Below are 47,801 nucleotides of genomic sequence, written 5' to 3'. Positions count from 1 at the left end.
ACTGCCGGCTGACTTCGCGCCGGCCACGGTGATCGTCCAGCACGTGGATCAGGCGTTTGCGCTCGGCATGGCCGACTGGCTCAACGAACAGTCGGCGCTGCCGGTGCGCGTGGCTCGCGAGGGCGACCGGCCAGAACCTGGCTGCGTGCTGCTCGCCGCGACCAACGATCACCTGCATTTCTCCGGCGGCGGCAATCGGCTCGCCTACACGAAAGAGCCGCTGGCGACACCATACCGGCCGTCCATCGACGTATTTTTCCAGAGCGTGGTCGCGCGCTGGAGCGGTAATGCCGTCGGCGTGCTGCTGACCGGCATGGGCCGCGACGGCGCAGCCGGCCTCGCCGCCATGCGCGCCAAGGGGTATTACACGATCGCGCAGGACGAAGCGACATGCGCCGTTTATGGCATGCCGAAAGCGGCCGCCGCGCTGAATGCGGCGGTGGCTATCCTGCCGCTCCCGAACATCGCGAATGCCTTGCAGAAGGTATTTGCATCGTCGCGCAAATGAGGCGCTCGAACTCGACACAGAACAGGATTCAGTCATGGAACATCGAAATGCAGATCCGCTGGCCGAGCGCGCACGGCGCGCTCAGGCCAATCCGGAAAGCCCGGCCGATCCTCTCGATACTGCCGCCGAGGAGCGTTCGGCCGCCGACCTGCTTGCCGATGCGCTGAACGCGCCCAGTGCAGCCGAGAGCCCAGTCATGGTGCTGCTCGTCGACGATCAGACGATCGTGGCTGAAGCGGTGCGCCGCGCGCTGGTGGATCAGCCGCGGCTGGATTTCCACTACTGTGCGAATCCCGAGGACGCATTGCGGGTTGCCCAGACCACGCGGCCGACCGTGATCCTGCAGGATCTGGTCATGCCCGGTGTGGACGGGCTGACGCTGGTGCGCCAATACCGTGAGCACGAGTCGACGCGGGATATTCCGATCATCGTGTTGTCGACGAAGGAAGAGCCGCGCATCAAGAGCGCAGCGTTTGCCGCGGGCGCTAACGACTATCTGGTGAAGTTACCGGACAGCATCGAATTGATCGCGCGGATTCGCTATCACTCGCGCTCGTATCTGAACTTGCTGCAGCGTGACGAGGCGTACCGCGCATTGCGGCAGTCGCAGCAGAAACTGCTCGAAACCAATCTGGAGCTGCAGCGCCTGACGAATTCGGACGGGTTGACGGGTTTATCGAACCGTCGCTGCCTCGACGACTACATGAACGCCGAGTGGAAACGCGCTGCACGAGAGCAGTCGCCGCTCGGCTTCCTGATGATCGATGTGGACAACTTCAAGTCGTACAACGACACCTACGGCCACGTCGCCGGCGACGACGTGCTGAAGCTCGTCGCGCGCGCGATTGAATCGAGCCTGAACCGTCCCGCCGATCTCGCCGCGCGTTTCGGCGGCGAGGAGTTCGCAGTGGTGCTGCCGTCCACGTCGGCGGGCGGCTTGCGTCTGCTCGGCGAAAAGATCCGCATGGCGGTCGAGGCACTTGCGGTGCCACACACGGGTTCAGCCAGCGAACGGGTGACGATCAGCGTAGGCGGCGTCATGCAGGTGCCACAACCAAGCGAAGAGGTTAAACAGTTGATCGAAGCCGCCGATCTCGCTTTGTATCGGGCGAAGCGTGACGGACGCAATCGGGTAGAAGTCGCCAACTGAACTGGCTGGCCGATTAAAACCGGACGGTTGCGCCCAGGCTTGGGCCGCTCATGCGAACGGTCTGCATGAGTTGATCGTTGGACCCGTGGAACGCCAGGTAGCGATACGCGAGACTGACATCTGCCAATTTCATGGCATAACCTACGCCCGTCATGGCTTGCCACGTCACCTTCGACGAACCCATGTGTCCGAAAGGCAACGGCGCAGCATGAATGTCGGCCATCGCAGTCATCGAGATGGTCAAAATCAACAATGGAGGTCGTCCCGTGGCCGCTCAGGAACGGACGGCTGTGAATCTTCTTCCTGCGACTGAATCTGGCCGGCGATTACCTGTCGGCAGCACGCGACCAATGCTTCCTGTCGCAAGATTGTTCACTCGATGACCGGTAAACTGATCGGACCCGCCACCCAATGTCGAACCGTCCGTTCGGTACGGTAGTTGTGTGACTAAAAGCTCGCATCGCGACTGGATCACGTCACGGATCGGCGCGCTTCGAACGAAATTCTGCAATCGCCGCGGCCAGCATCCTGATTCCTTTCTGAATCTCATCGACCGTCAGACTGGCGTAGCCGAGGATCAACCCCGCGGCTCGACTCTGAGCGGAAGGCCGCGTCTCGGCAAACAGCGGCGACACGGGGTAGACGCCCACGCCACGGTCATTAGCGGCGGCCACCAGCGCGCGCTCGTCCTCCCAGCGCAGGAACGGCAACCACAACAACACATGCAGTCCGGCTGCGGTGCCGGTGACCTGAGCCCCGGCAGGCAAGTGATGTGCGATGGCATCGAGCAGCGAGGCACGACGGCGCTCGTACTCGCGCCGTACTCGTCTCACATGGCGCTCATAAGCGCCGCTGTCGATTAGGGAGGCCAGCACACGCTGTTCGAGTACCGGCGCGTGACGATCGCTCAGGCGCTTGGCCTGCCGGAAGACCGGCACCAGTTCGACGGGCAAGATCAGATAGCCAAGTCGAAGGTGCGGCGACAGCGCTTTGGAAAACGTACCGACGTAAATCACGCGGCCATTGGAATCGATCGACTGCAGTGCGTCGATCGGCCGCTGGCCGTAGCGAAACTCTCCGTCGTAGTCGTCCTCGATTACCCAGGCGCCGTGACGTTGCGCCCACTGAAGCAGTTCGAGGCGTCGCCCGATGGGTAATACGCCGCCCAGCGGAAACTGATGCGAAGGCGTCACGTACACGAGACGCGCGCGACTATTGCGCGGCAAGCGCCGCGTGTCCAGACCGTGCTCATCGACTGCGGCGGGCAAGAGCCGGACTCCGGCGGCCTCGAAGCAATCGCGCGCGATGAGATACCCCGGGTCCTCGAAAAGAGCGGCATCGCCGGGATCGAGCAGCAGGCGTGCGCACAGGTCGATGGCCTGCTGCGTGCCGCTCACGACGAGAATCTGTTCGGCATCGCAAACGAGCCCGCGGGCGCGTCGCACATAGCTTTGAAGTGCGCGCCGCAATGACGCGTCACCTTCGGGCGCGACGTAGTAGAGGCTATCCTTTTGGCGCAGCAGTTCGGCCTGGTACGCACGCCGCCAGAGCAATACGGGAAAGTCGCGAGCCGCCAGTGCTCCATACAGAAAGTCGATGCGGCCCATTCCCGCGAGAGGCAGTATCGGCGTCGCAATCGCCGACACGCGTCGACCATATGCGGAAAGGGAAGGCGCGGACCCGTTAGACCGAGGCGGACTCGAAACCGCGAGCGCAATCGGCGGACTGGCGACGCGCGCCGCTCGCCCCGCGGCGGTGACAATGAAACCTTCGGCCGCGAGCTGTTCATAAGCCGACGTGACGGTGGTACGCGATACACCCAGATCGGCCGCGAGCGCCCGTGTGGAGGGCACCCGTGCGCCCGCCTGAAGCGTTCCGTCGGCCATCTGTGCGCGCAAGAGCTCGTAAATGCGGCGCCCCGTTCCAGAGGCATCCCGGTCTGGCGACATGAGAAACTGGTCCACATAGATCGACGAAAACTGGATCTTCTCATTGTGCCTGTTTCGAGCGACAGTTGTGACTTTTACATCACATCGAATCAGGCAAGCACGATGTATATCCCACCGCACTTCGCCGAAACCCGCGCCGAGGAATTGCAACGCATCATCCGGGCGCATCCGCTCGGCACGCTCGTCACGCATACACGCTCGGGGCTGGACGCCAATCACATTCCGTTCGAATTCGATCCGGCTCAAGGGGAGCACGGTCTGCTGACGGCCCATGTTGCCCGTGCAAACGACGTCTGGCAGCGGTGTGCGACGGGTACGCCAGTCATGGTGATCTTTCGTGGGGCGGATGCCTATATCTCGCCGAACTGGTATCCGAGCAAGCATGAGGCGCATCGGCAGGTTCCGACGTGGAACTATGAGGTGGTGCATGCCTACGGCAATCTCACCGTGCGCGACGATGATCGTTTCGTACGCGGCATGGTCGCGCGTCTAACGCGCCGACATGAGGCCAATGAACCCAGGCCATGGAAAATGGGAGATTCTTCGCCCGAGTTCATCGATAGCTTGCTGCGCAATATCGTGGGTATCGAGATTGCCGTGACGTCGATGGTGGGCAAGTCGAAGCTCAGTCAGAACAAGGACGCGCGTGATCGGCACACTGCCGCCGATACGCTCGACGCGCGCGGCCAGAACGAAATGGCGCGTTCGATGCACAACGCAGGGTAAGGCACGAGCGAGCATGTCAACCGCACACGCAACCATCTACACAGCCACCTTCATTTTCGCAGCAGGCGCGCTCGACGAAACGTTTCATGCGCTGGACCGAGAGATCGCACTTATCGTCAAATCGATTCCCGGATACCTCGGCGAAGAGACGTGGGAAAACGCATCGACCGGGCTTGTCTCGACCGTGTACTACTGGGAAACCTTCGATGCGCTCAAGACGCTGATGAATCACCCGAAGCACCTCGCGGCGAAGGAACAGCAAGCGCGCTGGCTCAAGGGCTATCAGGTCGTCATCGCAAAGGTGATCGGCTGCTATGGCGATGGCGGCATCGCGCATCCGCTGGGGCCCTGGCACTCATCTGCACATACCGAGTAGCGCGCTCATTCGAGCGTTCAAATCTACACTCTCGCCATCGCATCAATACAACCATAACCCGCACATCATGTCTCTAATTCCATTCCTGATCGCTGCCACTGTGCTTGCCATCACGCCCGGCCCGGGGATTGCCTATGTCGTCGCTCGTACCGTCGCCGGCGGTCGCACGGAGGGCCTGGCCTCGTGCTTCGGCACGGCGATGGGCGGTCTGCTTCATGTACTCGCGGCTTCGTTCGGGCTGTCCTTGCTGATCGCCCGGTCTGCAATGCTCTTCAGTCTGGTGAAGTACATCGGTGCGGCTTATCTGGTTTATCTCGGCATCCGCATGCTGTTGCGCAAGGATCAGCCGCTCACGGTGGAACGCGTTGCGTCACAAGGCGCGCGCCGGGCGCTCTGCGAGGGAATCCTGGTCGAGGCCCTGAATGTGAAGACGGCGCTTTTCTTTTTGGCTTTCCTGCCGCAGTTCGCTGCACCCGGCCAGCCACTGATTGCGCAGCTGGTGATGCTTGGGAGTATCTGCGTCGTATTAAATACGCTCGTCGATGTCATCGCCGTGTTCGCTGCTGCCCGATTGCTCAAATCGAGCACCGCGCGTGCGGCTCGTGCTCGTTTGCTTACGCGCACATCGGGTATCGTCATGTTGAGCTTGGGCGCTTATCTGGCGCTGGCGGGCCGCGCGCCCTCCGTCTGAAACGACTCTCGCAGTCAGGTAACAGCGTTATCTGAACAGCTGTTCGCAAGATTTTGAGCGGGTTTTGGGGCGAACCGAATGCGCTGACTATCTGGCTGCTATGAAATTGAAGCTGCAGTTCGGACGGCGCATTCTTCGGTCCTTGAAAAGGCAGCTTATGGCCCAGATGTCAAAACCCACGCCACTTCGGCTTAGCGCAATATGTGGCTTGTCAGAATACTCTGCCAAGTTATCGCGGAGATGCGCAAAAGGCTACCAGGACCGAGCGCGGACAGCTTCAGTCAATCGACGAACGGTTATCCGCACGCGAATACTGGTGGCGTATCGCGCCCTTCTTTCTTACGGTCCTGACGCTAGGTCCGGTAGCTGCTGGGGTTGCCGTAGCGATACACAACACATGGTTGGAAACTGAGCGCCATTGTTGGTGCGACATTTCGCTATACGTGTCTGTAAGTAGCTTAACGAGTTTGAGAGGGCGGCTCGCGAACGTCCGCTTCGTATAAAGGCGACCGTCGCTTCAGGGTCGCGAAGCGACAATCAGAGCCACTCGACACAAGCCGTTCGCATGCCACAAGCCTGCGGTATCCTGTTCTCAACTTTATTGTCTCAGGCAAGCAGATGGAGCAGATTGAACCCACGCCGTTCGCAACTTTAAAGCAAGATGCTGCGATAGTTAGATCGACGCGAGCCTTCCGCCACAAGGGCGGCAGTTCTCAGCTTTATTGTCACGAACTACCGGTTGTCCTCACAAAACAGAAGGCCGTTCCAACTTGCGTTAGAACGGCCTTTTTGCTTGCAACGATTGCTTCAAATTTTTGCGTTTGAGGTGAGGGGACGCGTGGCGGTTATTTCGCCGTCGCAGCCGTTTTCTCTGCCGCGGCGACATTCGCGGTACCGCCGTTCGGCGAACCCATCGCCTGGAACAGCGACGCAGTATCGCTCAGGCGCGCGCTTTCGTAGCGGATCGCGCTCAGCCGCGCATTGCGGTATTGACGCTCGCTCGCACGTGCCGCCGAGGGCGGAATCGCCCCGAGCCGCGCACGCGCCGCCGAATCCGTGAATGCGCTCATTGAAGTGCGGCTGGCGGTATCGGCGAAGTTGAGCGCCTGGTTATCCTGCTCGAGCGCCGCGAGCGAATCCGCCACGTTGCGGAACGCGGCCAGCACCGTCAGCTTGTATTGCGCGACGGCCGCTTCGTAGCTTGCCTGCGCCGCGCGCTTTTGCGCGAGCAGCGCACCGCCATGAAACAGCGGCTGCGACAGCGACGCGCCGATACCCCAGATCGCGCCCGCACCGGACAAAGCGGTCGGCCAGCTAAACCCCGCTTGCCCCATCGACGCCGACAGCGTCAGGCTCGGGAACATCTGTGCCGTCGCGACGCCGACCTGCGCGGCGGCGGCTTTGAGCAAGGAATCGGCGGCTTGAATGTCCGGGCGGCTCGCAAGCAATTCCGACGGCACGACAACCGGCACGTTCGCCGGCAGGGTGAGCGACGCAAGATCGAGATCCGGCGGCGCCTGATCGGGCGTACGGCCGAGCATGACGGCAAGCGCATGACGCGTTGCAAGCCACTGAGCCCGCAAGCCCGGCAACGACGCGGCAAGCGCCGCGGCGCTCGACTGCGCGTTGAGCGCATCCGAACGTGACGCCGAGCCGAGTTCGTAGCGGCACTGCGTTTCGCGTGCGTCTTCGTCGGCGAGGACGATCAGCCGTTCGGTCGTATCGATTTGCGCGCCCAACGAGGCGGCACCGATCGCGCCCGTGACAATGTTCGCGGCGAGCGCGCGGCGGGCCGCATCGAATTGCCAGGACTGGCTGTCCACTTGCGCGGCCAGCGCCCGGTCCGCGAGCCGCGATGCGCCGAACAGATCGAACGTGTATTGCGCTCGGATCTGGCCGACGAAGAGGTTGTAGAGCACCGTCGGCGGACCGAGGTTCGGCACGCCGATCGCGCGCTCACGATCCGCTTGGCCGCCGAGGTCGACGCTGGGCAGCATCGACGAACCGACTTGCGCTCGTAATTGTTCGCGTGCGGCGGCGAGGGTTTTATCGGTGGCGGCGAGACTCGGGCTGTTGCGCAAGCCTTCGTCGACCAGCGCGTTCAGCGGCTCCGAACGATACAGCTTCCACCACTCGGGCACGGGTTTCGCGCCGGCATCGAAACTTTGCGATACCCCTTCGGCCGTCACGGTGCGCGCGGGTTGCGCGTTGGCGCCGTAGTGAGGCACCGAGGGCAGCATGGGCGGTTTTCCATCCGGGCCGAACGAGCAGGCGGAAAGGGCGGAAAGGGTGGCTGCGAAGCCAAGAGCAGTCAGGGAAAAGCGTTTCATGACTGACCTCCATTGCGGGCATCGGGCGTATTTTGCTCTTCAAACCCCGCGCGCTCGTGGCGTTTTACCTTGAACGAAACCGCGTACAGCGCCGGCAAGTAGAACAGCGTGAGCACGGTCGCACTCGTGATCCCGCCCATGAGTGCGGTTGCCATCGGTCCGAAGAAGTTGCTGCGCAACAGCGGAATCAGCGCGAGCACGGCAGCGGCGGCGGTCAGCGTGATTGGCCGGAAACGTCGCACAGTCGCGCCGACGATGGCATCGAAGCGAGGATGTCCCGCTGCAATGTCCTGCTCGATCTGGTCGACGAGAATTACCGAGTTTCGCATGATGATCCCGAACATGGCGATCACGCCGAGCATGGCGACAAAACCGAACGGCTTGTTGAACAGCAACAGCGCCAGTACCACGCCGATCATCCCGAGCGGCGCGGTCAGCACCACCATCATCACGCGCGCAAAGCTTTGCAACTGGATCATCAGGAGCGTCAGCACGACGATCGCCATGATCGGCATCTGCGCGTTGATGGACGACTGGCCTTTCGCGCTTTCCTCAACCGGGCCGCCCACTTCGATCCGATACCCCACCGGCAAGCCCGCGCGCAACGTGGCGAGTTTCTTCTCGATCGCGTGCGTCACGTCGATGCCTTGCGCGCCGGCCTTCACGTCCGACTGCACGGTGATGGTCGGCTGACGGTCGCGTTCCCAGACCACGCCATATTCCAGATCGTTCACCACATGCCCGATCGTACCGAGCGGCACGGGTCCGTTCGGCGTCGGCATGGCAAGCGTGGCGAGCTTCGCCGGATCGACGCGTTCGCGTTTCGGCGCGCGCAAGTCGACACTGATCAGCTTGTCGTGTTCACGATACTGCGTGACGGTATAACCGGTCAGTTGCATCGCGAGGAAATCCGATACGTCCTGCGAACTGATACCGAGTTCACGCGCCTTCTTCTGGTCGATCTCGAAGCGCACCGAACGCTCCGACGGTTCGTCCCAGTCGTATTGGACATTGGTCGTGCCACTGTCGGCGCGCATTTCCGCGAAGACTTTTTCGGCGATACCGCGCACCGTCGGCAGGTCGTCGCCACTCACGCGAAACTGCACGGGATAGCCGACCGGCGGACCATTTTCGAGCCGCGATAAACGCGTGCGGATCGACGAAAATTTCTCGCGCAGGACGGGTTCGAGCCAGCGCGCGAGCTTCTCGCGATCTTCGACGGACTTCGCCGTAATCACGAATTGCGCGAAGTTCGGCACCTGCAACTGCTGGTCGAGCGGCAGATAGAATCGTGGCGCACCCGAGCCGACGAAGTTCACCACGTGGTCGATCTCAGGGCGTCCTTCCAGCACTTTCTCCAGGCGCTTGGTCTCGCGCAGCGTAGCTTCGAATGAGGCGCCTTCTTGCAAGCGGACATCGACGAGCAGTTCCGGGCGGTCCGAACTTGGGAAGAATTGTTGCGGCACGAGCGTGAAGCCCGCCAACGCGATGACGAACAACACCAGCGTGATGCCGAGCACGACAAAACGCCGTTCAATGCACCATGTCAGCCAGCCGCGCAGACGCGTGTAGAACTTCGTGTCGTAGATATCGTGTTCGTGATCGGGCGCGTGATGCGCCTCGCGTTTGCGCTCGGGCAAGAGCTTGTAGCCGAGCAGCGGAATCAGCACGACCGCGGCGAACCACGACGCGATCAACGCAATCGCCGAGACCTCGAAGATCGAGCGCGTGTATTCGCCGGTGCTGGACTTGGCCAGCGCGATCGGCAGGAAACCGGCCACGGTCACCAGCGTGCCGGTGAGCATCGGGAACGCGGTGCTGGTGTAGGCGTAGGCTGCGGCGCGCGAGCGATTCCAGCCTTGCTCCAGCTTCACCGCCATCATCTCGACAGCGATGATGGCGTCGTCGACCAGCAAGCCCAGCGCGAGAATCAATGTTCCGAGCGAGACCTTGTGCAGGCCGATATCGAAGAGATACATGAAGAGGGCGGTGACGGCGAGCACGACCGGAATCGAGATCACGACCACCATGCCGGTACGCACGCCAAGCGACACCAGGCTCACTATCAGCACGATGAGGACTGCTTCCGCGACAGCTTCCAGGAAGTCGTCCACCGACTTCGATACCGCACGCGGCATGCTCGACACTTCGTTGAGCACAAGGCCAGCGGGGAGTTGCGAGCGCAACTGAGCCACCTGCGCATCGAGCGCCTTGCCGAGTTGCACCACGTCCTGACCCGGCTGCATCGTTATGTCAATACCCAATACCGGCTTCTCGGCCGAGCGCATCTGCGTGACTGCAGGATCGAGATAGCCGCGCTTGATCGTTGCTATATCCCCAAGACGAAACGACCTGCCGTTCACGCGGATCAGCGTGTTGGCGAGTGCGGCCATGTCAGTGATCTGGCCGGTTGGCCGCACGAACACGCGGTCATCGGGCGTAGTCAGCGTGCCCGAGGGCGCAACGGCATTCTGGCCATCGATAGCCTGAGCAATCTGCTGCGGCGAGATGCCGAGCCGCGTGAGCTGGGTGTTCGCGATCTCGATGTAGACGCGCTCGTCCTGATCGCCGAAATAATTGACCTTCGCCACACCCGGTACGCGCAACAAGACTGTGCGCAGCGAGTCGGCGTAATCGTGGAGTTGCACCGGCGAAAAGCCGTCGCCTTCCAGTGTGTAGATGTTCGTGAAGACGTCGCCGAACTCGTCGTTGAAGTACGGACCTTGCACGCCCTTGGGCAACGTGTAGGCAATATCGCCGACCTTCTTGCGGACCTGATACCACTCTTCGGGCACGTCCTTCGCGGGCGCGCCGTCCTTCATCGTGAAGAACAGCAGCGATTCGCCGGGGCGAGAATAGCTGCGCAGAAAGTCGGTAGCCGGTGTTTCCTGCAGTTTTTTCGCGATCTTGTCGGTGACCTGTTCCTGCACCTGTCGCGCGGTTGCGCCGGGCCAGAAGGTCTGGATGACCATCACGCGGAAGGTGAACGGCGGATCTTCCGATTGCGCGAGCCTTGTGTAGGCGAGGACGCCGAAAATGGTCGCCATCGCGATCAGGAAGACCACTAGCGCCTGATGGCGAAGCGCCCAGGCCGAGAGGTTAAAGCGGCCTTCCTCGTGACGATAGTCGCCCGAAGCAGCCGCCGCTGCCGCTGCCGATGAATCCCGTTCGTGATCGCTCATGACGCGAAATCTTCCGGATGCAGGGGCGCGACCACGCGAACTTTCTCGCCGGCGGAAACGGTATGCACGCCTTGCCATACCACGCGGTCGCCGGCTGTGATGCCTTGGGAAACCGTCACGGTCCGCTCGCCGTATCGAGACACTTCCACACGCCGCAATTCAAGCGACCCGTCCGCTTTCACGATCCACACGGCGGGCAGCTTGTCCGCGTGGAAAAGCGCGGTGGAGGGCAGCGTGAACGCTTGCGTGGATGCGCCGGATGGCGCCGATGCATTCGATGCCGATGCCTGCGCGAACGCCACGTCGGCGGTCATGCCGAGCCGGACCTCCGGCGTGGGCGCTTCGAGCGTCAGCCTTATGCGATACGTGCGGCTCTGGGCGTCGGCGGCGGGGGACACTTCGCGCACCCGTGCGGCGAACTGTTTGCCCCCTAGCGCAGCGATCGTCACGGTCGCTTTCTGGCCGACCGTGAGCGATCCGAGCGTGGTTTCCGGCACGTCCGACACCACGTCGATCTCGCCACTCCACGCGAGGTTATAGATTGCTTGTCCCGCCGATACGTTCTGCCCCGTGTCAGCCTGTTCCGCCGTGATGACACCGGCTTTATCGGCAACAAGCGTGGTGTATTTCAACTGATCGGCCGACAACGCGGCCTGTTCTTGTGCCTGATTGCGTTGGGCGAGCGCCGTTGCGTAAGCGTTCTCGGTTTGTTCGAGTTGCGCGCGTGCGATCAGGTTTTCCTGCGCCTGGGCGCGATCGCGAACGAGTTGCTGCTCGGCATAAGTGAGCTGATGTTGCGCGGCGGAGAGTTGCGCGGCCGCGCTCGCGGCGCTCTTGGCGTTGTCGGCGGGATCGAGTTTCGCCACGATCTCGCCGGCTTTCACGCTGTCGCCAAGACGCACGCGCCGCTCGATGATTTTCCCGCCTACGCGAAACGACAGCGGCGTCGAGTAGCGTGCTTCTATCGTTGCGGGCAGCGACGACTGCGCGGCTTTCCCATCGGCGCTGGCCGCCACGGCGACCACCGGACGCAGCGCGACGGGCGGCGCTTCCTTCTTGCTGCACGCGGTGAGCGCCACGATGGCAACGACACCGAGCGACCAGGCAAGGGCACGGCGAACCGAAGAGGAAGCGGGCGGCCTGGAAGCCCCGCCCAATGACATAAACGATACAAACGACTTTAAGCGCGATCGCAGCGACAGCGATGGCAACGTGCGGCGACAGAGTTGCAGATTCACGAGTGACCTCGACGCAAAAGCTTCCGTGCGTGCAATACGAATTTGCAGACACGGCCGGCGCGCAGCGTCGACACGGCGTGTCGCTGCGCGTTTTCAAGATATGGCGCGGTTCGGGGCGCGCAGTTCGAAAGCTTGGCCCGCCAAGGCCACCAAGCTTCCCGGTACGTCGCCGCCAAATACGCGATGAATTCTAATACAACTATGAATCTGGAATCAAAGCCGTATCATAATTCAATTTTGAGATGCTAAACTCGACCGATGAAACGAATTCGCCTCACGCGGGAGCAAAGCCGTGATCAAACGCGTCAGCGTTTGCTGGACGCTGCACAAGCTGTTTTCATGAAGAAGGGGTTTGTTGCCGCGAGTGTCGAGGACATTGCGGCGTCGGCGGGTTATACGCGCGGGGCGTTCTATTCGAACTTCGGCAGCAAGTCCGCGTTGTTTCTGGAACTGCTCAAGCGCGATCACGACGGGATCATGAACCGGCTGCATTCCATCTTCGATGGTGAGGCGAGCCGGGCCGACATGGAAAGCCGCCTGTTGCAGTATTACAGCGAGTGCTATCGCGACAACAAGTGTTTTTTGCTTTGGGTCGAAGCGAAATTGCAGTCGAGTCGCGATGCGAAATTTCGCGCGCAATTCAATGCATTCATCCGGGAATTGTTGCAGACGACGACGGCGTATATTGTCGCGTTTTCAGAGCGGGCGGGGACACCGTTGCCCATGCCCGCGGAGCAGCTTGCGCTTGGGCTAACGGCGTTGATCGATGGAATGCAGTTTTTTTATACGTCGGATCCGCAGGCTTGCGGCAACGAAATGTCCGAGGCCGTACTGGCAAAGTTTTTTAGCCGCGTGGTGTTCGGGGCTGATGTGGTTTGAGGGTTTCGGGCGAACAAAAAGAACGTACAACCTGGAACGTATTACGTTTCAGATTGCGATCCCCGATCCGCCGTTACTGCCGAGCAACTGCTCCACTGCATCCGCGCTCGCATAATCCTGCTCCGGCAAACCATCGAACACAGCGATCACGTCGTTGCTCACACCCGCAGCGCGCGCCGCATCGACAATGCCATCCTTATTGGCCGGATATTTCAGATCCCGCAAGACCTGCGCGATTTCATCGTCGATCGGTTCATCGTTCAAGCTGGCGTTTGCGTGCGTATCGGTCATGGGTGCCCTTGATCGTTTTAATGGATCCTGCTCACGTCTGAACTTGTATCACCTGGCTTGCCATCCCATGGCTGGGCGTCCGCGATTTCGGCAACGCCACGTGAAGCCAACGCGCGTGATCCAGGTCCTGCGCCCTTACTTCCGGCGCGGGCGGAGACACCGGCGCAGCATTGGCGCGCATGGCAAGCACCACGCGCATTGCTTCAGCCTGGCGGGCGTCGATTGCTGCATCGTCCGTATGGATCGGCGCTGCGTAACACGACACGGATACCAAAACCATCAATAAAGACGTTGAGGTTTTCATCGCTCAACCCTCCTGACACTGAGTCCACAAGCAGTACGCAAGCGGTCCAAAAGCAGCACGAATACGGGACAGTACAGAGAATAGTAGCGGGGAATCGAGCAAAGGCCATGCCAATCGATACCCGCAGTCTTTCCGCGGTTTACCTGATGAATGCGGCGTGTCCGTCGAGCTATGTCTCAAGCGGCGCCGGCGGCAGTTCTTCGAGTCAATTCTCGAATCGGGTTTTCAGCACGTGCTTCACGGGCGGGCAGGCACTGCCGCAATTTTGCACGCTCTGCGCAATTTCAGCGCGATGCCGGATTTAAACGGAAGTAGGCATCGAGAAGCGATGTTTTGTACACCACGCCGAGCAACACCGGCCGCGCTGCGCAATCGACGACCGGCAAACGCTCGCCCTGAAACGCCAGGAAATGCTGCAACGCTTCACCCAGCGACATGTCTGGTGTCAGCACATCGAAATGAGGTTGCAGATAATCCGCGGCGGATTTGATGTCGGTGTTGCCTTCATCGAGCAGATCGGACGTGATGTCCTTCAGTGCAACCACGCCGCGAAACTGGCCGTCTGCATCGACGACGTAGAGGTACTTCACCGGATACTCGAGGAACACGCGGGTCATCGTTTTCACGTCCGCATCGAGTGGCACGATCGTCTCGGCGGGTTTCACGAGTTCGCGCATCTGCGTGGCGGCGAGCCGCAAGCGCTCCTTTTCGTCGCGATTGCGCCGCAGCGTGACCTCGTACATCGAGGTCTGCGCCGACGCCCGCGCGATGAAAAACGCCACCACGCACGAGAGCATCAGCGGCAGCATGACCTGATAACTCAGCGTCATTTCGAAGATCATCAGAATCGCCATCAACGGCGCGTGCGTGGCGGCGGCGAGGAATGCGCCCATGCCGACCATCGCGTAGGCGAACGGCGCGGACGTGGAGTGCGGCCAGATCGCATGCGCCGCCAGCCCGAACAGGCAACCGACCACGGCGCCCACGAAGAGCGTCGGCGTGAAAATCCCGCCGACCGCACCCGAACCCGCGGTCGCCGCGGTCGCGACGATCTTGAATAGCAGCACCGCGGCCAGCGCTTCCCAGGTCCAGGGGTGATGCAGAATCGAGTTGACGACTTCATAACCGTTGCCCCAGACCTCGGGATACCAGATGGAAATCACGCCGACGATCAAGCCGCCGAGTCCGAGCCGCATTGGCAAGGGCAGGGGCAGCTTGGCGAAGCGTTGTTTCGATGCCGCCAGCAGGCGCAGGAAATACGGCGCAAGCACGCCGCAGATCAAGCCGAGCAGGACAAACAGCAGCACCTCGACGCCCGTGACGGTCGGAAACACCGGCATTTCGTAAGCCGGCCGGTAGCCGGCGAATTCGCGCATCGTGATGTTCGCGACCACTGAGGACACCACGATCGGCCCGAAGCTTTCCATCGCGATGGAGCCAAGCACGATTTCGGTGACGAAGAACGCGCCGGCGATCGGCGCGTTGTACGCCGAGGTGATCCCGGCGGCTGCGCCGCAAGCGACGAGCAGGCGCAGGCGTGGCGGATCGAAATGAACCCAGCGGCCGATCAGCGACGCGCTCAGCGCCGCGAGCTGCACCATCGAGCCTTCGCGCCCGATGGAACCGCCGCTCGCGATGGTGAACAGCGACGAGATGCTGCGCCACAGGCTTTGCGAGACCGGTACGACACCGTCGCCGATAGTCACGGCTTCCATGTAGTCGGCATGCGCCTGAGCGGTCGTTCGACGCCGGGCGATCAGCAGGCACACGCCCGCGATCAGGCCGCCCGCGGCCGGCAATGCGACCCGCACGGGCCATGGAAGGCGCGTCGCCATCTCGACGAAGTTACCGTTGGCACCGCCGAACAGCCGCTGCAATCCGTCGATACCATCGCGAAACAGCGCGGTTGCGAACGCGCCGGCCACGCCGACAATCACGGCCCACACGAGCATGGTGTGGGCTTCGGAGAAACGGAACCGGCGCTGTGCCCGGGTGCGCAGCTTGAGCAGGAATGAAAGCACGTGAGCTTGAATGTCGGAGCGGGTCGGGGCCAATGGTGCGGGGGAAGGATATCACCGGCGAGTGGCCACGGGGCCGTGCTCCGATGCACGCGTGGACGCGGGTTATCGTCGTAATAACCTGAGTCCGTTGGCGACTACAACCAAGCTTGCGCCCACGTCGGCGAGGACGGCCATCCACAGGGTTGCGGCACCCGTCAGCGCGAGCACGAAAAATACCGCCTTGATCCCCAGCGCCAGCACGATGTTCTGTATCAGCACCGTGTGAGTCGCCTTCGATAGCCGGATGAAGGCCGGGATCTTGCGCAAGTCGTCGTCCATCAGCGCGACATCCGCGGTTTCGATGGCGGTATCGGCGCCCATCGCACCCATGGCAAAACCGATGTCGGCGCGGGCGAGAGCGGGGGCGTCGTTGATGCCGTCGCCGACCATGCCGACCACGGCGCCATCTGCCGCGAGCGTTGCTACTGCGGTGAGCTTGTCGTCGGGCAATTGATCGCCACGGGCTTCATCGATACCCACGGCGGTCGCGATCGCCGCCGCCGTATGCGAATTGTCGCCGCTCAGCATGACGGTGCGAACGCCGAGGGCGTGCAGGTCGCCGATGGCCGCACGGCTGGTCTCCTTCACTGTGTCCGCGACGGCGAACAGTGCGAGCACGCCTTCTTCGCCGATGAGCAGCACGACGGTTTTTCCCTGGCGCTCCTGTGTGTCGAGCCGCGCTTCCAGGCTGGCGGAACAACGCCCGAGCTCTTCGACCAGGCGGTGATTGCCGAGCGCGTAAGGTTTGCCGTCGATTGTCCCCTGCACGCCGCGTCCCGGCAACGCTTCGAAGTCATCGACCGATAACCGCACGATGTGGTCGATATCAGCGGCGCGAGCGAGCGCTTGCGACACCGGATGATCCGAACGTCCGGCGAGACTGGCCGCAAGCTGGCGGCACCGGGCGGCGTTTGTATCGGCAAGGGCTTCGAAATAGGTCTGCGCCGGCGTTCCATGCGTGATCGTGCCGGTCTTGTCGAGGGCTAGCCAGGTCAGCTTGCGGCCCCTTTCAAGATACGAGCCGCCCTTGATCAGAATGCCCTTGCGGGCTGCGGCGGTGAGGCCACTGACGATCGTCACGGGCGTCGAGATCACAAGCGCACACGGGCAGGCAATCACCAGCAGCACCAGTGCTTTATAGACCCAGTCGTGCCAGACGCCGCTAGCCAAAAGCGGCGGCAAGACCGCGACGGCCACTGCGAGCGCAAATACGACCGGCGTATAGACACGCGCGAACTCATCGACGAAGTGTTGCGTCGGCGCCTTCGAACCTTGCGCTTCGGACACCGCGTGAATGATGCGGGCGAGGGCGGTATCGGCGGCGACCGCCGTCACGCGATACTCGATCGACCCGGACTCATTGATCGTGCCCGCGAACACGGCGTCACCCGGCGCTTTGTCGACGGGCAGGCTTTCACCCGTGATAGGTGCCTGATTGACCGCCGAGCGGCCGGTCATCACGACACCATCGAGTCCGATCCGTTCGCCGGGCTTGATCCGCACGACAGTGTTTATCGATACCGATTTTGCGTCCACGTCCACCCACGCCCCGTCAGGTTGTCGAACGGTAGCTCGCTCGGGTGCGAGTTGCATCAGCTTCTGGACGGCATTGCGCGCGCGGTCGAGCGACTTCGCTTCGATCAGTTCGGCAATGCTGAACAAGACCATGACCATTGCCGCTTCCGGCCACTGGCCAAGCACCAGCGCGCCCGTCACGGCGATGCTCATCAGCGCGTTGATGTTGAGATTGCCGTTGCGGATCGCGACCCAGCCCTTTTTGTACGTGCCAAGGCCACCGGCGACGACAGCCAGCACGGCAAGCGATGCCGCCATCCAGCCCGGAAACCCGGCGAAGCTGACAATTTCCGATGCGACCGCCGCCGCGCAAGCCAGTGCCAGCGGCCAGCCGGGGTTATTCTTCGCGACTACTGCAGCTTCACCTTCCTGCTTCGATTCCGGCAACTCAGCGGTGAAACCCAGCGAACGAATGGCTTGCGCAACCGCCTCGCGTTCCAGCGGCGAGTGGTCCACCGTCAACAAACGCTGCATCAGGTTGAATTGCACGCTGTGCACGGAAGGCATTGCGGAAAGCTTCTTGCGTATCAACGCTTCTTCCGTCGGACAATCCATCTGCGCGATAAGAAAAACCGTGCGTTCGCCGCGGCTCAGCGGGTTTTGGGGAGAGGCGGTTTTACTCTCACTGTGCGAATGCTTGTGCTGGGAAGAATGAGCGTGACCGTGGCAGCACGGCGACTGGACCGGGATTACATCGACCGTATTATCTGCATTGCTGCGTGGGGACATCGTGGCTTCCAGAAGGGATCTATGATGTAGTAGACGCCCTGAAGTCACTTCAAGGTCAAGCGTTGACCGGGAGCCCACGCAATGAGAATCGGTGAACTGGCGAAAATGGCGCAGTGCACGACTGAAACCATCCGCTTCTACGAGAAGGAAGGGTTGTTGCCGCAAGCCAGGCGGACAGACTCGAATTACCGGAACTACACGGAAGCGCATGCGGAACGCCTGCGGTTTATCCGCAATTGCCGAGCGCTCGATATGACGCACGACGAGATCCGCCATCTGCTTGGCGCAACCGATGCCCCCGGCGAACCGTGCGGCTCGATCAATTCGCTCGTCGATGAACACATTCTTCACGTCGACCGGCGGATCGAGGAATTGATGCAACTGAAGTCACAACTGGTCGTGCTGCGAGGGCAATGCACGACGGAGGAATCGGTGACGGACTGCGGAATAGTCCAGGCGCTTTCAACGAACGATGTCGCGCCCGCCCGCGAGAAGCGTACGCATTTGGGTTGAGTTCCGAATTGGGTTGAGTTCCGAAGCTTGCCCGGCATGTAGAAATCCGGCCTTGTTTCATGAGGCCGGATTTTTAACGTTAAAACGCCAACTCACCACTTCGGCGCAAACGGCGGCTTGGCGTTACGCCGTCCTTCGTCGAGCGCATCGATCTTTTTGATATCGTCGGCATCCAGCTTCACCTTTTGCGAATCCCAGTTCAGTTCCTGGTGTTCCGGATTCGTCGATGCCGACAGCACCACGATATCGCGCGACAGCAACCACGCAAACGTCACCTGAGCCGGTGTCACGCCATGTTTCTTCGCGATGGCAATCAGCGTCGGGTCTTTATGCGCGCGGCCTTCGCCGAGCGGCATATACGCGGTCACCTTCACACCGAGTTTTTGCGTTGCCTCGACCAGCTTGCGGTTCGCGAGGAACGGGCTGATTTCGAACTGATTCGTCACAATGCCCTTGCCGCCGGGCGCGTTCAACGCTTCTTCGAGCAACGGCGCGGTAAAGTTCGACACGCCGAAAAACCGGATCAACTGCTGCTTCTGCGCGTCCTGGAAGCCCGCGATAGATTCGGCGATCGGCACCACGCTATCCGGCGACGGCCAGTGAATCAGCGCAAGATCAATCGTGCCGATGTTCAGCTTCTTGTGACTGTCGACGAGACTTTTCACCACGTCATCACGACGCAACTGGTCGTGCCAGACCTTCGTGGTGATCCAGATATCTTCGCGCGGCACGACCGAATCGCGTATGCCTTTGCCGACGGCTTCTTCGTTGTTGTAGTACTTCGCGGTATCGATATGTCGATAGCCGAGTTGCAGCGCGCTCGTGACCGCCTTGGCGGTTTTTTCCGCATCTACGCGAAACGTACCGAGTCCGAAAGAGGGAATCGTTTCAACCATCTGATACTCCTTGCTTGATTGGTTATCCAAAATAAGCCGGCCGGTTCAGGCATCCTGATCCAGTTCGGGGTAATGGCGGAAGATGCCGGATTCGTTGAATGGAATCCGTCGTTCCGAGTCCACATAAGCCGCAATGTTTGGCCGTTCGAGCACGGCGTCATGCAGCGCGGCCACGCGCGGATAGGACATGCCGAATTTTTTCATCGCGTGGGGAAATGCGTAGTGCAGGCCGCCCACAAGTTGAAACATCGACAAATCCACGTAGGTGGTCGTGTCGCCGATCATCTGCGTATCGCCTTGCGGATTCTGTGCGAGAACACGTTCGAAATAACCCATGAATTTCGGAACCCGGTTCTCGATGAAATCCTTCGCGCGACGCTTCGCCGCGTCTTTCTGGTCTTCGTAATAGAGACCGCTCGCGAGCGGATGATGGGTGTCGTGTACTTCGGTCACCATGTCCGCGATGGTCAGTTGCAAGCCGTGCGCGACGTAACGAAGACCTTCGTCCTTCGGCGCGAGACCCAGCTTCGGTCCGAGATACAGCAGGATGTTCGCGACGTGCGGCACGATCAGCTCACCGTCTTTCAGGAACGGCGGTGCGAACGGAATGTGCGGCTCGATCTTGCTGTTGATGATCTTCATCATCGCGCCGGTGCCTTGTCCGTCCTTCTTCGCGCCGCGTGAAACATCGATGTATTCGGCGCCGGCGTCTTCCAGTGCAAGCCGGACAAATTCGCCTCGGCCTTGAATACCGTCCCAGTAATAAAGTTCGTAGGCCATCGGCAATATCCTCGCGATCTGACGGCTGGAAAATGCGGGAAACCAAAGACAGTAGGGTAGCAACACGCGTGCCGTTGCGCTCGTAAGGTCGCTTAAAAGCAAAAGCCCCGCACGCGGCGAGGCTTCCATGTTCCTGTAAGCGGCACCACGGGCCCACGTTACCCGAGCAGGCGCTCGACGCCAAAGGTAATCGCGAGTCCTCCCCCGATCAGCCAGGCATAAACGATGGCGCCGGTCATCAGCGCGCGCGGCCCGGCCTGACGAATTTGCGCGATCCGCGTTTCGATGCCCAAGGCGGTCATCGCCATGGTCAATGCGAAAGTGTCGAGTGTGTTCAGCGTGTGGGTGGCGGGGGCGGGCAGCACGTGCAGCGAATTCACGATCACGAGCGCGAGGAACCCGAGCGCGAACCAGGGAATCGCCAGCTTGCCTTTCGTGCCAGTGGTGCCGCTATCGTCAGTCAGACCGTTGTTGCGCGCGCGGTTCACCCACATGCCGATCACGAGCAGCACCGGCACGAGCAACATTACGCGCGTCATTTTGACGATGGTCGCAATATGCGTTGCTTCCGGGCTGACGTTGCTTGCCGCGCCCACCACCTGCGCCACTTCGTGGATCGTACCGCCGAAAAACAGGCCAACGCCCAATGTATCCAGATGCAGCCAGCCGAGGTGCACGACGAGCGGATAGAGGAACATGGAAAGCGTGCCGAACAGCACGACGCTGCCGACCGCCATCGCGCTTTTGTGCGGCTCGGATTGCAGCGTCGATTCGAACGCGAGCACGGCCGCGGCGCCGCAGATCGCGCTGCCGGCTGCGGTCAGCAACGCTGTATCGCGGTCGAGTTTCATCAGCTTCATGCCCGCCCACGTGCCGATGGCGAGCGTGCTCACCACCACGAGCACCGATACCGTCAGCCCCGGCAGCCCGACTTGCGCGATTTCCTGCAGGCTCACACGCAGCCCGAAAAATCCCACCGCAATACGCAGGAGTTTACGAGCGGAGAAATTGATGCCTGACGCCCAGCTTTCCGGCATGCCGTCACGCAGCGCATTGCCGTAGATTGCTCCGGCGACAATGCCGACGATCAGCGGACTCAGCCCCAGGTTCGCGATGAATGGCAGCGCGGACAGCTGTGTGACGGCGGCGGCGAACAGCGCGACGAACAGAATGCCGTTCAGTTGGCCGCGTGTTTGATTGGCTGGCGCGGAACCGGATGCGACGGGAGTGGCGAGGGAATTCATGGTTTTTCAACGCTGGTTTGAGCAGGCCAATCCTATTCTGGATATATCGATATGAAAAATCGTCATTTAGAATGTAAACTATCGGCCTAAACGATATTTGATACTCATGACCCCCGATCAGCTTATAACTTTCGCCACTGTTGCTGAGCACAGCAACATCAGCCGTGCGGCGGTCGCGTTGCATTTATCGCAGCCCGCGGTGTCGGGGCAATTGCGCCAGTTGCAGGACGAATTCGGCGAGCCTTTGTACCAGCGCGATGGCCGTGGCATCCGGCTGACGACTGCCGGTGAACAGCTCGCTGTTTATGCAGTGCGGATTCGCGAGACCTTCGGCCAGGCGTATGCGTACCGGGATGCGTTACGGGGGCTCGAGCGCGGCACGCTGCGAATTGGAGCGAGCACGACACCGGCCAGTTACTTGTTGCCTTATCTGATTGCGGAGTTTCATCGGCGGTATCCGGACGTGGCGATTCACACCATCGACGGCAATACGACTGAGATCGTTGCTGCGCTTGGTTCGCTGGATATTGCGATGATCGAGGGACCGGTGGGTGCTGATTTACCTCCGGGAACCGAAGCCACGCCGTGGCGCGAGGACGAAATCGTGGCAATTGCGCCAAGTGGTCATCCATTGGCGGCAACCTCGGGCGGGGTGACGCTGGAGGCGTTGTGCGCGAGTCCGCTGGTTTTGCGCGAGACCGGTTCGGGCGTGCGTCAGTTGGTTGAGCGCGCGTGCGCCCGGGCGGGCGTGCAGATGCGCGTGGCGCTGGAAATTGCGGGCGTGGAGGGCGTGAAAGAAGCGGTGCGGGCGGGGATGGGTATTGGTTTTGTCTCGGCAATGTCGATGCGTCACGAGGATGGCGCGTTACAGCGCATGCGGATCGCACCGGAGCCGCTGACGCGACGGTTTTCGATCCTGATGCCGCATGGGGCGGCGGCGTCGCGGGCGGCGGCGAGGTTTTACGCGCTGTGCGTGGAGGATGGGGTTGGAAAATGATGGCTACCGCTGATTAGGCTGTGACGTGCCGCCACGCACAGTGGCTAATAGTGATAAAGAGAACAGCCAGCATAGACCGGCCACGGACGCAGAAAGCAGCAACCCGGCATAGACCCAGCCCAACGGGCGCCAGCAGACCCCGTCCAACGCCGAGTGCGAACGAAAACCCTGTCCACCGGCGCGAGCAAAAATCCCTCCCCCTAGGGATTTCCAGAATAGCGCCCCCCAACCCTCCAGCGCATCATGCGCAAATCCCCCGACGCAGCACGCGTCTTTTTTGAAATTTGATCTTGGAACCGGTTCCATTGATCGATTAAGGGCAAATTTGATGGTGGAACAGGTTAATTTCGGTAATTTGATCAAAAATGCCCGGACTCGGGCGAAGGTCCCGGTGGTTATCGTGGCGAGTGCATTTGGCGCGGAATCGATCCGCCGCGACGGCCACGCGGCCTGGGTGGAGGTCGCAGCAAAAGCCGGTGCGGCGGGTTTCGAAGTGCGCCGCGAATTGTTCTCCAATAAGACTCAATCCCAACCCGCTTCGCTATACGAACTCGGTCAGAGAATCCGGGCGGGCGGCATGTGGCCCGTCTATTCGACGCCCGCGATGCTTTTCGACGATACCGGCGCCCTCGATGAGTGCGCGATGGAGCAAACCCTGGACGAAGCCGCTGCGCTCGGTGCGCGTATCGTCAAATTCCAGCTCGGTGGATCAGAAAGCACCGGCACGGCGACGGATTCCGTGACGCTCGATCGCCTGATCGCCGGTGTCCGAAATTCCAAAGCGCAGGTCGTCGTCGAGAACGGTCAACTGAAAGCGGGCGGCACAATCGATGCGTTCTCCGCTTTGTTCGAAGCGCTGGAAACCCGCGCGCACACGCTCGCCATGACCTTCGACACCGGCAACTGGCAATGGGCGCAGCAAGATCCGCTCGAAGCGGCGCGGCGCCTGGCCAAATATGTCGGTTACGTACATTGCAAAGCGGTGGAGGGCGAAGACGGGCGATGTTTCGCGACGGCGCCCGCGATTGATGACTCTTACTTCACCGCGTTATTAGCCTATTTGCCGGCCCACGTCCCGCGCGGCATCGAATTTCCGTTCGACCAAGCCAGTCTTGCCAGCGACGCCGCACGCTACGTAAAACAACTTGCCTCAGCCTGAAAGCAAAAGAACGCACCCGCACCGCATGCCCCTATCAATGAATGACGAAGGACCGCTTATGAAAACCACTCTCGATGTCGTGACCTACGGCGAAGCCATGACGCTGTTCGTCGCGGCCGAGACCGGCGATCTCGCGAAGATCGGCCAGTTCACGAAGCGCGTGGCCGGCGCGGACCTGAACGTCGCAATCGGCTTGTCGCGACTTGGTTTCCGGGTCGGCTGGATGAGCCGTGTGGGCCACGACTCGTTCGGCCGATACGTACTCGACGTGCTCGCGCAAGAAGGGATAGACGCGAGTTGCGTCACCATCGACGAGCGTTATCCGACCGGTTTCCAGCTGAAATCGAAGAATGACGACGGCAGCGATCCGGCGATCGAATATTTCCGCAAGGGCTCGGCGGCGAGCCATTTGTCGCTCGACGACTACGTGGCGGACTACGTGCTCGGCGCGCGCCATTTGCATCTGACGGGTGTCGCGCCTGCCATTTCGGCGACCTCGCGCGAGCTCGCCTTTCATATGGCGAAGGAAATGCGCAAGGCCGGCAAGACCATCTCCTTCGATCCGAACCTGCGGCCGACGCTTTGGCCGTCGCAAGAAGCGATGGTTGAGGCGCTGAACGCGCTGGCCGCGCACGCCGACTGGGTGATGCCGGGCGTGAGCGAAGGCAAGATCCTGACGGGATTCACGAAGCCCGAGGACATCGCGCGTTTTTATCTGGATCGGGGCGCCAAGGGCGTGGTGGTCAAGCTCGGCGCCCACGGCGCGTACTTTCGGACCGCGAGCAACGAAGAAGGCACGGTGCCGGCGATCACTGTGAAAAATGTCGTCGATACGGTCGGCGCCGGCGATGGTTTCGCGGTCGGCGTGGTGAGCGCGCTGCTGGAAGGCCGCGATGTGCGGCATGCGCTTACGCGGGGCAACCGCATCGGCGCGCTGGCGATCCAGGTGATCGGCGATAGCGAAGGTCTCCCGACCCGCGCGGAACTCGATGCGCTGGAACAACCGGGCGGCAACGGGACGCTGGCAACCGGCGCGGCGGCAATCAACGTCGCGCTGTAAAAACGCCTTTATAGCTACAGAGATAGCGACAGAGATAGCCGTGGGGCAAACGAGACAAGGACGGAGACAATCATGCAACAAGCCAATACGAATACACCCACGCTTGCAATGCGCCGTTGGTGGACGATCATGCCGATCGTGTTCATCACGTATAGCCTCGCGTATCTCGACCGTGCGAATTTCGGCTTCGCTTCGGCGGCCGGTATCAATCACGATCTCGGCATCAGCAAGGGGCTGGCATCGCTGATTGGCGCCTTGTTCTTTCTCGGCTATTTCTTCTTCCAGATTCCCGGCGCGATCTACGCCGAGCGTCGCAGCGTGAAGAAGCTCGTGTTCGTGAGCCTGATCCTGTGGGGCGGCTGCGCGGCGCTGACCGGCGTGGTCACCAACATTCCTTCGTTGATGGCGCTGCGTTTCGTGCTCGGTATTGTGGAAGCGGCCGTGATGCCCGCGATGTTGATCTTTATCTCCAACTGGTTCACGAAGTCGGAGCGATCGCGCGCCAACACTTTCCTGATCCTGGGCAATCCCGTGACGGTGCTGTGGATGTCGGTGGTCTCGGGTTACCTGATCAATTCGTTCGGCTGGCGCCACATGTTCGTGGTCGAGGGCGTGCCGGCTATCATCTGGGCGGTGATCTGGTGGTTTATCGTGCAGGACAAGCCAGAGCAGGTCAAATGGCTGTCCGAGCAGGAAAAACGCGATCTGGACAACACGCTGCGCGCGGAACAAGCAGCCATCAAACCGGTCAAGAACTATGGCGAGGCGTTCAAGTCGCCTGCGGTGATGAAACTCTCCGCGCAGTATTTCTGCTGGAGCATCGGCGTGTACGGCTTCGTGCTGTGGCTGCCGTCGATCCTCAAGAACGCCTCGACGTTCGGCATGGTCGCGACGGGCTGGCTGTCGGCCGTGCCGTATCTCGCGGCGACCATCGCGATGATCGCGGCGTCCTGGGCATCGGACAAACTCGAGCGACGCAAGCTGTTCGTATGGCCGTTCCTGCTGATCGGCGCATTCGCGTTCGCGGGATCGTATTTGCTCGGGTCGACGAGTTTCTGGGGCTCGTATGCGCTGCTCGTGATCGCGGGCGCCGCCATGTACGCGCCTTACGGCCCGTTCTTCGCGATCGTGCCAGAATTGCTGCCGAAGAACGTTGCAGGCGGAGCGATGGCGCTGATCAACAGCATGGGCGCGCTCGGCTCGTTCGTCGGTTCGTACGTGGTCGGATATTTGAACGGTGCGACGGGGTCGCCGGCGGCATCGTATGTGTTCATGAGCGCCGCGCTGGTGGCCGCCGTCATACTGACGCTGGTCGTGAAACCGCAACCGGTCGCATCTGTCGCCAAACTCGCTACACGCGCTTGAGGCACTCATTCCATTTGATCCACAGGATTCGTTTCGATGAAAAAGAAGATCGTCGCGTATAAGCCGTTGCCCGCGGACGTGCTCGCGTATCTGCAGGAACACGCGGACGTCACGACCGTCGACCCGAAGCGGCACGACGCCTTCGTGGCCGCGTTGAAAGATGCCGATGGCGCGATCGGCGCAAGCGTGCAAATCACGCCGGCCATGCTCGAGGGCGCGACGAAGCTGAAGGCGCTGGCGACGGTATCGGTGGGTTTCGATGCCTTCGATATCGCCGACCTGAACCGCCGCGGCATCCTGCTCACGAATACGCCGGACGTGCTGACGGAATCGACGGCCGATACGGTCTTCGCTTTGATTCTGGCCAGCGCACGCCGCGTGGTGGAACTCGCGGAGTGGGTGAAGGCGGGCAAGTGGACGAAGAGCATCGGTGAGGACTGTTTTGGTGTCGATGTCCAGGGCAAGACGCTGGGTATCATCGGGCTGGGGCGCATTGGCGGGGCAGTGGCGCGGCGCGCATCGCTCGGTTTCCGCATGAACGTGCTGTACACGAACCGCAGCGCGAACGCGCAGGCCGAACGCGATTACGGCGCGAAGAAAGTCGATCTCGAGGAACTGCTCGCGACCTCCGATTTCGTGCTGCTGCAAGTGCCGCTGACCGCCGAAACACGTAACCTGATCGGCGCACCGCAGCTCAAGGCGATGAAGCGCAGCGCAATCCTGATCAACGCGTCGCGTGGACCGACGGTAGATGAAGACGCGCTGATTGAAGCCTTGCAGAACGGTACGATCCTCGGCGCGGGCCTCGACGTGTTCGTGAAAGAACCGCTTTCTGCGGACTCGCCGTTGCTCAAGATGAAGAACGTGGTGGCGCTGCCGCATATTGGCTCGGCCACGCACGAAACCCGGCACGCGATGAACAAAAACGCCGCCGAGAACCTGATCGGTGCGCTGAATGGCACACTCACCAACAACATGGTGAATCCGGAAGCATTGAAGCGCTGAGCGGCTTGAGGCCAAGCTCGCTGCATCGTACAAAGCGCGCCTTGGCGCGCTTTGTTTTTATCGGGTGTCGAACGAGAACATGACAAGAGACAACTTTTCGAATGACCGGCGCGCGACCATCACCGACGTCGCCCGTGAAGCCGGCACTGGCAAGACCAGCATTTCGCGTTATCTGAACGGCGAGACGGGCGTGTTGTCGACCGAATTGCGCGAACGCATAGAAGAAGCGATCGCGAAGCTCGATTACCGGCCGAACCAGATGGCGCGCGGGTTGAAACGCGGCCGCAACCGGCTGGTCGGGATGCTGGTCGCGGACTTGACGAATCCGTATTCGGTCGAGGTGCTGCAGGGCGTGGAAGCCGCCTGTCACGCGTATGGTTATATGCCGCTGATCTGCCACGCGGCGAACGAGGTCGATCTGGAGCGGCGCTACCTGCAATTACTGACAACGTATCGCGTGGAAGGCGTGATCGTGAACGCGCTCGGCGTGAAGGAGGAGACCCTGGAAACGCTCGCTCGCGGCGGCGTTCCGGTGGTACTGGTGGACCGCGCGGTCGAGGGGCTCGTCGCCGATATGGTCGGGCTGGACAATCCCGAAGCAGTACGGATGGCGATCCGTCATCTCGTGAGCCAGGGTTTCGACGAGCTGCTGTTTGTCGTCCAGCCGTACGCGCAGGTCAGTTCGCGACGCGTGCGCGAGGCGGCGTTTCGTGACACTATCGGCGCGCTCGGCATTTCTGGCGTCACGATCGTGCTCGATCTGGATAATGACGAAAACCTCGCGGAAATCGATGCGCGTATCAGCGCGGCGCAGAGTCAGAACCGCCGCGTGGCGCTGTTCGCGGCGAACGCACCGGTAGCATTGCGGGTCGCGCTGCACATGAAGGATCGTCACGGCGTCGACTGGCAGCGGCGCGTGGCGCTGATGAGTATCGACGACTCCGAGTGGGCCGAGCTTGACGGCATGACGACGGTGCGCCAGCCGACCTATAACATAGGCGAGCGCGCCGTCGAGTTCCTGCACGAGCGCATAGAAGGCGCGGGCGTGGCGGCGCGAGAATGCCTGCTGCCGGGCGAACTCATCGTGCGGGCATCGACGTCGGCGTCGACGAATAATGGCGGTACCTAGTTCCAGGGAAATTTAATTAATGGTAAGTGCTTTGACGCTGGTCTTCCTCACCCTCGCGACGCTGCTGATCGCCGCGTTGCCCATCTGGTTGTATCGCAGGATGAAGCCGCGTTATGGCTTCGAACGGCGCGACGTGATTGTCGGGATCGCAGTGTTTGCGCTGTTTTCGATGGTGATCGAACGTGGCCTGCACGGGCTCGTTCTGAGCAATGCCACGACGGTCGGCTTGCTGATGAATCCCGCCATTTTTGTGATCTATGGCGCGCTTGCCACGGGCATTTGCGAGGAAGTCGGGCGCTTCGTCGGCATGAAATGGCTGATCAGGCGCGATCCCGCTTCATTGCAGCGCCCGGGTACGGCACTCGGCTACGGGATTGGGCACGGCGGTGCGGAAGCGTGGCTCGTTGGCGTACTGGTGCAACTGCAGTGGATCCTCTACGCCATGCTTGCCGATCGCGGCATGCTTGATCAATATTTCACGAGCGTGCCAGCCGAATCGCTGCTGCGGCTGCACGCAGTGCTCGGCAGTCTCACGCCGGAATCCGCCGGGTTGTTCCTGGTCGAGCGGGCGGCAGCGTTCGTGTTTCAGATCGGCTTTTCGGTGGCGATGTGGCATATGTTGCGCGAGCGTTTCCGGTTCACGCTGCCTTTCATGATCGTCGCGCACGCGCTGATCGCGATGCCCATTGCGCTGTATCAGGCGCGTTTGATTCCGCTGCTCGCCGCCGATGCCGTGTATCTCGTGTTCGGCCTGATCGTGATGCGTGCGCTGCGCCGGTATTTTCTCGGCGTGTCGACAGCCGCGAATCGCGCGGCGCGTGTGAAGGCCGGAGACTGACATGGATGACGAATATCAATACGACTGCCCGAGCGCGGATATCGAATTGCTGGCGCGCGTGGTCAGCGACCTGTTCCCGGAGCAGACGCAATTCGCCGAACGCCCCGGCGACGACGGCCAGCTTTCGCTCGTGATTCATTATGTGGCGATGCGCTTCGGGGCGACGGCACGCCGTATCGCCATCGACATCCGCTTCGATCCCGCCGCGCTCGCGCGTTACCGGGCGATGCCGCCGCGGTTGCACGCGCGCAGTTATGCGGTACTGCGTGCCTATGTGGAAGCCACGCTCGGTTCGCTCGAGGAGATGTACGCCAACGGGGAAACGGTGCCGCGCACGGTGGAGATCGATATCGGCGAGGACTTTGCGTGAGGCCGGGGCGTTACAACGCTTTGTAAACCTTCGCGAAACGCGCTGCCTTCACCACGCCGTAATCGCCCGGCGCGTATTGCATGACCCAGTCGTCCGCTTCGCCGTGAAGCACATCGCCGGCTTCCGAACGCGCGATTGAAAATGCTTCTTGCATTTGCTTTGCGAGGACGGCGACGGGCACGTTCCGGTACGCACCGGCATCGCCATGCGCGACACCGTCGTGCGCCACGTACTTCGCATCGAACCGATCCCGCGATACCACCCAGCGTTCGCCGGTGGCGCCGGTGATCAACGCGTCGCCGGGGCCGTAGCGATTCGGGCCTTCCAGACTCATCAGCGAGCCGGCTTCCCGCGCGAACTCGACGGTGACGGTCTCGTCTTTCACCACGCGACGCGCGGCTGGATCGGAGGTGAGGTCGAGGCGGGTGAGACTGATCGGTGTCATGCGCATGTCATGGAAGCATTGAGAATCCGCGATCGTAACGCCAAGCCCCGTGTTGTGCATACCGCAATGTGAAAGCGCCCGCATCGAAACCACGATGCGGGCGCCTGTTTCAAGCCACTAAGTCAAACCACTGCGTCAAACGACCGGGTCAAACCAAATCAAGCCGTTACCTGAAGCTTACGGCTTGGTTGCCGATGCGCCGTCCGCCGCGTCCGGCGCCTTGCGATGCGCCCCGTGGCCCTTATGCTCCGAGCGTTTAGCCGACTGGTGGAAGCTTGCGTCGGCGAGTTTCTTCTGCTCGGGCGAAAGACTCGCGTAAAGCGGCTCGAAGGCATCGACCAGACGCTTGGTGCCGTCCGCCTGCGCTTGCGTGATCTGTGCGTACTGCTTCATGTCGTCGAGCGCGCTCGTGTCCGTGCCCAGCGCCATGCGTTGACGGTACAACTCACCCATCGTGTGGCCGTTGTCGCGCATCACGTCGGCGAACTTGTTCCATTGCTCGTCCTGAGCCGGGGTGATCTTGAGCTTCGCGTGCAGGTCCGAAATGCGTTGCTCGACGCGTGCTTCGCGTGCCTGGCCACGTGCCGTGTCCGGCGCCGATGCACCTGCTGGTGCAGTCGTAGCGGCAGGAGCGGACGATTGGGCGAACGCCGTGGAAAGAGCCAGCGAGGCAGCCAGTGCAACGAGTGTTTTTTTCATGGGTGACACCTTGGGTCCATTGAGAAGGGGCAAGCAATACACGGGAAAGACCACGTGCGCTGTTTGGCCGACGCCGCTATTAATATCACGATAGCGCGCAGCGCTGCTTCAGTTGCCACAACTGCTTACAACCGATACGTATGGAAAAAAACGCCTTGAAGGAGCCAAACCGGGTGCGCAGCGTCAGGAGTTTAACCAACCCGCGGTGACGGACGCAGCTTGATGCACTCGTGTTTTAATGGCTTTCTTGCCGCTTGCAGTACTTTCACTGCTTCAAACGAATCCCCAACAAAAGGATCATGTCTCATGCGACCGCCGCGCCTCGATCAGCTCGACAACATCGACCGGAACCTCGTCGCGTCGTTGCAGGTGAACGCTCGTGAAAGCGTCTCTGAGCTTGCGCGCCAGCTCGGCATTGCACGCACGACGGTCATCGCCCGGCTCGCGCGGCTGGAAAAAACCGGCGTGATCGCGGGTTATGGCGTGCGGCTTGGGCAAGACGTGCTCGATGCCAGCATTCAGGCCTACGTGGGCATCAAGCTGGCGCCGAAGTATGGTCGCGACGTGCAGAAACGCTTCGCCAGGATGCCCGAAATGCAACTGCTCTGCGCGGTGAGCGGCGAGTTCGACTACGTCGCGTGGCTGCGCGCCGACTCGCCCGACCGGCTGAACGATCTGCTCGATGAAATCGGCGGCCTGGAGGGTGTCGAACGCACGACGACATCGATCATTCTTGCGCGTAAGGTCGATCGCGGTGGCATGGGTTGAGGAGCAAATCGAGCAGTTTTGGACATTTTGTCGCATGGAGTCGTCAAAACGTCGAGATCAGTAGTCGATTAGCATCATTTTGTGTCTGTTATCAATATTCATGCGCTCCTAAACTGGTGGTCGGAGATTGCTTACCGACCGCCCATCAAGGAGATAAACATGAAAATAGCCCTCATCGGCGCCGGCCTGATTGGCCAGAGCATCGCTCACTTGCTGCGTGAAACCGGCGACTACGACGTGGTCGCTTTCGACCGCGATACCCAGGCGCTCGCGTTGCTTGAAGCGCAGGGTATCCCCACCCGCCGTGTCGATTCCGCCGATGCCAATGCATTGCGACTCGCGCTGCAAGGTTTCGATGCACTCATCAACGCGATGCCGTATTACCTTGCCGTGACTGTGGCAACGGCGGCGAAAGCAGCCGGCGTGCATTACTTCGACCTGACCGAGGACGTGCGCGCGACGCATGCGATCCGCGAGATCGCTGACGACTCCACGCACGCGTTCATGCCGCAATGCGGGCTGGCGCCGGGATTCATCGGCATCGTGGCACACGACCTGGCGAAGCGCTTCGCCGAGGTCCGCGAGATCAAGATGCGTGTGGGTGCCTTGCCTGAGTTTCCGACCAACGCGTTGAAATACAACCTGACGTGGAGCATTGATGGTCTGATCAACGAGTATTGCCAGCCGTGCGAGGCTATCCGCGACGGCAGGGCGCAATGGGTGCAGCCGCTGGAGGGACTGGAGCATTTTTCGCTCGATGGCACCGAGTACGAGGCGTTCAATACGTCGGGTGGTCTTGGCACCTTGTGCGAGACGCTCGCCGGCAAGGTGGAGGCGCTGGATTACAAGTCGGTGCGTTATCCGGGGCATCGCGAACTGATGAAGTTTCTTCTCGACGACCTGCGCATGTCGACTGATCGCGACGGGTTGAAGGCGATGTTGCGGCGTGCGGTGCCGGCTACAGCGCAGGACGTGGTGCTGGTGTTTGTTACGGCGACGGGGATGCGCGATGGCCGTCTCGTGCAAGATGTATTCACGCGCAAGATTTTCGCGAAGACCGTATGTGGTGTGCCGATGAGCGCCATCCAGATCACGACTGCCGGCGCGATCTGCGCGGAGCTCGATCTGTTCCGCGAAGGCGTGTTGCCGCAGAGCGGGTTTATTCGTCAGGAACAGGTACCGCTGGAAGCGTTTTTGGCGAACCGGTTCGGGCGGTTGTACGAAGGCGCGAGCACACTTGCAGCCGTGAGACAACTTGAAGCGGCTTGATCGCCCGGTTTGGGCTGAACATCGCTGCTAGCTGCCTGAGAGACTAAATAAAAAAATTGTCTGGATGAAGCCGTTCCGCTGCGTTGCGGAACGGCTTTTTTTATAGCGCAAAGGCATGGGTGTCACGTCGCCTTTCACGTCACTTCTGCACGATCCGGCCGAGCAGTTCGTCGAATGCTTCCGGCGAGGGCGCGTCGTTATCGAACATCAGCAAATCGCGGCTTGCTTTGGCGTCCGGGACGAAGCGCCGCTGCCGGTATTCGTCCCAATGCGTGAGCTTGTACGCATCGCCCGGATCATTGCGCGCGGCGATACGCGCGTGCGCCACATCCTCCGTGACGTGCACCCAGACTACCCGGATCGTCACATCGTCACTGATGCCCAGCCACGCACGATTGAAGAGCAGGCCATCGCGTATTTCCCGCGATAGCGGCGCGACGATCAACGCGCCGATACCAAGTTCGAGATTGTCGCGTGCGGTATCGATAAGGCTCCGGTATTCCGGATCGCGCAGATGCTTGAGATAGAGCGGGCTGTCGCGATCGTGCGGGTCGTGAGTCAGTACGTCCATCACCGCGGCGCTGTAGTGGCCGTAGAGCGTGTCCTTGTCGAGCAGGCAGAACGGCTCGCCGGTTGCGCGCATCAACGGCCCGATCAGGCGTTTTGCCAGCGAGGTCTTGCCGGTGCCTGCGTGACCGCAGACGAAGACGAGGTGAGTCATGATTGGCAGCGGTTGATAACGAGTGGACAGTGGCTGCAACAGATTATCGTGCGGCCTGAGATGAATGTGTCTTTTAGCGTCATTGAACCCTGTTTTGTTGCGCGAGGCGTTCCGCATACGACGCCGGCTGACGAATGGATTTTCGCGGCGTGCAACGGTAGGAGCTTCCTGCGCCAACCGTGAAGCAGCGGAGTGCACCGGCCACCCGCACGACGTTCTGGCTCGGGCACAATGATGCGCCTGAATGACGCCGGCCCGGCGCGGGAGCCCCAGTTCGCCCAGTCCGCGCTATCGGCTGCGTAGAATCACGCGCGCACCTGCTCGCCGCGCCATTGGCACGTCGCGAGCCAACGAACCGTCCAGAACACCGTGAAACGCAAAATGCCCGCGCTGAATGCGCTCAAAGCTTTCGAGGCGGCCGGCACGACCGGCAGCTTTACCCGTGCAGCCGAGCTGCTCAACGTCACGCAAAGTGCCGTGAGCCGGCAGGTCAGGCAACTGGAGGAGCAACTCGGCGAGACGCTGTTTTCACGTCGCCACCAGCATCTTGTCCTGACGCCCAGCGGCCGCTTGCTGCTGCGTGCGCTGCAACAATCGTTCGACAAGATAGAACTGACGGTGCGCGCCATCAGCCAGAACAACGACGTCAACCGCCTGCGCATCAACGTCCCGCCGACGTTCGCCGCGCGCTGGCTGGTGCCGCGTCTCGGACGTCTGCGCGAAGCATTCCCGCAACTGGATCTGAGCATCACGACGCGCGCGGACGACGGCATCACGGATTCGAACCGGCTCGACTGCGCGGTCCGTTTCGGCGATGGCGAATGGAGCAATCTCGAAAGTACCTTGCTGATGCACGAGCGCCATATTGCAGTGGCGTCGCCTGCGCTGCTGGATCGTGAAGGCGTGGGCGCGCCGGTCGATCTAAACCGCGCAACCCTGCTGCATATTCTTTCGGGCGAAGATCAGCGTTACCTCACGTGGCAGCACTGGCTGGACGCAGCGCGTATTGAAGGCGTGGATACGGACGGCGGCCATGAGTTCGACTTGCTCGATCTGTCGATACAAGCGGCCATCGACGGCATGGGCATCACCATCGCTGATCGCCACATGATTGCGGCCGAACTGGCCTCCGGGCAATTGCGCCAGGTGCTGGACGTGGAGGTGGAAGGGCGGCAATCCTACTGGTTCGTGCTGCGTCCCGAGCAGCGTGCAAGCGGGACGCAGCGGCTTTTCCAGCAGTGGCTTCAGGCCGAAGCGGCTGCAAGCATTTCGCGTTGAACGAAGGATGGCGCGGTGGCGTCGTCGAGAATCATCTGCGCAGCTTTTTCCGCCACCATCATCACCGGCGCATTGATGTTGCCCGACGTGACGTTCGGGAAAATGGAGGCATCGACAATACGCAACGACTGCAAGCCATGCACGCGCAGACGACTATCGACTACGGCGGTTTGCGGGTCCGGGCCCATCGCGCACGAACCGCACAGGTGGTAGATCGAGCCGCTGTTGTCGCGGAAATATTGCAGCATGGCGGCATCGTCGCCGTCGGGAACCACGGATGCGCCCGGCAGCGTTTCTTCCACCGTCACCGCGCGCAATGCCGGTGCCTGCATGATCGCGCGGATCAGGCGGCTGCCCTGAATCACTTCATCGATATCCTTCTGCGTGCTCAGGTAGTTGGCGTGAATCAACGCGGCATCCTTAGCATTCGCCGATGCAATCTCGATCGATCCGCGGCTCGTCGGGCGGCACGGGTTGAACGCGAGCAGGAAGCCGGGGTACGGCTCGGGCGTGAGCTGCGAGCGACTCGACTTCGGAATCCGGTACGACAACGGATTGAAATAAAGCTGCATGTTGGCAAGCGGGCTGGCGGGGTCGGTGTTGAAGAAACCACCGGCCTGATTCACGCTCATCGCGAGCGGCCCCTTGCGCGTCAGCAGATACTGCAGACCCAGTTTCAACTTGCCCAGCAGCGAGCCGAAGTCGCCGTTCAGCGTCGGCATGTTCGCACGATAGTAGTAGCTGGCGCACAAATGGTCCTGCAGGTTCTGGCCGACAGCCGGCAGCGCGTGCACGAGCGAAATGCCGTGGCGCGCAAGCAGTTCTTTCGGACCGACGCCGGAGAGTTGCAGCAGCTTCGGGGTATCGACTGCACCGGCGCACAAAAGCACTTCGCGCGTAGCGTGGAAGCTTCGTTGCACACCGTTCTGCGATACCTCGACCCCCGTTGCGCGCAGACCATCGAAAAGCACGCGCGAGGTCGGCGCGTGATGCTCGATATGCACGTTCGAGCGCTTCAACGCCGGTTCAAGATAGGCCACATTGCTCGATGCACGCTGACCCTTGTGCGTGTTCACGTCGTACACGCCAACGCCTTCGATCTGTTCGCCGTTGAAGTCGTCATTGCGCGGAATGCCCATTTCATCGCAGGCATCGAGGAAATGCCGCGTGATGGCGTGAATGCCGCGTTTCATCGATGTCACGTGAATCGGGCCACTGGCACCGTGCATGGCGGTGTTGCCGGCCTCATGTGTTTCCAGCTTGCGGAAATACGGCAGCACGTCCCTGTACGACCAGCCTGAGTTGCCCGCAGCGGCCCAGTCGTCGAAGTCGCGGGGCGCGCCGCGCACGTAGATCATCGCGTTGATGGAGCCCGAGCCGCCTTGTACCTTGCCGCGCGGCGCGTAGATCTTGCGATTCGCGAGCTCCGCTTCCGGCTCGGTGTAATACATCCAGTTGCAGCCCGGATCGTAGTAGGTCTTCGCAAAGCCGACCGGAATCTTGAACCAGAACGAATCGGCCTTGCCGCCCGCTTCGAGTACGAGCACGGAGTATTGTCCTGATGCGGACAAACGCTCGGCAAGAATGCAGCCTGCCGATCCGGCGCCAACGATGATGTAGTCGTAAGTCATGTGTTTCACTTGCCCTCAGCCTTTGGCCGGAGAAGAATCCCGGACGTCGGCGGGCTTTGACGCCATCTGCAAGTGCAAACGTTCGCCGGTGTAAGGGGAATGCGCGCGCACGACATCCATGTTCAGCTCCACGCCGAGTCCCGGCGCTTTCGACGGAATGATGTAACCGTCTTCCCACTGAATCGGCGTTTTCAGCACCTGCGCATGAAAACCGTCCCAGGTGCCGATGCTTTCCTGGATCAGGAAATTGGGCGTGCACGCGGCCAGCTGGATGCTCGCGGCCGCGCCGATCGGTCCGTTGTAGAGATGCGGTGCGATCTGTGCGTAGTAGACTTCAGCAAGCGAGGCAATCTTCTTGGCTTCGAGCAGGCCACCACAACGCGCGACGTTCAATTGAAGAATCGATGCCGCACCCGATTGCAGCAGTTTGAAAAATTCGTACTTGGTAGTCAGGCGTTCACCGGCTGCTATCGGAATGCTGGTATGCCGCGCGACTTGCGCCATGGCATCTTCCTGACCGGGAGGAACGGGTTCTTCAAACCATAGCGGATCGTATTTTTCGAGGCGTTGAGCGAGGCGAATGGCCGACGACGGCACCATCTGACCATGCGTGCCGAACAGCAGGTCGCATCGATTGCCGACTGCTTCGCGAATGCGCTTGCAGAAGGTCTCGCAGCGTTCGAGTACATCGAGCGAAAGCTGATGGCCCGAGTACGCGGTGTACGGACCGGCCGGATCGAATTTCACCGCGGTGAAGCCGAGGTCCGCGTTGCGCACGGCGCATTTGGCAGCGAGATCGACGTCGTCGTAGTCGTACTCACCCGCTGCGTTCTTCGGATACAGATACGTGTACGAGCGCAGCCGTTCGTTAACCAAACCGCCAAGCAGTTCGTACACCGGCTTGTCTGCTGCCTTGCCGATGATGTCCCAGCACGCCATTTCGAGGCCGCTGACGACGCCCATCATCGTGAGGTCGGGGCGTTGCGTAAAGCCGCTCGAATACGCTTCGCGGAAAAAGCGCTCTACGTGGTGCGGATCGTGGTCTTGCAGATACCGTGCGAACACGTCGTCAATGATGTGCGCCATCGCTTTCGGATGAAACGTCGCCGAATAGATTTCGCCCACGCCTTCAATTCCGCAAGCCGTTTTCAGCTTCACGAAGATCCAGTACATGCCGCCCAGATGCGGCGGCGGCACAGCTACGAAATGCGTTTCGAGAGAGACGATTTTCATTGGAGGGCATCCTTTGCAACGGTCTTGCGCATGCACTTCAGTGCCATGGCAGCCACGCCGCCAATCACGCTGATCGCAGCGATGTAGGAGAAGTAGAACTGGTAGCCAAGAAGGCCGGGGAAATGCTCAGTAGTCCAGCCGTTCACGAGCGGCAGGAACACATCGGGAGAATAACCGATCAGCGAGACCAGACCGATTGCAAGCCCGGTGATGCGCAGCGGAATGCCGCACTCGTCGAGCAGCGACCAGTAGAGGCCGCGAATCGCGTAAGTCAGAATGCCGATCAGCAGCACGACCACGGCGATCATCGCGACGCCCGCACGCGGATTGAGATGCCCGAACGTGGGCAGCACGACTAGCGCCACGAGCCCGAGTGCGGCGAGAAATAATGCGCTGGTCAGGACGCCGAGCGTGGAGAAACGATCGCCGAGATATCCACCGCCAATGCCGCCAATCGGCCGCATCCACAGCTTGAGCGTGGTGAGTGTACCGGCCATCACCACGGTCATCTTCAGGTCGCCGACTTGCAGATAAGCAGAGAAGCTATAGGTTGCCCAGAAGATCTGATACCCGCAGAACACGATAGCCGCCATCAGCCACAGTTGCGGAATGCGCATCAGCGTGACGAGATCGCTCCACAGCGAATGGTGCTGCGTGAGCTTGTCTGCTGCTTGCTGTCGTTCCTCCTTTGTCGTGGGCGGTTCCTTCACCAGCGCCATCAACAATCCGAGCCCGATACAGACGCCCGAATACAGGTAGACAACGTAGCGGAAACCGATGTTCGTCGGGAGGCCATGTTTCTCCGTGGCGGTCGCGAAGATCACCAGCGCGACAGTCGCGAGCAACGCTTCGATCAACCCGCGTCCGCCGTCGAGCAAGCCGAAGAAACGGCCTTGTTCGTCGTGCGCAGCGATGGTCTTCACGCGCTTCAGGATCGAGGCCCAGAACGTCAGGCCGGTCGTCAAACCCCAACAGCAGAACACGGCGAACAGGATGGGGAAACTGGGCGCCGTCGAATAAACGAGGCCAAGCGCACCGGTTGCGATTAATGAAAAGCAGATCAGGAAACGAGGCGCGATGCGGTCGGCAAGCCAGCCGCTCGGCAAATAGCTGATCAGAAAAACGGTGCCGAGGATCGAATACAGGTAGCCGAGCTGGCTATTGTCGATGTGAAAAAACTCGAGCATCGGGGTCTGGTAGACCTGACGCAAATACAGCAGCGGATAGATCGCGCCAGCGGCAATCACCAGCAGCAGAAGCTGCATGTATCGCTGCGGGCGAGTCGTATCGGCGATTGGCGACGTGATGCCGGTCAGGGTTTTTTCCACAATGAGTCTCCTTCGGCTGTTCGCCAGGAACGCCGTTTTTATAGATGTGCGAGTGAGTGTTGAGGTCTCAGTACTTCATGATGACAAGACGCGTCTGCGTGAATTCGAGCATGCCGTGCTTGCCGTCATCGCCGCCGAGGCCGGAGCGTTTCCAGCCTGCGTGAAAGCCCTGGTACGGATCGGCGGGCGTGCGGTTCACATACAGTTCGCCGGCTTCGATCTCGTTGGCCACGCGCATTGCCGTGCGATAGTTCTCGGTGTAAAGCACCGAAGACAAGCCGTATTGATGATCGTTCGCCATGGCGAGGGCGTCGTCGAGCGTGTCGTACGAGATCACCGGCAGCACCGGCCCGAAGATTTCCTCACGCACGATTTCCATGTCGTGGCGGCAATTGACCAGCAGCGTTGGCGGATAGAAATAGCCTGGACCGTCGGGCGAGGTACCGCCGGTGGCGACCGTTGCACCTTCGGCGATGGCGCGTTCGACCATTGCGTGAATGTTGCGTTGAGCCGAGCGACTGACAAGCGGACCCATCTTCGATGCGTCTTGCGCACGGTCGCCGAAACTCACCGCATGCATCTTCGTGCGCAACAGTTCCACGAAACGATCGTGCACGCTGGCGTGGACGTAGACGCGTTCCATCGCGGTGCACAATTGCCCGCAATGTGTTGTCTTCGACGCCACGATGGCGCTCGCTGCCGCCTCAAGATCGGCATCGGGTTCGATGATCGCGGGCGCCTTGCCGCCGAGTTCGAGCGAAGGCTTGGCGATATTCGCCTTGCAATAATCCAGCACGATGCGCCCCGCGCTCACGCTGCCGGTCAGCGTAATCATTCCCACTGCGGGATGCGTGCAGACGGTGCCCGCGGTCGCGTGGTCCATTGCCAGGACATTGAAAATGCCTGCGGGCATGCCCGCTTGCAGCGCTGCCTCGGCGATTTCGAAGGCGGACGCCGGCGTGTTATTGCTCGGCCGCACGACAACCGCATTACCCGTGATCAACGCGGGCGCAACCTTGCGCAGCAGCGTGTAGACGGGGTAGTTGAACGGAATCAGACAAGCCACGACACCAATCGGCTCGCGATGCAGGACGAGGTTTTCGTTCGGGGTATCGCTGGGGATGAGTTCGCCTTCAATCCTGCGCGCCCATTCCGCGTGAAAACGCGTGATATCCGCAGCGTAGCGAGCTTCGTTCTCCGAATCGGCTACGCTCTTGCCGGACTCCAGCGCGAGCGCTGCGCCAATCTGCGGCGCGCGTTCAACAATTGCATCGGCGAAACGGCGCAGATGCTCGCCCCGTTCAATAGCCGTCAGCGCACGCCACTTCTTTTGTGCACGCGATGCGGCTTCGACCGCGCTCAGCGCGTCGTTCTGCGAGGCCAGCGTGACGCGCGCGATGATGGCCGACGTGGCGGGATTATCGACTTCGGCGAAAGAATCGGATTGCGGCTCGACAAAACGGCCGTCGATGAAATTACGGTAGGTGCGCATCGTGATTGCCAGGGAAGGTGAAGCGTCGCGGCCGTCCGCGACGTGAATGGCGGTAGTTTTATCGGCGCGACACTCGGCCACAAGCGATTAAATCTCGACCCGTGCATGCGAAAAACGCACTGAACGACCGGCGTGTCGTGCAGCGCGATGGCCCATGGCGAGCTACCATGCGAAAACGCAACGTTTGTTCACTGATCCGCATTGATCCGGTCTGACATTTCACTGGGGAGACTCGCATGTCACAACACTTCGACGCCATCGTGATCGGCACAGGACAAGGCGGTGGCCCGCTAGGCGTCAAGCTCGCCGAGAGCGGCAAGCGCACGGCCGTGATCGAGCGGCATCTGTTCGGGGGAACCTGCGTGAACGTGGGTTGCACGCCGACCAAGACCTACGTGGCGAGCGCCCGTGCGGCGCATGTCGCGCGTCATGCAGGCGAGTACGGCGTGATCGTGGAAGGCGAGGTGCGAGTGGATCTGGCGCGGGTCAAGGCGCGTAAGGACGAGGTGATTGCAGGGTCCCGCAACGGCGTGGAGAAGTGGTTGCGCAGCACGCCGGGCGTGACGGTGCTCAACGGTCACGCCCGGTTCACGGGCGCGCATTCCATCAGCGTGCAGGGCCACGACGGCCAGCAACACGAGTTGGATGCTGACGCGATCTTCATCAACACGGGAACACGCGCGACCGTGCCGGATATCGACGGGCTGGCGAGCATTTCACATCTTACGAATTCCACCATCCTCGAATTGACCGAATTGCCGGAGCATCTGGCAATTGTCGGCGGGAGTTATATCGCGCTGGAATTCGCGCAGATGTTCCGGCGTTTCGGCAGCCGCGTGAGCATGCTTGTCAGAGGCGATCGTGTGCTCGCGCGCGAGGATAAGGACTTCGCTGAACAGATTCAGAAGGTCCTGTCGCGGGAGGGGGTGGAGTTTTTGTTCAACACGGAGACGTCGAAGGTCGAACCGGCGGGCAAGGGCGTTCGGATCATGTTGAAAGATCAGAAGAGCATCGATGCCTCGCATTTGTTGTTCGCGACCGGACGCACGCCGAATACGGATGACCTGGGGCTGGACCAAGCGGGCATCGTGTTGAACAAGCACGGCTTGATCGATGTGGACGGCGAGCTTCGCACGAAAACCGACGGCATCTGGGCGCTTGGCGATGTCAACGGCCGCGGCGCGTTCACGCATACGTCGTACAACGATTATGAAATCATCGCGTCGAATGTGGTCGATGGCGAAACGCGCAGCGTGGATTCACGCATCATGTGCTATGCAGTTTTTGTCGATCCGCCGTTCGCGCGCGCGGGGTTGAGCGAGACCGACGTGCGCCGCGACGGCCGGCCCGCACTGATCGCCACCATGCCGATGTCGCGCGTCGGCCGGGCACGAGAACGCGGCGAGACCGACGGTTTCATGAAGGTGCTGGTCGATGCCGGAACGAAGAAGATACTTGGCGCCGCGATGCTTGGTATAGAAGCCGATGAAGCCATCCATACCTTCATCGACATCATGAATGCCGACGCGCCGTACACCACGCTGCAACGCGCGATGCATATTCATCCGACCGTCAGCGAGTTGATTCCGACGTTGCTGGGAATGCTGAAACCGTTGCAATGATTTAGCTCCGGCGTTGCTTGATGCGTTGAGCGATGACCGGACTCTGAAGCGAACGCTCGTAGGCGGTTCTATCGGTGGCTTTCGATGCATCGCCCTCCGCGATCGCGGTCAGTTGACGCTTCATTGACCGTACGACGTTGGACTCACATGCGCGAAGTGCATCGACATATTCCGCCGTGCGCGCCACCAGCTCTTCGGGTTTGACGAGCTCCGTCAGGAAGCCGATGCGCAGCATCTCGGGCGCGTCCATCGTCATACCGGTGAGGAAGAGCCGTTTCGCCTGAGCCAGTCCCAACTCGCGGACGTATCGACGCATGCCGTCCGGGTAGTAATGCAAGCCGATGCGCGCCGCCGGCATGAACATGCGCGACCCTTCAACGCCGATCCTGACATCGCAGCACAACGCAAGGTCCGTCGCACCGCCATAGACGCTGCCGTTGAGCGCGCAGACAGTGGGCACCGGGCACGCCTCGAGTTCGTTCAAAAAGCTCTCGAACGAATCGTCTATATTGCCTTCTGCCAGCGCCGACAAGGTATAGCCCGAACTGAACGTGACCGCACCGGTTCCGGTTATCACCAGCGCTATGGCAGTTTCATCGCTTGCAATTAACGCGATCGTTTCCCTGAGCCCGGCAAGGTCGGCGGGATCAATGCGGTTATGTTGTTCCACACGTGTGAGCTGGATCGTGACGACGCCTTCGTGCCGCGAACAGGAAAAACCGTGGGCCATGCTGGTATTCGTCATGTCTCGTATCGAAAGTAAGTTCTGAGTTGCATACTGGCAAACCATGAATATCGATCAATCGGGCAAAGGCGCGCCCCGTGTCTCCATGGCCCATCGCAACGTAATGATTCCAACAATAAACAACGACGCGGTCAGCGCAACCGGTACGCCCAGCGTTCCAAAATGATTCACTGCGACGCCCAGGCACAGACTGACGCCCGCCGCGAAAAACCGCCCGATCGATGTCGAAAAAGCAAACGCAGTTGCGCGGATCGAGGTCGGATACTGCTCGGGCAACCATAACGCGTACATGGCCGCGTTACCGCCGCCCAGGCCGATGAAAAACGCCAGGATCATGAACGGAACGAGCCCTGCCTGAAGGTAGAACGCCCAGCCAAATCCTGCAACCAGGAACAGTGCCGCCGTCGCATAGTAGGCGGCAAGCGTCGGACGGCGGCCAAATCGGTCAGCCAGGAACGGCAACACCAGGCAGCCGATGATCGTACCAATCGAAAAAATAGCGGTCGTCGCGGAGGCCAGTTTGATCGCGGTGATGGCATCGATTCCTTGCCTCTCCGCCAACTGGATAACCGCTGTCGGCAGATAGATCGAGCCGCCCCAGAGCCCAAGAATGGCGATGGTCACGAGAACCGAATTGACGATGGTTCGCTGGCGGTACGGCCGCGAGAAAATATCGCGTAAAGGCCGTTTGCTGGGCACGGCAGCGGGCGCGTCCCCGTGCGTGCGTTGCCATTTGCGTGGTTCACGGACTTTGAGCATGGTGTACAGCGCGACCACGACAGGGAACAAGCCGCACAGGAACATGACACGCCAGCCATAGCGCGTGCCGATCGTATAGTTGAGCGCCGAGGCCAGGAAAAATCCCGCGTAATAGCCCGTTTGAAGATAACCCGCACCCGCACGCCGCCGGTCCTCGGGCCAAGCTTCCGCAACATAGGTGCCCGCGAGCGCCCATTCGCCGCCAACGCCGACGCCCGCGAGAAAGCGAAAGATCGCGAGCTCCCAGACGTTATGCGAAATAGCCGCGAGCCCGGTAAAAACCGCATAGAACACGGTCGTGGCCGCGAGTACCCGCACGCGGCCGAAGCGGTCCGCAAGCGGCCCCCAGATGTACGAGAAACCCCAGCCGACCAGGAACAACGCGAACATCAGCGATCCGGCCAGGCCGATCACGCTCGGCGTCGCGGCAAATCCCGACAACGGCAGCAATTCCTTCAACGCCGGAACGAGCACGAGCGCAAAGATTACGGAGTCCATGCCATCGAGCGTCCAGCCCGACCATGCCGCCCAGAAACCAATGATCTGCTCGCGATTGAGCGTCGTTTTACGCGGCAGCGTTTCGCCGATGGCGCGACTCGATGAGTTCACTCCTGTCTCCTTGGCTATTTTTATCGGGTCCTTGGCAAGCGGCGAAGGGACGCCCCTTCCATGGGCCCAAGGGCAATATAAGCGGCAGGCGCGACATCGTGGAAATATTGAATTACGATCCATCCATAGTGTTTTTGTTATGGACGATAAAGCCAGGAGAGTGATCGATGGACCTGAAGCAGTTGAGGTATTTCCTGTCGATCGTCGAGTCGGGGAGCATTACGCGGGCGGCCGAAACCTTGTGTATCGCGCAGCCCGCGCTGAGCCTGCATATCAAGAATCTTGAAGAGGAGCTGGGCGTGCGCCTGTTCAGCCGCAGCGTCCAGGGCGTGAAGGTGACGCCGTCGGGAGAGTTGCTTTACCGGCATGCGAAGGGGCTTGTGCGTCAGGCCGACAACACGAAGTTGCTGCTCTCGCAGCATGCGCGCCAGCCGAACGGGACGGTCGCGGTCGGCATGCCGCACAGCACCGCGCATCTGATTGCGATCGATGTCGTGCAGGAGCTGCGCGACCGCTACCCGGGCATCATCCTGGAGCTGACCGAGAGCTCGTCGTCGGAATTGCACGGACTCGTTTTGCTCGGCCGGGTCGATCTTGCGATCGTCGTCCTCGATCAGCCGGTTCGCGGACTGATACGCACGCCCTTGCTCAACGAGCAGTTGTTCCTCATACGTCATCCCGACATGGCGGACATAGGACCCACGTGCAGCCTTGCCGAACTGGCGCGCCTGCCGCTGGTGCTCATCAGTCCGCCGAATATCGTCCGGACGAAACTCGACCGGGCTTTCGCGGCAGCGCGGCTCGACTACAACCTTGTTGCTGTCGTCAACGCTACTTCCATGCTGGTTTCATGGGTCGAGAGAGGCGTGGGGGCAACTGTGCTGCCCTGGTCCGCCGTGCACGAACAGGTAACAGCAGGGCGATTGATAGCAACACCGCTTGACGGCGACGAATGGCAGCGGGATCTGTGGCTGTGCCATGCGGAATCGTTGCCGCTCACACCGGCGGGCGAAATCGTTCAGTCGCTGATCATTCAGGACGTACAACGCCGCCTCGCACCGGGCGCATGGCCCGGTGCCCGCAGTCTGCCCGCACTGGACGAAGCCTGAGCGTCTCTCCGGGCACGCACGTTCCAGAAGACTCCATAGCGCAATGTGATTGAACCATCGTCAATCCGTATTTTTCATCTGCACGGCGGCCGTCTATCGTGTCCGCTCCAAGCGTGCGCTGGTTGATAAAAACATTATCGAAGCCAGCGCCGCCGCAAGCAGATATACGGAGGGGACATGGCATTGCCGTTGCAGGGAGTCAAGGTGCTGGATTTGACACGCGCGCTCGCGGGTCCTTTTTGTTCGATGATCCTCGGCGATCTCGGGGCCGACGTCATCAAGGTGGAGCCCGCGCCAAGCGGCGACATGGTTAGGACCTGGGGACCTTTTGCCGGCGGGATCAGCGCTTACTACCTTTCGTGCAATCGCAACAAGCGCGGCATCGCGGTGGATTTTCGCAAACCCGCTGCGCTCGATTTACTGCGCAACATGGCCAGCACCGCCGACGTGGTCCTGGAAAACTTCAAGACGGGCACGATGGAGAGCATGGGGCTGGGTTATGAGACGCTATCGGCGCTTAATCCGCGGCTCGTCTATGGAAACATCACAGGCTACGGCCGCTCCGGTCCGGCCGCAAACTGGCCCGGCTTCGATCAGGTCGCGCAAGGGTACTCGGGTCTCATGAGCCTCACCGGCATGCCCGAGGCCGGACCCACGCGCGTGGGCATTGCGATCGGCGACATGACCGCCGGAATGTGGACCGCAATGGGCGTCCTCGCCGCTCTGCTCTCACGTCAAGTGACCAACCGCGGACAGCGCGTCGAGAGTTCGCTGCTGTCGGGGCTCGTAGCCATGCTGGGCGTTCAGGGCCAGCGTTTTCTGAGCGCCGGCGAGATACCCGAGCCGACCGGTAATCATCATCCGGTGATTGCGCCGTATGGGGTTTTCGAGGCGCAGGACGGTGCGCTGAATCTGGCGCCGGGTACGCCGGACATGTGGGTCAAGCTCTGCGAACTGCTTGGGCTCGAACACATCATGGCCGATCCGCGTTTCGTGACCAACGAGCAGCGCATGCAGCACCGCGAGGCGCTCAAGGAGGTTATCGATACAAAACTGCGTACGCGGACTCGCGCCGAGTGGACTGGCGAATTGAGAAGGCTCGGCATTCCGGCCGGTCCCATCAATAACCTGGAAGACGTATTCGCCGATCCTCAGGTTGTCCACTGTGGGCTGGTCGAAGAAGTGGCGCACAGCACGATAGGCCAGTTGAAGCAGGTGGCGAGCGCGATCAGGATGAGCGAGATGACCGAAGGTTCGGTTCGCATGCCGCCGCCCATGCTGGGCGAACACACGATCGGCGTGCTGGGCGAATATGGTTTTTCAGACGAGCAAATCGATGCGTGGCTGACGTCGCAGGTGGTCTTGCAGCATGAGCACGCGCTGGGCTGAAGCCAGCGCGTTCAACTTTTGGCTCACGCTGCGGGCGTTGCTTCCTTTTCCTTGGCGGCTTCCTCATTCGCGGCGGCGTCGCGTGTCTCCGGCATGGCGAGCCATACCAGCGCCACGGCGAGCGCACCCGCGGCGGCGAGTCCAAAGAAACTGGTGTTCACGCCGAACTTGTCTGCCACGAACCCGGCGATAGCCGTGCTCAGCGTCGCCCCAACGCCCGCTGCCAGCCCGAAGAATCCTATACACAAGTTGTACCGGCCCTTGCCGCCGGCCACGTCGGCGGCGATCAGCGGCAGCATCACGCCGAATACGGCGGCGCTGATACCGTCGAGCATCTGCACCGGCACCAGCAGATAAGGGCTGCTCGCGCTGCTCACGGCCGCGAACAACAACGCGCGTAACGGCAACGCTGCGAAGCCAAGGATCAGCACCGGGCGCCGTCCCCAGTTTTGCGCTTGCCGTCCGACCCACGGCGACAACCCCGCCACGATGAACTGCGGCACGATGATGCACGCGGCAATTACGAGTTGAACGTTGTCGCCCATGTGCGCGGTAACTTCGCCGGCGGCGAGGTTGAGCATCGCCGCATTCGACAAGTGGAACAGCACCACGCACGCCGCGAAGGTCAGCAGCCGCGGATCGCGCACCAGATCGCGCAGGCTCTCGGGCCGTTCGGCTCCAGCCGCGCTTACCGCTTCAGCGATGCTCGCCCCCGCTTTCGCCGCGGCTTTTTTCATGCGCGGCACGACGGGCGCCATCTCGTGATGGATCATGTTCAGCGCGACGAGCGCGGGCAGCGCGAGTGCCGCGGTCAGGAAAAACACCGAACGCAGCGACAGGTACTCCCCGAACACGCCCATCAACGCGGCTGTGAGCGCACTGCCTATCGATGCCCAGCGCGCATTGCGCCCGAGCCGGTTGCCGAGATCGGCGCGTGAGACGAGGGCGAGCGAGATTGCGGCCATCGCGGGGACGAGCATGCAACTGGCAAACCCGTGCAGTACTTCGGCCGCGAACACCGCGACAAACGTCGGGCTCGCACCGAGCAACAACGCCGCCACAATGATCGCGATGATCGCGGCGGCGGCGGCGCCTTTCTTGTTACGCAGCGCATCGACGAGCGCGCCGGCCGGCAACTGGCTCGCCATCGCGCTGATCGTGCCGACGCTCAGCATCAGCCCGATCTCGCCTTGCGTCCATTTGTTCGCGGCGAGATAGGAAGCGATGAACGGCCCAAAGCCGGTCTGCACATTCGCGACGAAGAAGTTCAGCCAATCGAGCGCGCGCAGACTTCGTGCAATTACCATATTTCAGATCGTCCTCATTGTTTCGAGGGGCGCGCAACGGCCGCCGCACCGGG

General features: G+C 61.2%; 43 protein-coding genes. 21 read left to right on the top strand and 22 right to left on the bottom strand.

All coding sequences use genetic code 11. From position 1 onward, the window contains the following. Both EOS_RS38995 and EOS_RS38990 read left to right on the top strand, forming a co-directional pair. The coding region (locus EOS_RS38995; protein ID WP_047897570.1) for a chemotaxis protein CheB at positions 1–508 on the top strand (508 nt) is incomplete at its 5' end. A gap of 34 nt (positions 509–542) precedes the next feature. Further along, positions 543–1,658: a diguanylate cyclase gene (locus tag EOS_RS38990; RefSeq protein WP_047897569.1), complete on the top strand. Its 1,116-nt coding sequence runs from the start codon at positions 543–545 to the stop codon at positions 1,656–1,658. A gap of 13 nt (positions 1,659–1,671) precedes the next feature. Here EOS_RS38990 and EOS_RS38985 read toward each other — a convergent pair whose 3' ends face one another. Together EOS_RS38985 and pdxR are read right to left on the bottom strand one after the other, a co-directional pair. Next, positions 1,672–1,881, bottom strand: a complete 210-nt coding sequence (locus EOS_RS38985) for a hypothetical protein (protein ID WP_152693259.1) — start codon at positions 1,879–1,881, stop codon at positions 1,672–1,674. Between the two features lie 253 nt (positions 1,882–2,134). Next, positions 2,135–3,607, bottom strand: coding sequence for a MocR-like pyridoxine biosynthesis transcription factor PdxR (gene pdxR, locus EOS_RS38980; RefSeq protein WP_047897576.1), 1,473 nt, complete (start codon positions 3,605–3,607; stop codon positions 2,135–2,137). A 102-nt stretch (positions 3,608–3,709) separates the two neighbouring features. Between pdxR and EOS_RS38975 the strand changes: the two genes are divergently transcribed. The 3 genes from EOS_RS38975 (at position 3,710) to EOS_RS38965 (ending at position 5,400) form a co-directional block, all read left to right on the top strand. Beyond that, entirely contained in the window at positions 3,710–4,333 is a 624-nt protein-coding gene (locus EOS_RS38975) for an FMN-binding negative transcriptional regulator (protein ID WP_047897567.1), read from the top strand. 34 nt (positions 4,334–4,367) lie between these two features. After that, complete coding sequence (locus EOS_RS38970) at positions 4,368–4,709, top strand: antibiotic biosynthesis monooxygenase family protein (RefSeq protein WP_047897575.1); 342 nt, start codon at positions 4,368–4,370, stop codon at positions 4,707–4,709. Between the two features lie 67 nt (positions 4,710–4,776). After that, on the top strand, positions 4,777–5,400 hold the full coding sequence (locus tag EOS_RS38965; RefSeq protein ID WP_082163686.1) for a LysE family translocator: 624 nt from the start codon (positions 4,777–4,779) through the stop codon (positions 5,398–5,400). 845 nt (positions 5,401–6,245) lie between these two features. Here EOS_RS38965 and EOS_RS38960 read toward each other — a convergent pair. The 3 genes from EOS_RS38960 to EOS_RS38950 are packed head-to-tail and all read right to left on the bottom strand — an operon-like array spanning position 6,246 to position 12,075. After that, positions 6,246–7,730 (bottom strand): efflux transporter outer membrane subunit, encoded by a 1,485-nt coding sequence (locus EOS_RS38960; protein ID WP_047897566.1) that lies wholly within the window; start codon positions 7,728–7,730, stop codon positions 6,246–6,248. After that, positions 7,727–10,912 (bottom strand): efflux RND transporter permease subunit, encoded by a 3,186-nt coding sequence (locus tag EOS_RS38955; protein ID WP_047897565.1) that lies wholly within the window; start codon positions 10,910–10,912, stop codon positions 7,727–7,729. Before EOS_RS38955 ends, EOS_RS38960 begins: the two co-directional genes overlap by 4 nt. Then, positions 10,909–12,075, bottom strand: coding sequence for an efflux RND transporter periplasmic adaptor subunit (locus EOS_RS38950; RefSeq protein ID WP_047897573.1), 1,167 nt, complete (start codon positions 12,073–12,075; stop codon positions 10,909–10,911). The genes EOS_RS38955 and EOS_RS38950 overlap by 4 nt, the downstream gene beginning before the upstream one ends. A 333-nt stretch (positions 12,076–12,408) precedes the next feature. On the opposite strand from EOS_RS38950, the gene EOS_RS38945 reads away from it, so the two are divergent. Continuing rightward, a complete protein-coding gene (locus EOS_RS38945; RefSeq protein ID WP_047897564.1) occupies positions 12,409–13,029 on the top strand; it encodes a TetR/AcrR family transcriptional regulator in 621 nt (206 codons plus the stop codon). Between the two features lie 48 nt (positions 13,030–13,077). On the opposite strand, the gene EOS_RS38940 is transcribed toward EOS_RS38945, so the two are convergent. The 4 genes from EOS_RS38940 to EOS_RS38925 form a co-directional block, all read right to left on the bottom strand. Beyond that, positions 13,078–13,320, bottom strand: a complete 243-nt coding sequence (locus tag EOS_RS38940) for a DUF2795 domain-containing protein (protein ID WP_047897563.1) — start codon at positions 13,318–13,320, stop codon at positions 13,078–13,080. Between the two features lie 31 nt (positions 13,321–13,351). After that, positions 13,352–13,624 carry a hypothetical protein gene (locus EOS_RS38935; protein WP_047897562.1) on the bottom strand — a complete coding sequence of 91 codons (273 nt, stop codon included), beginning with the start codon at positions 13,622–13,624 and terminating at the stop codon, positions 13,352–13,354. Positions 13,625–13,908: 284 nt separating this feature from the next. Beyond that, positions 13,909–15,645 (bottom strand): ClcB-like voltage-gated chloride channel protein, encoded by a 1,737-nt coding sequence (locus EOS_RS38930; protein ID WP_047897561.1) that lies wholly within the window; start codon positions 15,643–15,645, stop codon positions 13,909–13,911. A 102-nt stretch (positions 15,646–15,747) separates the two neighbouring features. Continuing rightward, positions 15,748–17,949: a heavy metal translocating P-type ATPase gene (locus tag EOS_RS38925; RefSeq protein ID WP_407639224.1), complete on the bottom strand. Its 2,202-nt coding sequence runs from the start codon at positions 17,947–17,949 to the stop codon at positions 15,748–15,750. Between the two features lie 120 nt (positions 17,950–18,069). On the opposite strand from EOS_RS38925, the gene cadR reads away from it, so the two are divergent. Then, positions 18,070–18,501, top strand: a complete 432-nt coding sequence (gene cadR, locus EOS_RS38920; protein WP_047897559.1) for a Cd(II)/Pb(II)-responsive transcriptional regulator — start codon at positions 18,070–18,072, stop codon at positions 18,499–18,501. 92 nt (positions 18,502–18,593) lie between these two features. Here cadR and EOS_RS38915 read toward each other — a convergent pair whose 3' ends face one another. From EOS_RS38915 to EOS_RS38905, 3 genes are all read right to left on the bottom strand, one after another. Then, entirely contained in the window at positions 18,594–19,397 is an 804-nt protein-coding gene (locus EOS_RS38915) for an aldo/keto reductase (protein WP_047897558.1), read from the bottom strand. Between the two features lie 45 nt (positions 19,398–19,442). Then, the gene (locus tag EOS_RS38910; RefSeq protein ID WP_047897557.1) at positions 19,443–20,177 is read right to left on the bottom strand and encodes a glutathione S-transferase; all 735 of its coding nucleotides are present in this window, start codon (positions 20,175–20,177) and stop codon (positions 19,443–19,445) included. Between the two features lie 158 nt (positions 20,178–20,335). Further along, positions 20,336–21,421 (bottom strand): YeiH family protein, encoded by a 1,086-nt coding sequence (locus EOS_RS38905; RefSeq protein ID WP_047897556.1) that lies wholly within the window; start codon positions 21,419–21,421, stop codon positions 20,336–20,338. 106 nt (positions 21,422–21,527) lie between these two features. Here EOS_RS38905 and EOS_RS38900 point away from each other — a divergent pair, with 106 nt between their 5' ends. The 8 genes from EOS_RS38900 to EOS_RS38865 all read left to right on the top strand — a co-directional run bounded on the left by EOS_RS38900 (position 21,528) and on the right by EOS_RS38865 (position 29,344). After that, the gene (locus tag EOS_RS38900) at positions 21,528–22,418 is read left to right on the top strand and encodes a LysR family transcriptional regulator (RefSeq protein WP_047897555.1); all 891 of its coding nucleotides are present in this window, start codon (positions 21,528–21,530) and stop codon (positions 22,416–22,418) included. A gap of 400 nt (positions 22,419–22,818) precedes the next feature. Beyond that, a complete protein-coding gene (locus EOS_RS38895) occupies positions 22,819–23,577 on the top strand; it encodes a sugar phosphate isomerase/epimerase family protein (protein WP_235443105.1) in 759 nt (252 codons plus the stop codon). 58 nt (positions 23,578–23,635) lie between these two features. Then, positions 23,636–24,637 (top strand): sugar kinase, encoded by a 1,002-nt coding sequence (locus EOS_RS38890; RefSeq protein ID WP_047897553.1) that lies wholly within the window; start codon positions 23,636–23,638, stop codon positions 24,635–24,637. Positions 24,638–24,709: 72 nt separating this feature from the next. Next, positions 24,710–26,002, top strand: coding sequence for an MFS transporter (locus EOS_RS38885; RefSeq protein WP_047897552.1), 1,293 nt, complete (start codon positions 24,710–24,712; stop codon positions 26,000–26,002). 36 nt (positions 26,003–26,038) lie between these two features. Next, positions 26,039–27,007, top strand: coding sequence for an NAD(P)-dependent oxidoreductase (locus tag EOS_RS38880; RefSeq protein WP_047897551.1), 969 nt, complete (start codon positions 26,039–26,041; stop codon positions 27,005–27,007). A 79-nt stretch (positions 27,008–27,086) separates the two neighbouring features. Next, positions 27,087–28,136 (top strand): LacI family DNA-binding transcriptional regulator, encoded by a 1,050-nt coding sequence (locus EOS_RS38875; RefSeq protein ID WP_047897550.1) that lies wholly within the window; start codon positions 27,087–27,089, stop codon positions 28,134–28,136. 19 nt (positions 28,137–28,155) lie between these two features. Beyond that, complete coding sequence (locus EOS_RS38870) at positions 28,156–28,974, top strand: YhfC family intramembrane metalloprotease (RefSeq protein WP_047897549.1); 819 nt, start codon at positions 28,156–28,158, stop codon at positions 28,972–28,974. 1 nt (position 28,975) lies between these two features. Then, on the top strand, positions 28,976–29,344 hold the full coding sequence (locus EOS_RS38865; protein WP_047897548.1) for a DUF3022 domain-containing protein: 369 nt from the start codon (positions 28,976–28,978) through the stop codon (positions 29,342–29,344). A 10-nt stretch (positions 29,345–29,354) separates the two neighbouring features. Here the strand turns inward: EOS_RS38865 and EOS_RS38860 are convergent, their stop codons facing one another. Next, a complete protein-coding gene (locus EOS_RS38860; protein WP_047897572.1) occupies positions 29,355–29,789 on the bottom strand; it encodes a PGDYG domain-containing protein in 435 nt (144 codons plus the stop codon). A 177-nt stretch (positions 29,790–29,966) separates the two neighbouring features. After that, entirely contained in the window at positions 29,967–30,488 is a 522-nt protein-coding gene (locus tag EOS_RS38855) for a Spy/CpxP family protein refolding chaperone (protein ID WP_047897547.1), read from the bottom strand. Positions 30,489–30,794: 306 nt separating this feature from the next. Here EOS_RS38855 and EOS_RS38850 point away from each other — a divergent pair, with 306 nt between their 5' ends. Both EOS_RS38850 and EOS_RS38845 read left to right on the top strand, forming a co-directional pair. Next, on the top strand, positions 30,795–31,256 hold the full coding sequence (locus EOS_RS38850) for an Lrp/AsnC family transcriptional regulator (protein ID WP_047897546.1): 462 nt from the start codon (positions 30,795–30,797) through the stop codon (positions 31,254–31,256). Between the two features lie 159 nt (positions 31,257–31,415). Then, the gene (locus EOS_RS38845) at positions 31,416–32,525 is read left to right on the top strand and encodes a saccharopine dehydrogenase family protein (protein ID WP_047897545.1); all 1,110 of its coding nucleotides are present in this window, start codon (positions 31,416–31,418) and stop codon (positions 32,523–32,525) included. Positions 32,526–32,664: 139 nt separating this feature from the next. Here the strand turns inward: EOS_RS38845 and EOS_RS38840 are convergent, their stop codons facing one another. Continuing rightward, complete coding sequence (locus tag EOS_RS38840) at positions 32,665–33,246, bottom strand: AAA family ATPase (RefSeq protein ID WP_047897571.1); 582 nt, start codon at positions 33,244–33,246, stop codon at positions 32,665–32,667. A gap of 381 nt (positions 33,247–33,627) precedes the next feature. Here EOS_RS38840 and EOS_RS38835 point away from each other — a divergent pair, with 381 nt between their 5' ends. Then, positions 33,628–34,524 (top strand): LysR substrate-binding domain-containing protein, encoded by an 897-nt coding sequence (locus EOS_RS38835; RefSeq protein WP_160312572.1) that lies wholly within the window; start codon positions 33,628–33,630, stop codon positions 34,522–34,524. Here the strand turns inward: EOS_RS38835 and EOS_RS38830 are convergent. From EOS_RS38830 to aldA, 4 genes are all read right to left on the bottom strand, one after another. Next, positions 34,491–36,155 (bottom strand): GMC family oxidoreductase, encoded by a 1,665-nt coding sequence (locus EOS_RS38830; RefSeq protein ID WP_047897543.1) that lies wholly within the window; start codon positions 36,153–36,155, stop codon positions 34,491–34,493. The genes EOS_RS38835 and EOS_RS38830 overlap by 34 nt on opposite strands. A gap of 15 nt (positions 36,156–36,170) precedes the next feature. Beyond that, entirely contained in the window at positions 36,171–37,388 is a 1,218-nt protein-coding gene (locus EOS_RS38825) for a mandelate racemase/muconate lactonizing enzyme family protein (protein ID WP_047897542.1), read from the bottom strand. Further along, positions 37,385–38,653: an MFS transporter gene (locus EOS_RS38820; protein ID WP_082163687.1), complete on the bottom strand. Its 1,269-nt coding sequence runs from the start codon at positions 38,651–38,653 to the stop codon at positions 37,385–37,387. Before EOS_RS38820 ends, EOS_RS38825 begins: the two co-directional genes overlap by 4 nt. Positions 38,654–38,783: 130 nt before the next feature. Beyond that, positions 38,784–40,208 carry an aldehyde dehydrogenase gene (aldA, locus tag EOS_RS38815; protein ID WP_047897540.1) on the bottom strand — a complete coding sequence of 475 codons (1,425 nt, stop codon included), beginning with the start codon at positions 40,206–40,208 and terminating at the stop codon, positions 38,784–38,786. Positions 40,209–40,444: 236 nt separating this feature from the next. Between aldA and EOS_RS38810 the strand changes: the two genes are divergently transcribed. Then, positions 40,445–41,830, top strand: coding sequence for an FAD-containing oxidoreductase (locus EOS_RS38810; protein ID WP_047897539.1), 1,386 nt, complete (start codon positions 40,445–40,447; stop codon positions 41,828–41,830). 1 nt (position 41,831) lies between these two features. On the opposite strand, the gene EOS_RS38805 is transcribed toward EOS_RS38810, so the two are convergent. Together EOS_RS38805 and EOS_RS38800 are read right to left on the bottom strand one after the other, a co-directional pair. Continuing rightward, entirely contained in the window at positions 41,832–42,575 is a 744-nt protein-coding gene (locus EOS_RS38805) for an enoyl-CoA hydratase/isomerase family protein (RefSeq protein ID WP_047897538.1), read from the bottom strand. A 54-nt stretch (positions 42,576–42,629) separates the two neighbouring features. Continuing rightward, positions 42,630–43,943, bottom strand: coding sequence for an MFS transporter (locus tag EOS_RS38800; RefSeq protein WP_047897537.1), 1,314 nt, complete (start codon positions 43,941–43,943; stop codon positions 42,630–42,632). 167 nt (positions 43,944–44,110) lie between these two features. Here EOS_RS38800 and EOS_RS38795 point away from each other — a divergent pair, with 167 nt between their 5' ends. Together EOS_RS38795 and EOS_RS38790 are read left to right on the top strand one after the other, a co-directional pair. Next, entirely contained in the window at positions 44,111–45,052 is a 942-nt protein-coding gene (locus tag EOS_RS38795; protein WP_047897536.1) for a LysR family transcriptional regulator, read from the top strand. Between the two features lie 177 nt (positions 45,053–45,229). Further along, positions 45,230–46,441, top strand: coding sequence for a CaiB/BaiF CoA transferase family protein (locus EOS_RS38790; RefSeq protein ID WP_047897535.1), 1,212 nt, complete (start codon positions 45,230–45,232; stop codon positions 46,439–46,441). A gap of 23 nt (positions 46,442–46,464) precedes the next feature. Here EOS_RS38790 and EOS_RS38785 read toward each other — a convergent pair whose 3' ends face one another. Continuing rightward, positions 46,465–47,748, bottom strand: coding sequence for an MFS transporter (locus EOS_RS38785; RefSeq protein ID WP_047897534.1), 1,284 nt, complete (start codon positions 47,746–47,748; stop codon positions 46,465–46,467). Between the last annotated feature and the right edge of the window lie 53 nt (positions 47,749–47,801).

Source organism: Caballeronia mineralivorans PML1(12) (assembly GCF_001028175.1).
GTDB classification, from domain to species: Bacteria; Pseudomonadota; Gammaproteobacteria; order Burkholderiales; family Burkholderiaceae; genus Caballeronia; species Caballeronia mineralivorans.
This window is presented reverse-complemented; position numbering and strand designations above follow the sequence as displayed.

Coding starts and splice junctions, on each gene's coding strand:
- EOS_RS38865 (WP_047897548.1), top strand. CDS start 28,976: ATGGATGACGAATATCAATACGACTGCCCGAGCGCGGATATCGAATTG.
- EOS_RS38835 (WP_160312572.1), top strand. CDS start 33,628: ATGCCCGCGCTGAATGCGCTCAAAGCTTTCGAGGCGGCCGGCACGACC.
- EOS_RS38985 (WP_152693259.1), bottom strand. CDS start 1,881: ATGGCCGACATTCATGCTGCGCCGTTGCCTTTCGGACACATGGGTTCG.
- aldA (WP_047897540.1), bottom strand. CDS start 40,208: ATGCGCACCTACCGTAATTTCATCGACGGCCGTTTTGTCGAGCCGCAA.
- EOS_RS38870 (WP_047897549.1), top strand. CDS start 28,156: ATGGTAAGTGCTTTGACGCTGGTCTTCCTCACCCTCGCGACGCTGCTG.
- EOS_RS38810 (WP_047897539.1), top strand. CDS start 40,445: ATGTCACAACACTTCGACGCCATCGTGATCGGCACAGGACAAGGCGGT.
- EOS_RS38860 (WP_047897572.1), bottom strand. CDS start 29,789: ATGACACCGATCAGTCTCACCCGCCTCGACCTCACCTCCGATCCAGCC.
- EOS_RS38885 (WP_047897552.1), top strand. CDS start 24,710: ATGCAACAAGCCAATACGAATACACCCACGCTTGCAATGCGCCGTTGG.
- EOS_RS38880 (WP_047897551.1), top strand. CDS start 26,039: ATGAAAAAGAAGATCGTCGCGTATAAGCCGTTGCCCGCGGACGTGCTC.
- cadR (WP_047897559.1), top strand. CDS start 18,070: ATGAGAATCGGTGAACTGGCGAAAATGGCGCAGTGCACGACTGAAACC.
- EOS_RS38950 (WP_047897573.1), bottom strand. CDS start 12,075: ATGTCATTGGGCGGGGCTTCCAGGCCGCCCGCTTCCTCTTCGGTTCGC.
- EOS_RS38820 (WP_082163687.1), bottom strand. CDS start 38,653: ATGCAGCTTCTGCTGCTGGTGATTGCCGCTGGCGCGATCTATCCGCTG.
- EOS_RS38910 (WP_047897557.1), bottom strand. CDS start 20,177: ATGGCCTACGAACTTTATTACTGGGACGGTATTCAAGGCCGAGGCGAA.
- EOS_RS38935 (WP_047897562.1), bottom strand. CDS start 13,624: ATGAAAACCTCAACGTCTTTATTGATGGTTTTGGTATCCGTGTCGTGT.
- EOS_RS38945 (WP_047897564.1), top strand. CDS start 12,409: ATGAAACGAATTCGCCTCACGCGGGAGCAAAGCCGTGATCAAACGCGT.
- EOS_RS38955 (WP_047897565.1), bottom strand. CDS start 10,912: ATGAGCGATCACGAACGGGATTCATCGGCAGCGGCAGCGGCGGCTGCT.
- EOS_RS38905 (WP_047897556.1), bottom strand. CDS start 21,421: ATGAATTCCCTCGCCACTCCCGTCGCATCCGGTTCCGCGCCAGCCAAT.
- EOS_RS38825 (WP_047897542.1), bottom strand. CDS start 37,388: ATGAAAATCGTCTCTCTCGAAACGCATTTCGTAGCTGTGCCGCCGCCG.
- EOS_RS38990 (WP_047897569.1), top strand. CDS start 543: ATGGAACATCGAAATGCAGATCCGCTGGCCGAGCGCGCACGGCGCGCT.
- EOS_RS38915 (WP_047897558.1), bottom strand. CDS start 19,397: ATGGTTGAAACGATTCCCTCTTTCGGACTCGGTACGTTTCGCGTAGAT.
- EOS_RS38830 (WP_047897543.1), bottom strand. CDS start 36,155: ATGACTTACGACTACATCATCGTTGGCGCCGGATCGGCAGGCTGCATT.
- EOS_RS38975 (WP_047897567.1), top strand. CDS start 3,710: ATGTATATCCCACCGCACTTCGCCGAAACCCGCGCCGAGGAATTGCAA.
- EOS_RS38875 (WP_047897550.1), top strand. CDS start 27,087: ATGACAAGAGACAACTTTTCGAATGACCGGCGCGCGACCATCACCGAC.
- EOS_RS38890 (WP_047897553.1), top strand. CDS start 23,636: ATGAAAACCACTCTCGATGTCGTGACCTACGGCGAAGCCATGACGCTG.
- EOS_RS38965 (WP_082163686.1), top strand. CDS start 4,777: ATGTCTCTAATTCCATTCCTGATCGCTGCCACTGTGCTTGCCATCACG.
- pdxR (WP_047897576.1), bottom strand. CDS start 3,607: ATGTCGCCAGACCGGGATGCCTCTGGAACGGGGCGCCGCATTTACGAG.
- EOS_RS38850 (WP_047897546.1), top strand. CDS start 30,795: ATGCGACCGCCGCGCCTCGATCAGCTCGACAACATCGACCGGAACCTC.
- EOS_RS38795 (WP_047897536.1), top strand. CDS start 44,111: ATGGACCTGAAGCAGTTGAGGTATTTCCTGTCGATCGTCGAGTCGGGG.
- EOS_RS38785 (WP_047897534.1), bottom strand. CDS start 47,748: ATGGTAATTGCACGAAGTCTGCGCGCGCTCGATTGGCTGAACTTCTTC.
- EOS_RS38790 (WP_047897535.1), top strand. CDS start 45,230: ATGGCATTGCCGTTGCAGGGAGTCAAGGTGCTGGATTTGACACGCGCG.
- EOS_RS38805 (WP_047897538.1), bottom strand. CDS start 42,575: ATGACGAATACCAGCATGGCCCACGGTTTTTCCTGTTCGCGGCACGAA.
- EOS_RS38900 (WP_047897555.1), top strand. CDS start 21,528: ATGACCCCCGATCAGCTTATAACTTTCGCCACTGTTGCTGAGCACAGC.
- EOS_RS38960 (WP_047897566.1), bottom strand. CDS start 7,730: ATGAAACGCTTTTCCCTGACTGCTCTTGGCTTCGCAGCCACCCTTTCC.
- EOS_RS38855 (WP_047897547.1), bottom strand. CDS start 30,488: ATGAAAAAAACACTCGTTGCACTGGCTGCCTCGCTGGCTCTTTCCACG.
- EOS_RS38940 (WP_047897563.1), bottom strand. CDS start 13,320: ATGACCGATACGCACGCAAACGCCAGCTTGAACGATGAACCGATCGAC.
- EOS_RS38845 (WP_047897545.1), top strand. CDS start 31,416: ATGAAAATAGCCCTCATCGGCGCCGGCCTGATTGGCCAGAGCATCGCT.
- EOS_RS38840 (WP_047897571.1), bottom strand. CDS start 33,246: ATGACTCACCTCGTCTTCGTCTGCGGTCACGCAGGCACCGGCAAGACC.